Raw genomic sequence first — 50,004 nt, 5'->3', positions numbered from 1 at the left:
TCAGCCCGCCTCCCTGCGCATACCTCATGACTCCGGCATACCGCAACGATCACGAAACGTCAGTTCCTCCCCCGCCACTACGAGTTCAACCTCAGCACTCCGTTGCGGACCAAGAGAAATCACACCGCCACGAGTCGGACCCGATCTCCGCAAAGCTTGATCATGTCGTCGATATCGGAGGTCAACATGACCACCGGGCGGTGCTGCCGAAGCGCGGCCTCGGCAACCGCCGCATCGATCGCGTACTTGTGCCCGTGCAAACCGGCATCCATCAGTAGCTTCGAGGCCGCCCTCGCCTCCTCGTCTCCGACCGGGACCACGCGCAGCCCGGAGAGCACCCAGCTCAAGCGGGACTTGTTCGTACGGGCGTGGACGGCCTCGATGATGGTGAGCGCACTGATCACGACCTCCATGCCGCGCGAGCGCGCCTCGGTGACCAGCGCCACCACCTGCTCGTCGTCGGCAAGCAGCTTCGAGAGCCCCTCACTGTCGAGGACCAACGTCCCTTCGTGACTCAGCTTGCGGCGGGCCACTCCCCCTCCTCGGCGAACACCTCGTCGAAGACCTGCCGTGCCCGCTGACGAGCCTGCTCGGAGACCGGCCCCTTACGGCTCTCGTAGTCCGCCAGATACTCGTCAAGAACCTGGCCGCGCAGCTCACGCTCGACCGCCGCAGCGATGAACGCGGAGAACTCCCGCTTACCCACCCGCGCCCGGATCGCCTCCGCGGTCCCTTCGGGCAACGAGAGGCTCACCCGCGTCGCCGGCCCTTCTCCGATGCTGTACGTCGCCTCAGCCATACCCTCAGTGTGTCAAACGAGTAGGAAAAGCGCCACGGCCCGGATCCCCATGAAACCCCAGAGGCGTGAAGAAGGTGTGCGGATGGCACCTCTCCCGCCCGGCCTCGCATCTGGCGACTCAAGCCCGAAACCCAGCACGGGCGTTCCCATCCCATCCCAGCACCATCCCAGCACGGTACGGATGACCAGGGATGACGACAGGTGACGAGGGGTCAGCTATCCCAGCACCATCCCAGCACGGGAAAAAACCAAGGGCCCGACCCCGAAGAGTCGGACCCTACCTGACCTGCATGTTTGCCAGATCAGCGACGTGGTGATATGTCGGCCGCTACACGTTGAAGCGGAACTCCACCACGTCCCCGTCCTGCATCACGTAGTCCTTGCCCTCCATCCGCGCCTTGCCCTTGGCGCGGGCCTCGGCGACCGAGCCCGTCTCCACCAGGTCCTCGAAGGAGATGACCTCCGCCTTGATGAAGCCCTTCTGGAAGTCGGTGTGGATGACACCGGCGGCCTCGGGGGCGGTGGCGCCCTTCTTGATGGTCCAGGCGCGGGATTCCTTGGGGCCGGCCGTGAGGTAGGTCTGCAGGCCGAGGGTGTTGAAGCCCACGCGGGCGAGGGTGGTGAGGCCCGGCTCCTCGGCGCCGACGGACTCCAGGAGCTCCATGGCGTCCGCCTCGTCGAGCTCGGCGAGGTCCGCTTCGAGCTTGGCGTTCAGGAAGATCGCCTCGGCGGGGGCGACCAGGGCGCGCTGCTCGGCCTTGAAGTCCTCGTCGACCAGCTCGTCCTCGTCGACGTTGAAGACGTAGAGGAAGGGCTTCGTGGTCAGGAGGTGGAGGTCGTGGAGGAGCTCCTCGTTGCCGGAGCCCTGGACGATGCCCGCCGAGAACAGCGTGACGCCCTTGTCCAGGATTTCCTTGGCTTCCTCGACCGCCTTGACCTTGGGCGCGACGTCCTTCTTGATCCGCGACTCCTTCTGGAGCCGGGGCAGGACCTTCTCGATGGTCTGGAGGTCGGCGAGGATCAGCTCGGTGTTGATCGTCTCGATGTCGTCCTTCGGCGAGACCTTGCCGTCGACATGCACGACGTTCTCGTCCTTGAACGCGCGGATGACCTGGCAGATCGCGTCGGACTCGCGGATGTTCGCGAGGAACTTGTTGCCCAGGCCCTCGCCCTCGGACGCGCCCTTCACGATGCCCGCGATGTCCACGAAGTCGACGGTCGCCGGGAGGATGCGCTGCGAAGAAAAGATTTCGGCCAGTTTCGTCAGCCGGGCATCGGGGACGCCGACGACGCCCACGTTGGGCTCGATCGTGGCGAACGGGTAGTTGGCCGCGAGCACGTCGTTCTTGGTCAGGGCGTTGAACAGGGTCGACTTGCCGACATTCGGCAGACCGACGATTCCGATCGTGAGCGACACGTTGCGACTTCCCGTACGTGAGAGACATCAGGGGACTGGGGCGGTGGGCCCGGTCCTTCTTCGGTGCACGGGCGGGCCGATCCACCAGTCTACGGCGTACCGGTCGGCGCCCCGGCGCCCCGTCGAACGCGTGGCCAGGCTCCGCCCCTCGGCGTGTCTGAGGGGCGATTGCACACATAAACCGACCTAAGTTGGTCCGGTGGAGCAACACGGGTCGGGACCACCGCACAACGGAGCACGACGCGGCACGCCCCCGCTGCCCCCGCAGGCGAAGCGCGGCGGAAGCGGTGGGGGTGCGGGCGGTGGTGCGCGATCTGCCGGAAAGCGCCGTCCCGCCCCCCGCCCGGCGGCGCGGCAGCCCGGTCCGCCGCCGGCCGAGGCGGTACGGCGGCTGCCCAACCCGCGGCTGACCGGGCTGGGCAGCGGACTGTTCAGCGGGGCGGTGATGTTCACGCTCGGCTGTCTCGACCAGCTGCTGTTCGGGGCGTCGCTGACCCTGTACGGCGTGCTGTTCCTGCCGGTGTGCCTGCTGACCGCGGTCTGGGTGCGCAAGAGCGACCTGGCGACCGCCCCCGTCGTCGTACCGATCGCCTTCGCGGCGGGCCTGCTCCCGGTGGCCGACAGCAGCGGCGGGCTGCTGGGCCGGCTGATGGGCCTGGTGACCGCACTGGCCACCCAGGCCGGGTGGCTGTACGGGGGAACCCTCGTCGCGGGCCTGATCGTCACCGGGCGGAAGGCCGCGCTGATGCACCACCGGCGCACCGGCGGCCGCCGACCGCCCCGGTACTAGGGCCTGACCGAAGCCCGGCCCCAACTCTCCGCGGCGTGCATCGCCGCGCCGACGATGCCTGCGTTGTTCTGCAGCTGCGCCGGGACGATCTCCGCCTTGATGCCCTCGATGAAGTGCAGGAACTTCTCGGACTTACGGCTGACGCCGCCGCCGATGATGAACAGGTCGGGCGAGAAGAGCATCTCGACATGGGCGAGGTACTTCGTGACACGGTGCGCCCAGTGCTCCCAGGTCAGCTCGCCGTCCTCCTTGGCCTTGCTGGAGGCGCGCTTCTCCGCGTCGTGGCCGTGCAGCTCCAGGTGGCCCAGCTCGGTGTTGGGCACCAGGGTGCCGTCGACGAACAGGGCACTGCCGATGCCGGTGCCGAAGGTCAGCAGGATGACCGTGCCCCGGCGGCCGCGGCCCGCGCCGAAGTGCATCTCGGCGACGCCCGCCGCATCCGCGTCGTTGACCACCGTCACCGGCAGGCCGCCCAGGCGGGAGCCGAACAACGCGCCCGCGTCCGTGTCGATCCAGCTCTTGTCGACGTTGGCCGCCGTACGGATGGTGGATCCGCCGGTGACCACGCCGGGGAAGGTGAGGCCGACCGGGCCGGTCCAGCCGAAGTGGTCGACGACCTGCTTCACGCCGTCCGCCACGCCGTCGGGCGTCGCCGGGTACGGAGTGAGCACCTTGCAGCGCACCTCCGCCAGGTCGCCCTTGTCCAGGTCCACAGGGGCGCCCTTGATCCCGGATCCACCGATGTCCACACCGAAGATCTGCATGGCTCTACGTTACGACGGAGGACTGACAGTCACTCCGGCGAGGTGCCGGTTCGCTCCGCGATCAGCGCCGCCGCCTCCTCGCGCAGGTCGCGGCGGAGCTCCTTGGGCAGCGAGAACGTGATGGACTCCTCGGCCGCCTTGACGATCTCGACGTCCTCGAAGCCGCGCTGCGCGAGCCACTCCAGGACCTGCTCGACCAGGACCTCGGGGACGGAGGCTCCGGAGGTGACGCCGACCGTGGACACGCCCTCCAGCCAGGCCTCGTCGATCTCGTCGGCGAAGTCCACCAGGTAGGCCTCGCGGGAGCCCGCGAGCTTGGCGACCTCGACGAGCCGCTTGGAGTTGGAGGAGTTGCGGGAGCCGACGACGATCACCAGCTCGGCCTCGGCGCCCATCTGCTTCACCGCGAGCTGGCGGTTCTGCGTGGCGTAGCAGATGTCGTCGCTGGGCGGGGAGATCAGCTGCGGGAACTTCTCCTGCAGTGCGTCGACGGTCTCCATGGTCTCGTCGACGGAGAGGGTGGTCTGGGACAGCCAGACGACCTTGGACGGGTCGCGGACCTCGACCTTGGCGACGTCCCCCGGCCCGTCGACGAGCTGGATGTGCTCGGGGGCCTCGCCCGAGGTGCCGATGACCTCCTCGTGGCCCTCGTGCCCGATCAGGAGGATGTCGTAGTCCTCGTTGGCGAAGCGGACGGCTTCCTTGTGGACCTTGGTGACGAGCGGGCAGGTGGCGTCGATGGTGGCGAGCTTGCCGCGCTCGGCCTCTTCGTGGACGACCGGGGCCACGCCGTGTGCGGAGAACATCACGATGTTCCCCTCGGGGACCTCCTCCGTGCGCTCCACGAAGACGGCACCCTTCTTCTCCAGGGTCTGCACGACGTACTTGTTGTGCACGATCTCGTGCCGGACATAGATCGGAGCCCCGTACTGCTCCAGGGCTTTCTCGACGGCGATCACGGCGCGGTCCACACCCGCGCAGTAGCCCCGGGGGGCGGCGAGCAGGACACGGCGGCCAGGCGAAGCAGTCATGCGATCCATCGTAAGGCCGCGTTCGGCGGGCAAAGATCGCGTCGCCGCACCGTCCCTGGGGCCGCCGCCCCCAAACGCCCGCTTTCGGCCTGAACGGCCCCGCCCTCGAACTCCCCCAGAGGGGGTGCCCCGAGACGGGCTGAAAGGCACTGCCCGGCGTTGTCGGTCGTGGCCGTTACGCTCGCCGCATGGCTCTCAACACATCCGCGGAAGCGCCCCTGCCCGTCGGTGAGGTGTCGCGGCTCATCGGTGGGTGGATCGACCGGCTGGGGGCCGTGTGGGTCGAGGGGCAGATCACTCAGCTCTCGCGGCGGCCCGGCGCCGGGGTGGTGTTTCTGACCCTGCGGGATCCGTCGTACGACATCTCGATCAGCGTCACCTGTTACCGGCAGGTCTTCGACGCCGTCGCCGAGGTGGTGAGCGAGGGGGCGCGGGTCGTCGTACTCGCGAAGCCCGAGTGGTATGCGCCGCGGGGGCAGCTGTCCCTTCGGGCCGCCGAGATAAGGCCCGTGGGGGTCGGGGAACTCCTCGCGCGGCTGGAGCAGTTGAAGAAGTCCCTCGCCGCCGAGGGGCTGTTCGCTCCCGAGCGGAAGAAGGCCCTGCCGTTCCTGCCACAGCTCATCGGGCTGGTCTGCGGCCGCGCCTCGGCCGCAGAGCGGGACGTCCTGGAGAACGCCCGGCACCGCTGGCCCGCCGTCCGCTTCGAGGTGCGCAACGTCGCCGTGCAGGGCGTGCACGCCGTCCCGCAGGTCGTGCAGGCCGTCAAGGAGCTCGACGAGGCCGGCGAGGTGGACGTCATCATCGTCGCGCGCGGGGGCGGGAGCGTGGAGGACCTCCTTCCGTTCTCCGACGAGCAGCTCGTGCGCGCCGTCGCCGCGTGCCGTACGCCCGTGGTGTCGGCGATCGGGCACGAGCCCGACACACCACTCCTCGACTACGTCGCCGACCTGCGGGCCTCCACCCCCACCGACGCCGCCAAGAAGGTCGTACCGGATGTCGGAGAGGAGTACGAGCGGGTGCAGCAGCTGCGCAACCGGGCGCGGCGGTGCGTCGAGGCGCTCGTCGAGCGGGAGGAGCGCGGGCTCGCCCAGGCGCTCGCCCGGCCCTCGATACAGGATCCGCACCGGATGGTCGACGAGCGGGCCGATCATGTCGCCTCTCTGGTCGACCGTTCGCGGCGCACCGTCGGGCATCTCCTCGACCGCGCCGCCTCCGAGCTGACGCACACGCACGCGCGCGTGGTGGCCCTCTCCCCCGCCGCCACCCTGAAGCGCGGTTACGCCGTGCTGCAGAAGCCCGACGGGCATGTCGTCCGCGCCCCGGACGAGGTGGGGGCGGACGAGACACTGCGGGCGCGAGTGGCCGAGGGCGAGTTCACGGTGGTCCGGGCCGACCGAGAACGCTGAGACACGGGGAACACGGCACGGTTCGAGTCGATGCATAGGGTGGGCGGATGACCAGCAAGGTGGATGAGGCGCTCGGCTACGAGCAGGCACGGGACGAGCTGATCGAGGTCGTACGACGCCTCGAGGCGGGCGGTACGACGCTGGAGGAGTCCCTGGCGCTCTGGGAGCGGGGCGAGGAGCTGGCCAAGGTGTGCCGACGCTGGCTGGACGGGGCACGCGCCCGGCTGGACGCGGCCCTCGCGGAGGAAGAGGCCGCGGAAGAGGCCGACGGCGAGTAGCGCACGACAAGGGGCGGCGGCGGTCTGCTGTGAAGCGGATCACCACACCCCGATTATTGTTGAACCTTGAACCTTCATTCGCGTACCGTCGGTCTCGTCAGTAGATCCGGACCACGGTCCGGATCGGATCCCGGCGCCACCCCGAGGAAGTGCCCGCATGTCTCTCGTTCTTGACCCCGCCGCCCAGGACCTGCTCTTCCGCGAGGCCCGTACCGCGAACACCTTCACCGACGAGCCGGTGACCGACGAGCAGATCCAGGCGATCTACGACCTGGTCAAGTACGGACCGACCGCCTTCAACCAGTCGCCGCTGCGCGTCACCCTGGTCCGCTCCGCCGAGGCCCGTGAGCGCCTGGTGAAGCACATGGCCGAGGGCAACCAGCCCAAGACGGCCACCGCGCCGCTGGTCGCGATCCTCTCCGCGGACAACGAGTTCCACGAGGAGCTGCCGACCCTCTTCCCGCACTTCCCGGCCGCCAAGGACGTCTTCTTCTCCGAGCGCCCGGCCCGCGAGGGTGCCGCCGGCCTGAACGCCGCGCTGCAGGCCGCGTACTTCATCATCGGCGTCCGCGCCGCCGGTCTCGCCGCCGGCCCGATGACCGGCCTCGACTTCGCGGGCGTCCAGAAGGAGTTCCTGGACGACGACCACACCCCCCTGATGGTCGTCAACATCGGCAAGCCGGGCGAGGACGCCTGGTTCCCGCGCTCCCCGCGCCTCGAGTACGACCAGGTCGTCACGACGGTCTGAGCGGACGACGGTCCGAGCGACCCCGCACGACGAAGAGGCCCCCGGCTACGAAGCCGGGGGCCTGCCCCGTGCGGGTCTCGTGTCTCGTACGGGTCTCGTGCGCGTCTCGTGCGCAGGCGACTACGCGAGTTTCAGCGCCTGCGCCATCTCCGTCAGCTGCTGGAACGAGCCCGTGCCCGCGACCACCGTCGTGGCGCCCTTGCCTGGGAGCACGAGGGCGTCGTAGCGGCCGCCGGTGTAGCGGGTCCAGGTGCGGCCGGCGATCTCCTCGGTGGCCTTCGTCGCGTTCGACCCCTGGGTCGCCTGATCGATGAACGTCGACGGCTTCTGAGTCGACTGCTCGATCTGCACGTACTGGCCGTCGGGCGTGTGGAAGCCCAGGTGCCAGGCGTCGAACTGGTCGCCCTGGAAGCGGACCGAGGTCGCCTTCCAGTCCTTGGACAGGCCCTCGGGTGCGGCCACCGGGTAGGCGGCGGCGCGGCGCGCCGTGAGCAGTTCGACGCGGTAGTCGACCCGCGGGAGTTCCGGAGGCGAGTCGTCGTGCGGGATGAAAACGTAGATGAGTGCCGCCGCGATACCGATGAGGCCCAGGGAGAGAACCATGTCCCGGACCGTCTTCTGCTTGCCGTTCGAACCTGCCACGCCCCCTATCGTCGCAGGTGCCCGGCTCGCTCATCCGTGGGGCCCCCTGCTCATTTTGTCGGACTGAGGATAGAGTCGAGGGTCGAACCCTCATCCGGCCGTCGTCGTATCAGAAAGGTGCGCCTCGATGACCGAGCATCACCACTTGCCGTCCGAGCTCGAAGTCCCCAGCGAAGCCCCCGACCGCAACCTCGCCCTCGAACTCGTCCGGGTGACCGAAGCCGCCGCGATGGCCGCGGGCCGCTGGGTCGGGCGGGGCGACAAGAACGGCGCCGACGGTGCCGCGGTGCGCGCCATGCGGACCCTCGTCTCCACCGTGTCGATGAACGGCGTGGTCGTCATCGGCGAGGGCGAGAAGGACGAGGCCCCGATGCTCTTCAACGGCGAGCACGTCGGTGACGGGACCGGGCCGGAGTGCGACATCGCCGTCGATCCGATCGACGGCACCACCCTGACGGCCAAGGGCATGCCGAACGCGATCGCCGTGCTGGCGGCCGCGGACCGCGGGTCGATGTTCGACCCGTCCGCCGTCTTCTACATGGACAAGCTGGTCACCGGGCCCGAGGCCGCCGACTTCGTCGACATCGACGCGCCGGTGTCCGTGAACATCCGCCGCGTCGCCAAGGCCAAGCGCTCCACGCCCGAGGACGTGACGGTGGTGATCCTCGACCGGCCGCGGCACGACGGGATCATCAAGGAGATCCGGGAGGCCGGTGCGCGCATCAAGCTGATCTCCGACGGTGATGTCGCCGGGTCGATCTACGCGCTGCGCGAGGGCACCGGCGTCGACATGCTGCTCGGGATCGGTGGTACGCCGGAGGGGATCATCTCCGCGTGCGCCGTGAAGTGTCTGGGCGGGACGATCCAGGGCAAGCTGTGGCCCAAGGACGACGAGGAGCGGGCTCGGGCGATCGAGGCCGGGCACGATCTCGATCGGGTGCTCACCACGGACGACCTTGTCGCCGGTGAGAACGTGTTCTTCGTGGCGACCGGGATCACGGACGGGGAGTTGCTGCGAGGGGTTCGGTATCGGTCGGAGACCGCCACCACCGAGTCGATCGTCATGCGGTCGAAGTCGGGGACGGTGCGGCAGATCAACTCCGAGCATCGGCTGAGCAAGTTGCGCGCCTACAGCGCGATTGATTTCGATCGCGCCAAATAGCTCGGGGACCTTGGTGCGTTGGCGGGTGCGGGTCCGTTGTGGCTTGCCGCGCAGTTCCTCGCGCCCCTAGGGAAGTGCAGTACCCGCCCTCCAGCTGTGACAGCGATGGGGCGCCCCCGGTGCGGTGGGGGCGCCCCATCGGTGTGTGTGCGCCGGGCGGTCAGCCCGCTGCCGCTATGCGGCCCTGCGCGCGTGCCGTCTTCTTGAGTTCCATCTCGCGGCGGCGCCTGCGAGCCAGGACCACCCGGCGTTCGGCGGCGGTGAGGCCGCCCCAGACGCCGTAGGGCTCCGGTTGCAGCAGCGCGTGCTCGCGGCACTCGACCATGACGGGACAGCGGGCGCAGACGCGCTTGGCCGCCTCCTCGCGGGAGAGCCGGGCAGCGGTGGGTTCCTTGGAAGGTGCGAAGAACAGGCCGGCCTCATCGCGCCGGCACACCGCCTCGGTGTGCCATGGGGCGTCTTGGTCCCTGTCCCGCACTGGCACCCGCTGGGCCGGAACGGCAGCTACCTGCAGGGACGAATGCGGCGGTTGCAGCACGGTCTACTCCTGACGACGGCTTCGCGAGCGAGCGACGATGCAGCAAGGCCTACCCGCTGTGCGCGAGCCTATGCACTGAGTTCCGAACCGCTGGATTCCGCGTGCTCGCGAGCGCCTCGGGCGCGCGACCGCGGGTGGACCAATACCCCGCCGGCGCGCCCGAATTAACAACCGTCAACGATTCAGGTGTTTGCGCAAACTCTTGTCGACCTTGTGCTGGACGCGGTCGAGGATGTCCGCGACGAGTTTGCCCCGCTTCGGCCGCGCCTCGACGCTGCCCAGCACGGCCCAGCCGTCGACGTAGACCACCGGGGCGTTCGCTTCGGTCGAGTCGAGGTTGTCCACTTCGAAGCTGCCGAGCACTCCGCCGCCGGTGCCGCGCAGTGACACGTTCTCCGGGACGCGGACCTCGACGCTGCCGCAGAACGAGAACGTCCTGATCGCGACCTGCTGGTACTCGAAGAGGGCCTCGCTGAGATCTATCTCCACGCTGCCGAAGATCGCGTACGCATGGATACGGCGCCCCGCGCGCCAGCGGCCCTTGCGGACGGCGCTGCTGAACACCGCCACCACGTTGTCGTCGGGGTCGGCCGGGATCGCGCCCACCGTGGGGCGGTTCGGGGCGGCGGCGAAGGCGGGGGCAGCGCGATGCTGGTGGGCCGCGGGCAGGTCCCGTATGAAGACCTCCAGTTCGCCGACCGTCTTGGCGGCGAGCACGCCCTCGACGCGCTCGGCGTGCTCGTCGGCGGTCAGGCGGCCCTCGGCGAGGGCGTCGCGCAGGAGGTCGGCGATGCGGTCACGGTCGGCGTCCGAGGCGCGCAGTTCGGAAACCCGCGGTGCCGTGTCCTGGTGTCGGTCGCTCTTCTGAAGGTCCACGACAGCAGCGTACCGAAACGCGATAGATCGCGACTACCCCTCAACGGGACCTGTGGAAAACCCATACGGCTCTCGAACTGAGCCTTACCTCACAAGCCCGGTGTCAGCGGCAGGTTCTACGCTGGTGAGCGCCCGCCAACGACGGCGGGCGCCGTCTGCCGAGTGAGGAATGGGCTGAGATGCCTGAGTTCGCGTACACCGATCTGCTCCCCATGGGAGAGGACACCACCCCGTACCGGCTGGTGACCTCCGAAGGTGTGTCCACCTTCGAGGCCGACGGGCGGACGTTCCTCAAGGTGGAGCCGGAGGCGCTGCGCAAGCTCGCCGAGGAGGCCATCCACGACATCCAGCACTACCTGCGGCCCGCGCACCTGGCCCAGCTGCGGCGCATCATCGACGACCCCGAGGCGTCGGGCAACGACAAGTTCGTGGCGCTGGACCTGCTGAAGAACGCCAACATCGCGGCCGCGGGCGTGCTCCCCATGTGCCAGGACACCGGCACGGCGATCGTCATGGGCAAGCGCGGACAGAACGTCCTCACCGAGGGCGGCGACGAGGCGGCGCTGTCGAAGGGCATCTACGACGCGTACCTCAACCTCAACCTGCGGTACTCGCAGATGGCCCCGCTGACCATGTGGGACGAGAAGAACACCGGCTCCAACCTGCCGGCGCAGATCGAGCTGTACGCCACGGACGGGGGCGCGTACAAGTTCCTGTTCATGGCGAAGGGCGGTGGCTCGGCCAACAAGTCGTTCCTGTACCAGGAGACGAAGGCCGTCCTGAACGAGGCCTCCATGATGAAGTTCCTGGAGGAGAAGATCCGTTCGCTGGGTACGGCCGCCTGCCCGCCGTACCACCTGGCGATCGTGGTGGGCGGTACGTCCGCCGAGTACGCGCTGAAGACCGCGAAGTACGCCTCCGCGCACTACCTGGACGAGATCCCGGCGGAGGGCTCGGAGCTCGGGCACGGTTTCCGCGACAAGGACCTGGAGCAGAAGGTCTTCGAGCTGACGCAGAAGATCGGGATCGGTGCGCAGTTCGGCGGCAAGTACTTCTGCCACGACGTGCGTGTGGTGCGGCTGCCGCGGCACGGCGCCTCGTGCCCCGTCGCGATCGCCGTGTCCTGCTCGGCCGACCGCCAGGCGGTCGCGAAGATCACGGCGGAGGGTGTCTTCCTGGAGCAGCTGGAGACGGACCCGGCGCGGTTCCTGCCGGAGACGACGGAGGAGCACCTCGACGAGTCCTCGGACGTCGTCAGGATCGACCTGAACCAGCCGATGGAGTCGATCCTCGCCGAGCTGACGAAGTACCCGGTCAAGACCCGGCTCTCGCTCACCGGTCCGCTGGTCGTGGCCCGCGACATCGCGCACGCCAAGATCAAGGAGCGGCTGGACGCGGGCGAGGAGATGCCGCAGTACCTGAAGGACCACCCGGTGTACTACGCGGGCCCGGCGAAGACCCCGGAGGGCTACGCGTCCGGCTCCTTCGGCCCGACCACGGCCGGCCGCATGGACAGCTACGTCGAGCAGTTCCAGGCGGCGGGCGGCTCCAAGGTGATGCTCGCCAAGGGCAACCGCAGCAAGCAGGTCACCGACGCGTGCGACGCGCACGGAGGCTTCTACCTCGGCTCCATCGGCGGGCCGGCCGCCCGGCTCGCCCAGGACTGCATCAAGAAGGTCGAGGTCGTCGAGTACGAGGAGCTCGGGATGGAGGCGGTCTGGAAGATCGAGGTCGAGGACTTCCCGGCGTTCATCGTGGTGGACGACAAGGGCAACGACTTCTTCCAGGACCCGGCCCCGCAGCCGACGTTCACGTCCATTCCGGTACGGGGTCCCGGCCTGGCCTAGACCCTCGTGGCGCGGCGGGGACCGAGTCTCGCCCCCGCCGCCCCCACCCGTCCCGCAGACCGGTGTGACAGGTGGCGGCGTGGTGTCCCGGGACGGCGGTGGCATGTGCGTAGTGCTTCGCTGAATGGCTGGGGGGCGTCCCAGTTCGTCCCAGGAACGGGTGGGACGGCATCTTTGGGAACTTCGCCGGAAACGCTCCGTGCTGACTGGATCACAGCCCGTGATCCGCAGGTCATCTCGGAGGGACAACCCATGATCCGACGCTCACTGCGCAGCGGCCTTGTGGCCGCGTTCGCGGTCGTCGCCGTCTTCCCGGTGGCGGCCGTCGCCTCCGCCGGGCCGGCCCCGCAGCAGGCCCACGCGCTGAACTCCACTCCCCCACAGATCTCCGTGCCCGCGTGGCAGCCGGCCCCCACGCCGTCCACACTGCCCGCCAAGCCGAAGGCACCCAAGGCGCCGAAGTGCCACCACGGCCGCCACCACGCGAAGGGCCGTGCCGCGCGCCACCACAACCACCACCGCCACATCCACAGCGTCCGGCACATCGTCAGGAACCACACCCGGGGCTACGTCGCCACCCACCGTCTGCCGCTGAACGTCCGCTCCGGGCCGGGCACCGGCTACCGCGTCGTCGGCTCGCGGGCGGTGGGTTCCAGCGTGGCCATCACCTGCAAGGTGCGGGGTTCCGGCGTCCGCGGCAACCACCGCTGGTACCGGCTCGCCCACCACGGGGGCTGGGTCTCCGCCCGCTACGTGCACAACCTCGGCACCGTCCGCTGGTGCTGACGCCCCCTCGACCGCACCGGTCGTGATCCCCGGTACCTCCCGGCGGGCCGCACAAGCCCGCCGGGAGATGCCGTCCGGTAATCCGCCGATCACACCCCCACTCGGCGTAATCGCAGGTCAACTCAGTCAACTCCCCTTCATATTCCGGTGATCGCGGTATGGCCGGGCGCCGCCGCCGGGAACACATCAGGGCGGTCACCCCGGCATGGCGAGGGAGCGAGATGGAGAGCCACGTGACGGTCCAGAGGCAGCCGCTGCCCGACGCGTCGCAGGACGACGGGCGGCTCCTGACGGAGCGGCTGCGTGCCCTCAAGCAGCGGACGGGACTGAGCCTGGCCGCACTGGCCGGCGTCACCCCGTTCAGCAAGTCGACCTGGCACCGCTATCTGAACGGCGATCAGTTCCCGCCCCGGGCCGCCGTCGTGGCGCTCGCGCGGCTCGCCGACACCGACCCCGGCCCCCTCCTCACCCTCTGGGACTCCGCCGCACGGGCGCAGGCCGACGGGGCGACCGTCGCGAAGCGGCAGCCGGACCCGTCCGTGCCGCCCGTCGCCGTACGGCGCCGCCGCATCCCGCGGCCCAGCCGCGCCGTCGTCGCCCTCGCCACCATGGCCGCCACCGTGGCCGTCACCGCGGCCGCCGCGGACGTCCTGGACCCCGGCCACACAGCGGCACCCAGGACGGCCGCCTCCTGCCACGGGAGCGACTGCCAGGGGGAACTACCCACCTCCGAGACCTGTGCCCGGGACGCGCGCACCGAGAGCACGGTCGCCAGGGCCGCCGAGGTGGTGCTGCTGCGGTTCTCGCCGTCCTGCGCCACGGTCTGGTCCGAGCTGCGCACCCGGACCGGCGGCGCGCGGGAGATCTGGATCAGGTCGGACCAGGACGAACTGTCCGCGGAGTACCAGGGCGACAAGTCGGACGGATTCAGCAGCCCGATGCTGGCCGCGCCGGACCCGCGCGGGGCCCAGGCCTGCGCCGAGGTGGCCGAAAAGCCCGTGTGCACCGGCCGGTTCGGCATGCCGGGCCGCTGACGAGGACACCGGCCCGCGGGACAGCACCCGGCCGGCCCGAGGTCGGAACATCCGCGGCTCTCCGATCGCTATACAGGCATGAGCGACGACTACCGCATCGAGCACGACTCCATGGGCGAGGTCCGCGTCCCCGCCGACGCCAAGTGGCGGGCCCAGACACAGCGTGCCGTCGAGAACTTCCCGATCTCCGGCCAGCGCATCGAGCGCGCCCACATCGAGGCCCTGGCCCGGATCAAGGGCGCCGCGGCGAAGGTGAACGCGCGGCTGGGGGTGCTCGACAAGGACATCGCCGAGGCGATCCAGGAAGCAGCCGAGGAGGTGGCCCGGGGCGACTGGGACGAGCACTTCCCGATCGATGTCTTCCAGACCGGTTCCGGCACCTCGTCGAACATGAACACCAACGAGGTCGTCGCCACCCTCGCGACCGAGCGGCTCGGCAGGGACGTACACCCCAACGACCATGTGAACGCCTCCCAGTCGTCCAACGACGTCTTCCCGTCCTCCATCCACATCGCCGCCACCGCCGCCGTCACCCACGACCTGATCCCCGCCCTGGAACACCTCGCCGACGCCCTCACCCGCAAGTCGGAGGAGTTCGCCGACGTCGTGAAGTCCGGGCGGACGCATCTGATGGATGCCACGCCCGTGACCCTGGGACAGGAGTTCGGCGGCTACGCGGCCCAGATCCGTTACGGCGTCGAGCGGCTGCACGCCGCGCTCCCCCGCCTCGCCGAGCTGCCCCTGGGCGGGACGGCGGTCGGCACCGGGATCAACACCCCGCCCGGTTTCTCCGCCGCCGTCATCGAGGAGGTCGCCCGCGTCACGGGGCTCCCGCTCACCGAGGCGCGCAACCACTTCGAGGCGCAGGGAGCACGGGACGGGATCGTCGAGACCAGCGGACAGCTGCGGACGGTCGCCGTCGGGCTGACCAAGATCGCCAACGATCTGCGGTGGATGGCGTCCGGGCCGCGGACCGGCCTCGCCGAGATCACCCTGCCCGACCTCCAGCCCGGCTCGTCGATCATGCCCGGCAAGGTCAACCCGGTCATCCCGGAGGCCGCGCTCATGGTCGCCGCCCAGGTCACCGGCAACGACGCCACCGTCGCCGCCGCCGGAGCCGCCGGCAACTTCGAGCTCAATGTGATGCTGCCGGTCATCGCCAAGAACGTCCTGGAGTCGGTCCGGCTGCTCGCCAACGTCTCCCGGCTGCTCGCCGACCGCACCGTGGACGGGATCACCGCGAACCGGGAACGGGCCCGCGAGTACGCCGAGTCCTCGCCCTCCGTGGTCACTCCGCTCAACAAGTACATCGGCTACGAGGAGGCCTCCAAGGTCGCCAAGAAGGCCCTCGCGGAGCAGAAGACGATCCGCCAAGTCGTCCTGGAGAGCGGGTACGTGGAGCGCGGCGACCTCACGGCGGAGCAGCTCGACGAGGCCCTGGATGTCCTGCGGATGACACATCCGTAACCATTCGTCGCACCGTCGCGAACCGTGACGCGCGCCGCAGCGTCGTATGCCTGGGGCACCTAATATCTGTGCATGGCAGAGGGTGGAGCGATGAGAGTGGAAGCGGACGCGGCTGCGGCGGTGCGGAGGGGGTTCTGGACCCCCGGGACCCAGGTCCTGTGGCGCTACCGGGAGAACGCCGGCGAGCGCTTCCACATCGCACGCCCCGTCACCGTCGTCCGGGACGACGACGAACTGCTCGCCGTCTGGCTGGCACCCGGCACCGAGTGCGTGCGACCCGTCCTCGCCGACGGCACCCCGGTGCACGTCGAACCCCTCCAGTCCCGCTACACCAAGCCCCGTACCGTCCAGCTCGACCACTGGTTCGGCACCGGAGTCCTGAAGCTGGCCCGCCCCGGTGAGCCCTGGTCGGTGTGGCTGTTCTGGGAGCCGGGCTGGCAGTTCAAGAACTGGTACGTGAATCTGGAATCTCCGCTGGTGCGTTGGGACGGCGGGGTCGACTCCGAGGACCACTTCCTGGACATCTCGGTGCACCCGGACCGCAGTTGGCACTGGCGTGACGAGGACGAGTTCGCGCAGGCCCAGCAGGACGGGCTGATGGACGCGTCGGCCGCCGAACAGGTGCGCAGGGCGGGCCGGTCCGCGGTGGAGGTGATCCGCGCCTGGGGCCCGCCGTTCAGCGACGGCTGGCAGCACTGGCGCCCGGACCCGTCCTGGGCTGTACCGTCTTTGCCGGAGGACTGGGACCGTACGCCCGCGCATGCGTCCACGTGAGACTCTTGATGCGCCCCCGGTCCACAACCGTAGGATCGTCCTCCGCAAGGTGCAGTGGCAACTGCCGGAGCATGCGCTGGGCTTGACCGATCGTCACCGAGGGGCGGCAGGACGTGAGCGAGGGGTACGAGGGCAACACCGGAACGGCCGGTGAACGGTTCTCTGGTGGCACGACAACAGCCTCTGACCACGCGGGAATTCCGTTCCGGGGACACGTATTCCGGGTATCGGGATTCCTGCGGGACCAACTGCGCTCGCAATGCGCAGCCCCGGACGGACGGATTCGACACGCGTGACGGAGCACCCCATGTCCTTCGAGCGCCCGCAGCCGGGCGCCGACCCCGCGGACCCCCGCGGGGCGCTCCTGCACACCCAGACGCCCTCCCCCACGGCCGCTTTACCCGCACAGGCGCGCACCGGGGAGACCCCGTCGACGCCGGGTACGGCCACGCCGTGCAGCAAAGGAAGCCAGGGAAAGGACCCGGTCTCGCCCCCCTCCGACACCACCGGCCCCGAGCACTCGCAGCCCGCCGCCGCAGAAGCCGTGGAACCCGGCACGCACCGCCCGCGCCCCGTGCCCGAGACCATCCCGGACCAGCCGGACGGCACGCAGGACCGGCCGCAGGGGGCCGGCGCCCAGGAGCGCCGTACCGGGCAGGGAACGACGACGCCCGGGCAGCCCACGCCGATGCGGCGGGACGGCGACCGGCTGCGGTTCGTCGGCGCCGCGACCCGGCGGATCGCCCGCGGCATCGACCTCGACGAGATCGTCATGGGTCTGTGCCGGGCCACCGTGCCGACCTTCTCCGACGCGATCCTCGTCTATCTGCGCGACCCGCTGCCCGTCGGCGACGAGCGGCCCACCGGCCCGCTCGTGCTGCGTCTGCGGCGCACCGACCGGATCCCCGCCGAGCGGGACACCGAGGGCGGCTTCTCGCCCGCCCTGCAGCCGGAGCCGCCGGAGATGACGGGGCTCGACGCGGTCGGCGCCGAACTGTGCGAGGTACGACCGGGCAGCGCGCTCGCCGAGGTGCTGCGCGGGGTCCGCCCGGTCTTCACGGACGCACCCGCCGCCCGTGCCGCCCTGCCCGAACTCCTGGGCGAGGGAGGGGAGTTCGCCGTGCCCGGCGGACAGCGCGCGATCCTGGCCCCGCTGCGCGGCCGCCGCCGGGTGATCGGCGCCGCGCTCTTCCTGCGCCGCCCGGAGCGCATGGCCTTCGAGGCGGACGACCTCCTGGTCGCCGCCCAGCTCGCCACGCACAGCGCCCTCGGCATCGACAAGGCGGTGCTCTACGGGCGCGAGGCCTACATCGCCGACGAGCTGCAGCGCACCATGCTGCCGGAGACCCTCCCGCGGCCCACCGGCGTACGGCTGGCGTCCCGTTATCTGCCGGCCGCGGAGACGGCGCGCGTCGGCGGCGACTGGTACGACGCCATCCCGCTGCCCGGCAGCCGTGTCGCGCTGGTGGTGGGTGACGTGATGGGTCACTCCATGACGTCCGCGGCCATCATGGGCCAGCTGCGGACCACGGCCCAGACCCTGGCCGGCCTCGACCTGCCTCCGCAGGAGGTCCTGCACCACCTCGACGAACAGGCCCAGCGTCTGGGCACCGACCGCATGGCGACCTGCCTCTACGCCGTCTACGACCCCGTCTCGCACCGCATCACCATCGCCAACGCCGGCCATCCGCCGCCGGTCCTGCTGCACCTGGGCGGCCGCGCCGAGGTGCTGCGGGTGCCGCCGGGTGCGCCGATCGGTGTGGGCGGCGTCGACTTCGAGGCCGTGGAGCTGGACGCACCCGCCGGGGCGACGCTGCTCCTGTACACCGACGGCCTGGTCGAGTCCCGGCTGCGGGACGTGTGGACGGGCATAGAGCAGCTGCGCGAGAAGCTCGCCGCGACCGCACAGCTGACCGGACCCGACCATCCGCCGCCCCTGGAAGCACTCTGCGACGAGGTGCTCGACATGCTCGGCCCGGGCGACCGGGACGACGACATCGCGCTGCTCGCCGCCCGCTTCGACGGGATCGCGCCGAGCGACGTGGCGTACTGGTTCCTGGAGCCGGAGGACGCAGCACCCGGCCGCGCCCGCCGGCTGGCCCGGCGCGCACTGTCCCGCTGGGGCATGGAGGACCTCAGCGACTCCGTGGAACTCCTCGTCAGCGAGGTCGTCACCAACGCCGTGCGGTACGCGTCCAGGCCGATCACGCTGCGACTGCTGCGGACGGATGTGCTGCGCTGCGAGGTCGGCGACGACGTACCTCAGCTGCCGCGGCTGCGGCAGGCACGGGCTACGGACGAGGGCGGTCGCGGGCTGTACCTGGTGAACAGGCTGGCCCGGCGGTGGGGGGCGACGCGGCTGAGCACCGGGAAGGTGGTCTGGTTCGAGCTGAACCAGAACTGAGCAGTGGCACGCGAAGGGCGCCCGGTGACCACCGGGCGCCCTTCGCTTTCGGCCGCTGCTACTGAGTGTTCGGGTTGAGCGGGTCCGTCGGGGCCGTCGGGGTCGTGGTCGGCGTCTGCGTGGGGGTCTGCGTCGGCGTCCCCGTGGGGGTCTGCGTCGGCGTCCGCGTGGGGGTCTGCGTCGGCGTCTGGCTCGGCTTCTTGGTCGTCGGCGACGAGCTGGGCGTCCGGCTGGGCGACAGCGTGGGCGACGGCGTCCAGGACGGCTGGACCGCGGCACCCTGTGTGGTGTTCAGGTCGAACGTGAGGCCCGTGGCGGAGACGCCGAAGGTGTACGCCGCCCAGATCTGCGCCGGGAAGGTGCCACCGTTGACGCGGGGCAGTCCGCCCGCGTGGTACATCGAGACCTGGGCGCCGCTCTTGGACTCGCCGAACAGGCCCACCGAGGTGACCAGGTCGGGCGTGAAGCCGCTGAACCAGGCGGAACGGTTCTCGTCGGACGTACCCGTCTTGCCGGCGACCTTGCGGCCGTCGCGGTTGGCGTTCTGCTGCACCGACGTCTTGGCCGTACCGTCGTCGACCACGCCCGTCAGCACCGAGGTGACCGTGTCGGCGGCCTCGCGACTGATGACCTGGTCGCCGATCGGGCTCGGCAGGGTCACCGAATGCCTGCTGTTCTCCACGGACTTGAGGATGGTCGGGGTGACCTGCTTGCCGTGGTTGTCGAGGGTCGCGTAGACCCCTGCCATCTGCAGCGGGCTCGCGCCCATGGTGCCGAGGGTCTGCGCGGGCACCGGATTGAGGCCGGCCGTGTCCATGCCGAGCTGGCCGGCGACCTTGAGCACCTTGGCCATGCCGACGTCCACGCCCATCTGCGCGAAGACGGAGTTGACGGACTGGTTCATCGCCGTCTGGACGGTGATGGGGCCGTAGCTCTGGTCGTCCTCGTTCGAGGGGGCGAAGCCGACCTTGTTGCCGTTGCTGTCCACGACCGGGCGCTTGTTGGTGCCGTCGTAGATCGTGTTCGCGCCGATGGCCTGGCCCTTCTGCGTCTGGGCGGCCTCGTCCAGGGCGGCGGCGAGGATCACCGGCTTGAACGTCGACGCGGGCTGGTAGTCCGTGCGGGTCGCGTTGTTGCGGTAGTGCTTGTAGTAGTCCTGCCCGCCGTACATCGCCACGACCGCGCCCGTCTTCGGGTCCACGGACGCGGCACCCGCCTGGACCTCACCGTCCACCGAGCGCTTCTTCGGGTCGAGCTTGCTGGTCAGCTGCGACTTGGCGGCCTTCTCCAGCGCCGCCTGCTTCTTCTTGTCGATGTTGAGCGTGATGGTCCAGCCGCCGGCCTTCACCATCGTCATGGCGTCGTTGTAGTTGTCGGCGGTGCCCTGGGTCACCAGCCGCTTGGCCAGCTGGTTGTTGGCCGCGTCCACCAGGTAGCCGGTCTGGCCGCCCATGCCGGGCGCGGCCTTGGGGGCCTTGGGGATCGGGAACTTCATGGCCGCACGCTTGGTCTTGTCCAGCCAGTTCTTCTCGACCATGTTGTCGAGGACGTAGTTCCAGCGGGCCTGCACCAGCTTCTTGCCGGTGTCGGTCGCGATCGCCCAGTCGTACTGGTTGGGCGCCTGGAGGAGGGCGGCGAGGTAGGCGCCCTGCTCGACGGAGAGCTTCTGGGCGTCGACGTGGTAGTAGGCCTGCGCGGCGGCCTGGATGCCGTACGCGCCGCGACCGTAGTAGCTGGTGTTGATGTAGCCGGCGAGGATGAAGTCCTTGGTCTTCGTGCGGTCCAGCTTCAGCGAGATGACCAGTTCCTTCAGCTTGCGCGTGACGGTCTGGTTCTGCGTCAGGTAGTAGTTCTTGACGTACTGCTGGGTGATCGTCGAACCGCCCTGCGCGCCCTTGCCGGAGAGCGTGTTGAGGATGCCTCGGGCGGTGCCCCTGAGGTCGACGCCGTTGTCCTGGTAGAAGGTCTTGTTCTCGGCGGCGACGAAGGTGTGCTGGACGTCCTTGGGCACCTTGGACAGGTCGACGATCTCGCGGTTCTTCTCACCGTCGCGCGTCAGCAGCGAGCCGTCGCTGTACTTGTAGACGTTGCTCTGCAGCGTCGCGTCGGGGTTGCCGCCGTCGGGGACGCTGATCATCATGTACAGCGCGACGAAAGCGCCCATGCCGAGCAGACAGAGCACGAAGAAGGTCCCGACGATCTTCTTCCAGGTGAAGAGCCGGCGTATGAAGCTCTTGCCCTCCTTGCCGTTGCCCTTGCCCGCCTTGCCGCGGCCCGCCTTGCCCTTGGCGGCCCTGCGCGCCGCGGCACGGCCGCCTATGACGGTGGGCTCGGGCCCGGAGAGGTCAGCCGGCCCCGCCGTACCGGACGAGCGCGTCGGGGGCGCCGCGCGGCGGCCACCACGCTGTCGCGCTCGTCTCTCTTCCGCTCGTCCCATGGGTCCGTTCCGCTCCGCTTCGTTCATGTGTGCTCATTTGTCACACAGGTTCGCCCGCACAGGTCAGCTCAGAAAGCTAACAAGGGAGATGTGACAAAGGCCGGTGGATCCGCTCTTTTGCGGACGTGACAATCAGCACCCGCCCCGATGGAACCGACGGCCGAGAGGGGTTCAGGGTTGCCTCTGACGGGTAAAGTGATATCACTTAGCTAGGTGAGTGCTTTCGCCTGAAGGCGCCACAACCGGACCGCACCACGACAACGGGGGACCACCCATGCCCATACACGACAACGCTCCCGAGGCCGACATACCGGAGATGCCCGCGCCCCGCGTCCGCGAGTTCACCGCGCACAGCATCGGTGGCGCGCTCGCGCTGCTGCTCGGGCTGCTCGGACTCCTGGTCGCCGGCGTTCTGTTCGCGGCCGCGCAGGCAAACCCCGCCTTCGCGGCCGGCGGCGCCGTCGTCCTCGTCGCCGCGCTGATCTCGCTGCGCGGCCTCAACACCGTGGCACCGGGCGAGGCGCGGGTCGTCCAGCTCTTCGGGCGCTACCGGGGGACGATCCGGCAGGACGGCCTGCGCTGGGTGAACCCCTTCACCTCGCGCACGAGGATCTCCACGCGGGTGCGCAACCACGAGACCGCCGTCCTCAAGGTCAATGACGCCTACGGCAACCCCATCGAGCTCGCCGCGGTCGTGGTCTGGAAGGTGCGGGACACCGCGCAGGCCACCTTCGAGGTGGACAACTACCTGGAGTTCGTCGCCACGCAGACCGAGGCGGCCGTGCGCCACATCGCCATTGAATACCCCTACGACGCCCATGACGAGGGCGGCCTTTCGCTGCGCGGCAACGCGGAGGAGATCACCGAGAAGCTCGCCGCCGAGCTGCACGCGCGCGTGGAGGCGGCCGGGGTGCAGATCATCGAGTCGCGCTTCACGCATCTCGCGTACGCTCCCGAGATCGCCTCGGCGATGCTGCAGCGGCAGCAGGCCGGGGCGGTCGTCGCGGCCCGGCGGCAGATCGTGGACGGAGCGGTGGGGATGGTCGAGGCCGCGCTCGCCCGGATCGCCGAGCAGGACATCGTGGAACTGGACGAGGAGCGGAAGGCTGCGATGGTGTCCAACCTGATGGTGGTGCTGTGCGGGGACCGCGCCCCGCAGCCCGTGCTCAACACCGGGACCCTCTACCAGTGACGGATCCTTCCGAGGGGGCTTCGCCCCGGCGTCGGCCGCAGCAGCGCAAGCAGGTGCTGTTGCGGCTGGACCCGTCCGTCTACGAGGCCCTCGCCCGGTGGGCCGGCGACGAACTGCGTTCTGCGAACGCCCAGATCGAGTTCTTGTTGCGGCGCGCTCTCGCGGAGGCGGGGAGGCTGCCCGGGGAGGCGGGGCCGATCCCCCGTCGCGGGCGGCCGCCCGGGGACTCCGCTCCCAGACCCCCGTCGGCCTGAACGGCCTCGTCCTCAAACGCCGTACGGGCTTGTTGCACAACCATGACAATGGGCTCCCACCTGCGGAGCTGTGAGTCAGCTGTACACCACGCCATGACCTAAACACTGGGCGTATACACGAGGCGTATACACCACATGTAGAGTCGTGGACATGTCCATCGGTCACACCCTTCTAGGACTCCTGGAGTCCGGGCCCCGCCACGGCTACGACCTGAAGCGGGCCTTCGACGAGAAGTTCGGTCACGACCGGCCGCTGCACTACGGCCAGGTCTACTCGACGATGTCCCGCCTGCTGAAGAACGGGCTCGTCGAGGTCGACGGCATCGAGGCGGGCGGCGGGCCCGAGCGCAAGCGGTACGCGATCACCGACGCCGGGATCACCGACGTGGAGCGGTGGCTCGCGACGCCGGAGGCGCCCGAGCCGTATCTGCAGTCCACGCTGTACACCAAGGTCGTCCTCGCACTGCTCACCCACCGCAACGCGGCCGACATCCTCGACACGCAGCGCTCCGAGCACCTGCGGATGATGCGGATCCTCACCGACCGGAAGCGGAAGGGGGACCTGGCCGACCAGCTCATCTGCGACCACGCCCTGTTCCATCTCGAGGCCGACCTGCGCTGGCTGGAGCTCACCGCCGCGCGCCTCGACAAGCTCGCGGAGGTGGTGGCCAAGTGACTCCCGCAGGTTCTCTGCTCGTCGCCGACGAACTGTGCAAGTCGTACGGGCCGACCACCGCGCTCGACGGCGCCGAGTTCTCCATCCACCCCGGTGAGGTCGTCGCCGTGATGGGCCCCTCCGGGTCCGGCAAGTCGACGCTGCTGCACTGTCTCGCGGGGATCGTGACGCCCGACTCGGGGTCGATCCTGTACGCCGGGCGCGAGATGGCGACCATGAGCGATGCGGAGCGCAGTGCGCTCAGGCGCTCCGAGTTCGGGTTCGTGTTCCAGTTCGGCCAGCTCGTACCTGAGCTGACCTGCGTAGAGAACGTCGCCCTGCCGCTCAGGCTGAACGGCACCTCCCGCAAGGAGGCCGAGCGGACCGCGCTGACGTGGATGGAGCGACTGGAGGTCGACGACCTCGCGAAGAAGCGGCCCGGCGAGGTCTCCGGTGGTCAGGGCCAGCGCGTCGCCGTCGCGCGGGCGCTGGTCACCAGCCCCCGTGTGCTGTTCGCGGACGAGCCCACCGGCGCGCTCGACTCGCTCAACGGCGAGCGCGTGATGGACCTGCTGACGGATGCCGCCCGGTCCACCAACGCTGCCGTCGTCCTCGTCACGCACGAGGCCCGGGTGGCCGCGTACTCGGACCGCGAGATCGTCGTACGCGACGGCAGGTCCCGGGACATGGAGCGCATCGTATGAAGCTGCGGGGGCAGTGGGCCAGGGATCTGGCCATGGGGGTGCGGTTCGCCTTCGCCGGTGGGCGCGAGGGGTGGACCCGGGCCCTGCTGACGGCCGTCGGCGTCGGGCTCGGGGTGGCGTTGCTGCTGCTCACCACGGCGATACCCAGCGCCCTGTCCGCGCGGGACAAGCGCAGCACCGCCCGGGACGACTTCACATACAGCGGGAAGGTGCTGCCGAAGAAGGCCGACACGCTGATCATCGGCAGGGCCGACACGACCTTCCGCAGTACGGACGTGCGGGGTCGGCTGCTGGAGCCCGAGGGCGTGCAGGCGCCGTTGCCGCCGGGCGTCGCGAAGTTCCCCGGCAAGGGCGAGATGGTCGTCTCGCCCGCGCTGCAGGAGCTGCTGAAGTCCGGTTCCGGCAAGCTGCTGCGCGAGCGGCTGCCCTATCGCGTCGTCGGGACGATCGGGCACTCCGGGGTCATCGGGCCCGCCGAACTCGCCTACTACGCGGGGGCGACCGGGCTGGAGCGCCATCTGTCGGGCGGCTCCGTCGAGCGGATCAACTACTTCGGCCCCTCCCCCGGGCACCAGCAGAACGAGCTCGACCCGGTCCTGCTCCTCCTCATCATGATCATCTTCGTGGTGCTGCTGCTGCCCGTCGGCGTGTTCATCGCGGCTGCCGTGCGCTTCGGCGGCGAGCGGCGCGACCGTCGGCTGGCGGCGCTCAGGCTGGTCGGGGCGGACGGCCGGATGGCGCGCCGGGTCGCGGGCGGCGAGGCGCTCGCGGGGGCGCTGCTCGGGCTCGTCCTCGGCACCTTCTTCTTCCTGGCCGGGCGGCAGTCGGCGGGGCTGCTGGTGGTGCGGGACATCAGTGTGTTCCCCAGCGATCTCAACCCCTCGCCCCTCCTCGTCGCGCTCGTCGCCGTCGCCGTGCCGGCCGCCGCCGTTGTGGTCACGCTGTTCGCGCTGCGCGGGGTGGTCATCGAACCGCTCGGCGTGGTCCGTACGGCGAAGCCGCCGCGCCGCCGGCTGTGGTGGCGGCTGCTGCTGCCGCTGGGCGGTCTCGCGCTGCTGTACCCGATGGTCGGGCAGGGCAACAACCACGGGAACTTCAACCAGTGGATGGTGATCAGCGGCACCGTGCTGCTGCTGATCGGTGTCACCGCGCTGCTGCCGTGGATCGTCGAGGCCACGGTGGCCCGGCTGAACTCCGGCTCGGTCTCCTGGCAGCTGGCCGTCCGCAGGCTGCAGTTGAGCAGCGGATCGGCGGCCCGCATGGTCAACGGCATCGCGGTCGCGGTGGCCGGCGCGATCGCGCTGCAGATGCTGTTCTCGGGCGTCCAGCACGACTACGTCAAGGCCACCGACAGCGATCTGCGCCGGGCCCAGCTCCAGGTGCACGTGCAGGGCCGGGTCGCCCCGGACCAGGTCCGCGGGCAGCTCGCGCACACCAAGGGCGTACGCAGTGCGCTGGGCCTGGCCACGGGCTCGGCCGGGGACAAGGCGAAGGACCCGCAGAACTCGACGGAGGTCGCCGTCGGCAGCTGCAGGGAACTGCGCGAGGTGGCGCAGCTGCCGTCCTGCCGGGAAGGCGACGTCTTCCAGATCCTCGGCACCGGGTACGACGGCGACACCAAGAAGCTCGCCAAGCCGGGCACCACCCTCTGGTTCGACGGCGGGACCGAGACCCGCACCGCGGCCTGGAAGGTTCCCGCCGGGATCAAGACGGCCTCCCAGCGCGAGGACCCGACCGGCTACGAGCGCGGCGGCCTGCTGTTCACCTCGGGCGCGCTGCCCGCAGCGACGGTGGCCGGCCTGAACCAGGAGGTGTTCGTCGCGCTGGATCCCTCGGTGCCGGACGTCCGCGAGTACGCGCGCAACACCGCCGCGCGACTGGATCCGCTGGCGGACGTGTACACCCTGACCTCCGGCAATGTGGACCTGCAGTTCCGCGCCATCCGCAACGGCCTGTTCGTCGGCGCGACCTGTGTCCTGCTGCTGATCGGCGCGAGCCTGCTGGTCTCCCAGCTGGAGCAGCTGCGGGAGCGCAAGAAGCTGCTGTCCTCGCTGGTCGCCTTCGGCACCCGGCGCCGCACGCTGAGCCTGTCGGTGCTGTGGCAGACGGCGATCCCGATCGCGCTGGGCCTGCTGCTCGCGTCGGTGGTCGGGCTGACGCTGGGCGCGGTGCTGCTGCGGATGACCGGCGAGACGGTGACCGTGGACTGGGCGAGCGTGCTGTCGATGACGGCCATCGGCGCGGGTGTCGTCCTCGCCGTGACCCTGCTCAGCCTGCCCCCGCTGCTGCGGCTGATGCGCCCGGACGGGCTGCGCACCGAGTAGCCCGGCCCAGGGCCCCCTCCCCGGCACGGGGAGGGGGCCCTGCCCGTTCACAGGCCGTATTCCCGCACCACCCGCCGTACCTGCGCGAACAGCATCCCCACATTGACCGACTTGCGGCAGACCACGACGGCGACGACGTCCTGCTGCTCGTTCATGCGCACGAACAGGTGTGTGAGGTTCTCGCTGTTTACCAGGATCTCCTGGAAGAAGTGGTTGTCGCTCTGGATCCCGCGGCGCTCCTTGAAGACGTCCTCGATCATCACGACCGTACGTCCCTGGAACAGGTCGAGGGTCGCGCCGGCCAGCAGGTCGAGGACCTCCGGCGGGTGGTTGTCGACGGTCTCGTACGACAGCAGCATGCCGGTGGACATGTCGACGACGCCCGAGGCGACACAGTCGGGGGCGTCGGTACGGAGGGACTTGACCAGGCCCATCACCTGGTCGGAGAAACCTGGGGTCATACGCTTCGTCGCCATCCCTTCAGACTCCTTCTGCGGTCTTGTTCTGGTGCATGAGGATCGAGCCGATGCGGTCCAGGGCGGGCTGCGTCACCCGGTGCAGGCGGTCGACGTCCATGCCCTCGTCGCCCAGCACGACCATCAGGGCGGTGTCACCGACGGCGTAGAAGGCGGCACAGCCGTGGCTGCCGTACGTCACGGTCCGGCGCAGCGTGCCGCGGGCGGTCGCCTGGGCGGTGCGGCGGGCGAGGCCGAGGCCGGCCGCGGCGAGGGCGGCGAGGCCTTCCGGGTCGATGGAGTCGGCGGTGTCGGCGGCGATCAGCAGTCCGTCGGCCGCCGCGACCGCGGTGTCGGTGATCCCGGCCATCTGCTCCCGGAGGCCGCGCATTTCGAGCGCCAGAGCTTCGTGATCCATATGCTCAACTCCCCTATTTCTCTTCGTGTTTCTGATGTCTCGCGGCTTCTCGGCTGATTCATTTCGGGGTTCCGTTCCGCAGGCGGAAGAAGCCGCCCGGTCTGCGTCGGGGCAGGTCGACGGGTGTCGGCGGTTGCGGCGGAGGTGGTGCGGGCGGTGGCGGGGTGCGGAGGCGGACGCCCTCGGGGGGTGCACGCACCGGGATGGGCGCGGGCACGGCGGGGCATTCCAGCAGTCCCTCGCCGAGCATCCGCGCGACCTCGACGGTGACGGTGTAGACGCCGCGCCCGGCACGGAAGGCCAGGTCGCGGGCGGTACGGCGGCCGTCGGCGTGGTCGAGGAGTGCGCGTTGCAGCGCAGTGAGCGGGCCGCCGGAGTGCGGGGCGGGGACGGGCCGTTCACGATCGGGGTGGACGGGCCGGGGCAGGGCCGCGAGGGCGGCGAGTTTGCGGGCCGCGTCCTCCAGGAGCCGGGCGGGCGGCTCGCCCACGGCGACCGGGGCGGGCGGTTCGGCGCCGTCCGCGGCGCGCTCGCAGAAGTCGACGCGGCCCGCGAGGATCGCGAACGCCGCGTCCTGCAGCGCCATCACGCACACCACCCTGAGCTGGGCGGCACCGGCGTACCCGTGGGCGATCAGCCCGGCCGCGGGCCAGCGTGCGCCCCCGGCCTCCCGGACCAGCGCGGCCCACTGCTCGCCGTCCACCCGCCCGGACCGCAGCAGCAGCGTCTCGGGGCCCGGCGCCCCGGGCGACTCGGCGGCGACGACGAGCCCGTCCCTGAGGTGCAGGACGCCGCCGGGTGCCCCGGACACGCGCAGGACACCGGTCCACTCATCCCGCCCACAGGCGGCGAGGGTCCGCGCCAGCAGGTCGTAGCCCGACATCACGCGGGAAGGTGTATCAGTCCGAACGCATATTCCGGGTGCAGGTTTCCGAGCTGTCTTCAGGTGACGGAAGTTGAGCCGGGGGCTCGTTCAAATCGCTTTGTTCGGTGCAGATTTGATCGAGCGGTGGATGTCAGGTGCCGGTGTTTTCGGTGACGTCGCCGGGGGCTGTGCCCCCAGACCCCCCTTCGGCCTGAACGGCCTCGTCCTCAAACGCCGGACGGGCTGAAGGCGACTGACCGGCATCGGCCAGTCCCGCGGAGTATGCCCGCAGATACCCCACCGCCGTGTTCGTCACCGCCACCAGCGGTACGGCGACCACCGCGCCGCCGATTCCGGCGACCATGCCGCCCGCCGCGACCGACAGGACCACCGCGAGGGGATGGACGCGTACCGCGCGGCCGAGGATGAAGGGCTGCAGGATGTGGCCCTCGATCTGCTGGACTGCGAGGACCACGAGGAGCGTCATCACCGCCGTGAACACGCCCTGGGTGACCAGTGCGACGACCACCGCCAGCGCGCCGGAGGCCACCGCGCCGACCAGCGGGATGAAGGAGAACAGGAAGATGAACACGGCCAGCGGGACGGCCATGGGGACGTTGAGGAAGTAGATGCCCAGGCCGATGAAGATGGCGTCGATCAGGGCCACCAGCACCGTGCCGCGCACATAGGCGGTCAGCGTGCGCCAGGCCCGCGGGCCCGCGCCCGCGACACCGGGTCGGGCCGCAGCCGGCACCAGCTTCAGCGTCCACTCCCAGATGCGCCGGCCGTCGTAGAGGAGGAAGAGAGTCGAGAAGAAGGTCAGCAGGATGCCGGTGAGTGCCTCGACGACGACCTGGACGCCTTCCAGACCGAAGGACGTGATCTGGTCGGTGTTCGCGCCGACCGCCTCGCGCAGGTTCTTGGCGATCTGGTTGATCTGCTTGTCGGTGACGTGGAAGGGGCTCTTCAACAGCCAGTTGCGCAGGTCGTCGATGCCGTTCTGGATCTGGTTGGAGAGGTTGTCGATGTTCTCCATGATCTGCCAGGTCACGAACCAGCCCAGCAGCCCCATCACGACGAAGCCGAGGATCGCGGTGAGGGCGGTGGCGGGGCCGCGCGGGACGCCGTAACTCTTGAGGCGGGCCACCGTCGGCTGCAGCAGCGCCGTGATGAGCAGGGCGACGACGAAGGCGAAGACGACGAGTTGTACGGCGCTGATGACCCGCATCAGCACCCAGACCGTGCCGGCGAGCACCAGCAGCCGCCAGCCGGCCTCGGCGGCGACGCGCACGCTCCACGGCACGGCCTGCACGGGGTCGGGGCGCACGACGGGCGCGGGCGGCGGCGCCTCGACCGCGTGGTCGGGGGGCGGCGGAGCCTGAGCGGCGGCCTTGCGGGGCGGGCGCGGGACGTCGTCCCCGGCGCTCTCCCGCTCCACCTCGGCGCGGCGCTCGTCCAACCGCTCACTCACCTCGGTCAGACCGGCACCGATACGGCCGAGCCACCCTGGCACTCGCGACATGATCCGTCCTCTTCCCCCGCGTCCCCGGGTGCTCCACACCACTCCCCCCTGGAGTCGTCGCATCGACCGTACAGGGCAACAGCCCCTCCCCCTATGACGGGGAGGGGCTGTGGAAGGTTGAGAGGCGAGACCTTGGGTCTCGGCGGCTCCGCTCCGGGCCTAGTACCAGTGGTTCGCGGCCCAGAAGGACTGCGCCGCGCACGGGCTGCCGTAGCGATCGTTCATGTAGTTCAGGCCCCACTTGATCTGCGTGGCCGGGTTGGTCTGCCAGTCGGAGCCGGCCGAGGAGTACTTCGAGGCGGGCAGCGCCTGGAAGAGGCCGTAGGCGCCTGAGGAGGCGTTGACCGCGCGGTAGTTCCAGCTGGACTCGTGGTCCACTATGTAGCTGAAGCACTGGAACTGGTTGCCGGGCACCATCTGCCGTGCCATCGCCTGGATCTCGGCGACGGAGTACGAGCTCTGGATCGGGAAGTCACCGGCGCTGCTGCGGCTGGCCTTCTCCTGGGTCGCGGCGCGGTCCTTGGCCTCCTTGGCAGCCTTCTCCGCCGCTGCCTTCTTGGCGATGGCGGTGTCGGCGGCAGCCTTGCGGGCGGCCTCCTCGGCGTCCTTCTTGGCGCTCGCGTCGGCCTGGATCGCCTGGGCGTCGGCCTGCTGCGTCAGGGAGGCGGTCTGGACCTGGGCCTGCTGGCCCGCGGGTATGTCCGCCAGGAGCGTCGCGTCGCTTGCCGTCGCCTCGGCGTCGTTGGGCACGGCGGTGCTGCCCGAGGCAACTCCGACAACGCTTCCGACGGCGGTGACCGCGGTGGCCGAGGCCACTGCGAATCCCCGGACCGAAATCCGGCTCACACGGTTTCCTTCCAGCATCGCCCGCTTCGGTGACCCTGGCGGACGCAATCGTGCCCCTGACTCTGGCCTCCCAACTACGGGGTCACGGGAGGCGCGGGCCCGGTGGGCAACTCCCGCGAGGGGAGCGCCGCATGGTGCTCGGGCGGCATACGACGACGCTGTGGAGTTAGCTGTGGTGCTCATGTGGTGCCGTACCGCTGGGGGTACAGATGTGTCGTATGCGGGGCCTGACAGGAGTGAGACTCTGCCGTAACCGGACGCCGGGTGGCAATTCTGAGTTGCGTGTGAAAGCTCACATCCCGTTTGACCCCAGGGATTTTGAGAAACAGCAACACGCGAAGGCGCCGCCCCACTAGGCTCACAGCCTTTGCGGGACGGCGCCAACCGACCTTGAACCACCGCCGACTTGGCGGTCTGTCTCAGATCTGCCCGTCTTCGAGCATTTCGGTCACAAGCGCCGCGATCTGGGACCTCTCGGACCTGGTCAGCGTCACATGCGCGAAGAGCGGATGCCCCTTCAGCTTCTCGACCACGGCGACGACACCGTCGTAGCGACCGACGCGCAGATTGTCCCGCTGTGCCACGTCATGGGTGAGAACCACCCGTGAGTTGGCGCCGATTCGGGACAGAACGGTCAGCAGTACATTCCGTTCCAGTGACTGCGCCTCGTCCACGATCACGAAGGCGTCGTGCAGCGAGCGTCCGCGGATGTGGGTGAGCGGAAGGACCTCCAGCATTCCGCGTGCGGTGACCTCTTCGATGACCTCGCGGCTGGTGACCGCGGACAGCGTGTCGAAGACCGCCTGCGCCCAGGGGCTCATCTTCTCGGCCTCGGAGCCGGGGAGATAGCCGAGTTCCTGCCCGCCGACCGCGTACAGCGGACGGAAGACCATCACCTTCTGGTGCTGGCGCCGCTCCAGCACCGCCTCGAGTCCCGCGCACAGCGCGAGCGCCGACTTGCCGGTGCCGGCCCGGCCGCCCATGGACACGATCCCGACGTCCGGGTCGAGGAGCAGATCGAGCGCGATCCGCTGCTCCGCGCTCCTGCCCTTGATGCCGAAGGCCTCCCGGTCGCCGCGCACCAGGCGGACGTTGCCCTCGGCGGTGACCCGGCCGAGCGCCTTGCCGCGCTCCGACTGGATGGTCAGCCCTGTGTGCACGGGAAGGTCGGACGCTTCGGGCACATACACATGCCCTTCCTCGAAGAGGAGGTCCACCTGCTCGCCGGGCAGGGTCAGTTCGGACATTCCGGTCCAGCCGGAGGAATCCGTGATGGCGAGTTCGGCGCGGTACTCCTCGGCGAGGAGACCGACGGACGAGGCCTTGATCCTGAGCGGCAGGTCCTTCGACACGACGGTGACGTCGAACCCCTCGGCCTGCAGATTGCGGGCGACCGCGAGGATGCGGGAGTCGTTGTCCCCCAGGCGGTAGCCGGTCGGCAGCACGCTGGGGTCCGAGTGATTGAGCTCGACACGTACGGTGCCGCCGAGTTCCCCGATCGGGATGGGGCCATCCAGGCGGCCGTGCCGTACCCGGAACTCGTCGAGCAGCCTGAGGGCCTGCCGGGCGAAGTAGCCGAGCTCGGGATGGTGCCGCTTGGCCTCCAGCTCCGTGACCACGACGATGGGGAGCACTACCTCGTGCTCGTCGAAGCGGCTCAGGGCGTTCGGGTCGGCCAGCAGGACGCTGGTGTCGAGAACATAGGTGCGCCGGTCTGGCTTATGGCGCTTTGTGCTGGTCACCACGGAAGGACGTACCCCCTCGGATGAGGTCGGGGAGCGACGGAGTGGAGCTGGGCCGGTCGACGGCCGCGATGCACGGGCCGAAAACCGGCCCTCCGCCTGTTCTTCCGTGCTGGAACCGCACGGTCGGGCTGGTGCAAAGGGCCTCCCGGGCGGACGGCCCCGTGCCGCCCGCTGAGATCCGACACCCGTGGTTCGGGCATCGACCTGACTGGCTTATGCCCTCGAACATGCGTCACCATGCCGACGCATATGACGGCGCCCTGGTGAACTCCTCGTTACATGTGCCCCAAATCGGGGTACTCGCGCCCTCTTCGGACGTTACGGCGTGTCAGCCGCCGTAACGCCGGTGTCGCGCCGCGTAGTCACGCAGGGCGCGCAGGAAGTCGACCTTGCGGAAGGCCGGCCAGAAGACCTCGCAGAAGTAGTACTCCGAGTGCGCGGTCTGCCAGAGCATGAATCCGGACAACCTCTGCTCACCGCTGGTACGGATCACCAGGTCGGGGTCGGGCTGGGCGCCGGTGTAGAGGTGACGGCCGATCATGTCGACGTCGACGGCCTCGGCGAGGTCCTCCATCGAGGTGCCCTTGTCCTGGGCGTCGAGGAGCATCGAGCGCACCGCGTCGGCGATCTCCTGGCGGCCGCCGTATCCGATGGCGACGTTGACCAGTATCCCGTCGGTGCCGGCGGTGGCCTCCTCGGCCTCCTTCAGGGTGGTCTGCATCTGCGGCGGGAGCAGGTCGGGGGTGCCGACGTGGTGCACCCGCCAGCGGCCGTCGGCGGCGAGGGTCTTCACGACGTCCTCGATGATCCCGAGGAGCGGGCCGAGCTCTTCCTGTGGCCGGTCGAAGTTGTCCGTCGACAGCAGCCAGAGGGTGACGACCTCGACGTCCGTCTCGCTGCACCAGCCGAGGAACTCCTCGATCTTCTCGGCACCGGCCCGGTGGCCGTGCTCGGTGGAGGAGCCGGCGGCCTTCGCCCAGCGTCGGTTGCCGTCCATGATGACGCCGATGTGCTTGGGCACCTGAGCGTGGTCCAGGTGGCCTTCCACCCGGCGTGCGTACAGCCTGACCAGCAGGCCGCGCAGCTTGTCGCGCAGGTTCACGTGATTGTCAGCCCCTCCGTACGGATCGGACAGGCGCGGCCCAGGAGTATGGAGGGCGATCCTGTCCGTATGGCGGTCCCCCGATGGCGAAGCCTACCCCCGGCTCCACCACGGCTCTCCCAAGGGGTGGTGGGGCGCACAGAAAACGGGCCGGTCCGTGGGGGGGAGACGGACCGGCCCGAGGGGGGGTTTCCACCATAACCCTTCGTAAGTGCTGCTGGGTGCATCGGCGTGCCACAACTACTCTCCGAATTCGAACGGCGACGCGCCGATGGCCATGGAGAGGCACTTTCATGGCGGGCTCATGGCCGGATCACAGCGGATTTCCAGGGGAAACGTGCGGAAAGCGGAGTGATCCGGAGGGTTTGCCGCGTCTTGGACCCTGTTCGGCGAGTTTTCCCTCGCTTCCCCCAGCCGGGTGACCCGGCCCGCGAACGCCGATTTGACGTGGATACGGCACCGCGCAGCCCCCTCCACCGCGCGGTGCCGCCGCGCAGCTTTGCTCACGCGAATTACCTTGGTCTGAACTTACGTGACCCATGGGACTGGAACCGACTCGCGGGCATAACGATGTGGAAACCGCCCGCATCCGCACACCGGACGTCGATCCAGGACAGAGACTGACCTCCTTGGGTCCTACGGTCGTCCCATGACCCTGAGGATCAGCTGGAACGAGGCGAGCGCGCGCCGACTGGAACGGCAGTTCCTGGCCAACCCTGCCGAGCCGGGCACGGCGGTCGCCGATGTGGTCGACGCGATGCTCGCCGCGCATGCGCAGGTGCTGTCGGCGGCCGAGGTGTCGGTGGGGGTGCGGACGGCCGGGACGACCCGGGCAGCGGTGCGCGCCGCGCTGTGGGACGAGCGGACGCTGGTGAAGACGCACGGCCCGCGCGGGACCGTACATCTGCTGCCCGCGCGCGAACTGCCCCTGTGGTGCTCGGCCTTGCCCGCCGTACCGTCCACCGCCGGCCCGTTCGCACCGGGTGTACGGGTCACCGAGGAGCAGGCACGGCAGATCGTGGCGGCGATCGCGGACGCCCTGGAAGGCGTGTCCCTGACCATCGACGAGCTGAGCGAGGAGGTCGTCGCCCGTACCGGTTCCTGGGCCGGGGACCGGGTGATGCCCGCGTTCCAGGGCCTGTGGCCGCGCTGGCGGCAGGTGCTGCACCGCGCCGGCCAGTCCGGCGCCCTGTGCTTCGGCCCGAACCGGGGCCGCAAGGTGACGTACACCCGCCCGCCGCACTTCGCTCCACTGCCGCCGGACGAGGCGGTGCGCGAGCTGGTACGCCGTTACCTGCGCGCATACGGCCCGGCGACCCCGCAGAACTTCGCCAAGTGGCTGGCGGCGCCCGGGGGCTGGGCCGCCAAGCTGTTCGGCGCGCTCGCCGGGGCGGGGGAGATCGAGGAGGTCGTCTTCGAGGGGGCGAGGGGGTGCTGGGTCGTGGCGGGCGACACGGAGTTCCCGAAAGGGCGGCTGCCCGGGGTCCGGCTGTTGCCGTACTTCGACGCGTACGGCATCGCCGCGCAGCCCCGGGAGCTGCTGTTCCCGGGGGCCGCGTACGGACGTGCGCTGGCGGGCGGCCAGGCGGGCAACTATCCGGTGCTGCTGGTGGACGGTGTGGTGGCGGGGGTGTGGCACCAGCGGCGCCGAGGACGTCGTACGACCGTCACGGTGGAGTCGCTCGGGCGGCTGACGGCGCGGCAGGAGCGGGAGCTGGGCGAGCAGGTGGAGCGGGTCGGCGAAGTACTGGAGGCGGCGGCGGAGTTGGTGATCGGGGAGGTGGCGGCGGGAGCGCACGCATAGGGTTCACCGGTGGTGCGGCTTGCGGGCCTCGAAGAGGTGGCGGGTGCTGTGCGCGACGAACGGGCCCTCGGCCTCGATCTGCTCGTACAGGGCGCGGAGCCGGCCCTCGTACGCCTCGACCGTGAAGTCCGGGACCATCCAGATCACCTTGCGGAGGAAGTGGACGACGGCTGCGATGTCGTGGAACTCGACGCGGAGCCGTTCGGCGCGCAGGTCGACGACCTCCAGGCCTGCGGCTTCGGCGGCGGCGCGTTCGTGGTCGGGGTGGCGGGTGCTGCGGGACTCCTCTGGCTGGGGGCCGAGGAAGTACTCGACGAGTTCGAAGACGCTCTTCGGGCCGACGTGCTGGGCGAAGTAGGTGCCGCCGGGCTCCAGGACGCGGGCGATCTCCGTCCAGTGCGGGGTCACCGGGTGTCGGCTGCTGATGAGGTCGAAGGCGCCGTCCGCGAAGGGGAGCGGGGCGTCCTCGGGGACGGCGACCACCACGGTGCCGTGGGGGCGGAGCAGGGAGGTGGCCTTGGCGGCGTTCGGCGGCCAGCCCTCGGTCGCGGCGGTGAGCGCCGGGGTCTTCTCGGCCCGGCCGAGGGCGAAGTGCAGGACCTCGCCTCCGCCGGTCTGGATGTCCAGGGCGGCGGTGGCCGCCGCGAGGTGGCCTGCCAGGGAGACGGCGTAGCCCCAGGAGGGCCGCTGCTCCGTGGCGCGGCCCTTGAACCAGGAGAAGTCCCAGCCTTCGGTGGGTACGGCGATGCCTTCGGCGAGGAGGTCCTCGAAGGTGCGGGGTTCTGCGTGGGGCATGAGGGATCTGTCCTGTCAGAGGTGGGGGCGCGGCGGAGCCGCATGCCGGTGCAGCCCGCGCCCCTTCAGAGGGCGCGGCCCGGTCACGGGACCAGCGGCCTGACCTCTTGCGCCGCGAACCGTACGAAGCCCTCGGGGTCTGGCTCGTCGCCCGTCGGCTGCAGGATCACCCTGTCGGCGCCTGCGTCCGCCAGCCGTTGTACGGCCTTGGCCACGGCACCGGCGTCTCCGGCGGCCCCGAGGTCCGTGACCGACTCCAGCCCCTCCTCGGCCAGTTCGGCGCGGAGCCGGGCGGCGGCGTCGGGGCCGGTGGCGGTGAGGAGGTACACGACCACCTCGTGCGGATCGGTCCGGCCGGCGGACTCCCGGCCCTCGTCGATGAGCCGACGGGCCCGCCGTACGCCGTCGGCCGTGGTCGACGCGGTGAGGATGGTGCCGTCAGCCGCCTCCCCCGCCAGTCGCAGCGAACGCGGCCCGGTGGCGCCGGCCAGCACGGGCACGGGCCCGGCGGGCGGCCAGTCGAGCGCGACGTCGTCGAGCCGGACGTAGCGCCCCTCGGTCGTCACCCGTTCACCGCCCAGCAGGGCCCGCAGCGCGACCAGGTGCTCACGGAGCAGCGTGACGGGCGACTCGACCCGCGCCCCGACCTGCCCCATCCAGTCCTGCACCCCGTGCCCGACAGCGACGACCGGGCGCCCCGGGAACATCCGGTGCAGCGCGGCGGTCTCCATGGCGGTGATGGCGACGTTGCGCAGCGGCACGGGCAGCAGCCCGACGCCCACCCGCAGCCGCTCGGTCCAGGCCAGGGCGGCAGCGGCGGTGGAGATCCCGCCCTCCCTGAAGCAGTCCTCCCAGAGCCAGAGCTCCTCCAGGCCGCTCTCGTCCGCGAGGCGGGCGACGTCCCTGAGACGCTCGGGAGGCAGTTGGGGGCGGAACACGGCACCGAGTCCAGTCATGGCTTCTTCCTATCCGGGCGGGGACGAACAGAACAACTCCTTTGTGCACCGCAGCCTTCGGTGTGCGGAGTGCGCGCCGTCAGGCCGCCGCGACGGCGCCCAGCAGCAGCCCCGTGAACGCCCCGCCGATCATGAACGGGCCGAGCGGAATGGCGGACTTGCGGCCCGCGCGGCGTGCGAGAACCATCCCGAAGCCGTACACCGAGCCGTAGAGGAGGCCCGCGAAGGCCCCCGTCAGCAGGATCTGCCAGCCGTACCAGCCGAGGGCCGTGCCGAGGGCGAGGGCGAGTTTCACGTCGCCGAAGCCCATGCCGGACGGGTGGACGAGGAAGAGGACGAGGTAGGCGGAGCCCAGGGCCGGACCACCGAGGAGGGCCGTGGGCCAGGAGCCCGTGGCGGAGGGGAGTGCGGCGGCGATGCCCAGGAGGGCCGCGGTCGTGGCGGCCAGCGGCAGCGTCAGGACGTCGGGCAGGCGGTGGACGCGGTGGTCGACGAGGGTCAGCAGGACCGCGACGGGGGTGAGGAGCACCCAGACCGCCGTCTCGGGGTGGCGCCCGGCCGCGGCGGCAAGGGCCGTACAGGCGAGGGCGGTTGTCGTGGAGACGGCCACCGAGCTTGGGCCGTACGGACCGCACACCCTTGTCCCCTTTGCACTTTCGGTCTGTCGGCAGTCCGCCCTGCCCAGCCAGCCGGAGAAGGCGCCCGTGATCCGGTGGCCTGCGGGGCAGCGGTCGCTCCACGGCTGGTCCGGGTCGACCGAGAAGCGGTGGGCGGCGCGGGGCAGGAGCAGGCCCGCTCCCGCGCCCCACAGGGCCGCCACGAGGGTGAGGAGTGTGCGCACGGCGGGACCCTATGCCCGGCGCGGGCCGCACGGCACGGGTCCCCGGGCCCATGGAGGGCCTACCGCCGTGCCGAGCGGATACCTTCGGTTCCAGGCAGCGGACGGCGGCAGTGGGAGGGGGCCTCGGGATGGGGCGGCAGTGGGCGGACGGGCCAGGGAAGTTGATCGTTCGGACAGGGGGTGGAGGGACGGGCGCCGTCGCCGTTCCGCTGGAGATCGCCACCTCCTACCGCGCCCGTACGAAGGGGTTGTTGGGGCGGGACTCGGTCGACGGGGCGATGCTGCTCTCCCCCGCCAACAGCGTGCACACGTTCCGGATGCGGATGCCCATCGACGTCGCCTACCTCGACCGCGACCTGACCGTCGTCGCCGTGGTCACCATGAAGCCCTGGCGGTTGGGGCTGCCCCGGCCCCGCTCGCGGCATGTGCTGGAGTCGGAGGCCGGGGCGATGGCGGGGTGGGGGGTCAGGGTGGGGGCCCGGGTGGAGGTGGGGGTCGACGGCTGAGAGGGCCTGCGGTCCCCAGGACTCTGCTAGAGCCGGGTGGCGGTCCGGACGAGGCCCGCGACGGCCCGGGAGCGGCTGTGCGGTGGCCAGGCGATGACCGTCGTGACCTTCGGCGCATCCAGAACCGGCACGGCGACGACGTCGTCGCGCAGCTGGGCCCGGCTCGACTCCGGCGCGATCCAGCAGGCGCGGCCGAGCGCGATCAGCTGGTACAACTGGGCATGGTCCCGGGCCTGCGGACCGGGGCCGTCGGGGTACTTGCCGTCCCGGCCGGGCCAGCGCGGCATCGGCAGGTCGGGCAACTCGCGGACGTCGGCCATCTGCACATGGGGCCGGGTGGTGAGGGGATGCCCGGCCGGCAGGATCACGACCTGTCGTTCCGTGCAGAGCTCTTCGGTGTCGAGCCCTGCCGTCGCGTCGAACGGCAGGTGCAGCAGAGCCACGTCGGCCCGGCCGTCGCGCAGCAGTCGTTCCTGCTCGCCGATTCCGCACAGGAGCACCTCGACGGGGGCCGCATCGGGCTCGGCGGCGTATGTGTCGAGCAGTTTCGCCAGCAGTTCGCTGGACGCGCCGGCCTTCGAGGCGAGGACCACGCCGGCCTGGCCGCCCGCGGCGAGGGCGGCACGCCGGGTGCGCCGCTCGGCGGCCTCGACCGCGTCCAGTGCCGCGCGGGCCTCCCGCAGGAGCACCGATCCGGCCTCGGTCAGCGTGACCGTGCGGCTGGTGCGTTCCAGCAAATCCGCCCCGAGGCGCCGTTCGAGTTGGCGGATCGTCCGCGACAGCGGGGGCTGTGCGATCCCGAGCCGCTGTGCGGCCCTCCCGAAGTGCAGTTCCTCGGCGACGGCGACGAAGTACCGCAGCTCACGCGTCTCCACGCCACAAGGGTACCGAGAGGGAACGGGATCGATACCCGTGCGGTATCGCTGCCCACCCGATCGGTGTTGGCCTGCTCCCGCCCTGCCCGGACAGGATTGACCGCATGAGCGAACAGACGATCGCGCTGGTGACCGGCGCGAACAAGGGAATCGGCTACGAGATCGCGGCCGGGCTGGGTGCCCTCGGCTGGAGGGTCGGTGTCGCCGCCCGGAACGAGGAACGGTGCGAGTCCGCCGTGGCGAAGCTGCACGCGGCCGGCGTGGACGCGTTCGGCGTACCGCTCGACGTGACCGACGACGCGAGCGTGGTCGCCGCCGCCGAGCTGCTGGAGGACCGCGCCGGACGCCTGGACGTGCTCGTCAACAACGCCGGGATCACCGGCGGCATGCCGCAGACGCCCACCACGGTCGACCTCGACACGGTGCGGGCGGCCGTGGAGACGAACGTGATCGGCGTCATCCGCGTCACCAACGCGATGCTGCCTTTGCTGCGCCGATCGGTGTCGCCGCGGATCGTGAACATGTCCAGCAGCGTCGGCTCCCTCACCCGGCAGACCACTCCCGGCACCGAGACGGGCCCGATCGCCGTTGCCTACGCGCCCTCGAAGACGTTCCTCAACGCGGTCACCGTCCAGTACGCCAGGGAGCTGCACGACACGAACATCCTGATCAACGCCGCCTGCCCCGGCTACTGCGCCACCGACCTCAACGGCTTCCGCGGCGTCCGCACCCCGGAACAGGGCGCGGCGATCGCCATCCACCTCGCGACGCTGCCGGACGACGGCCCGACGGGCGGGTTCTTCGAGGACGCGGGGGAGGTGCCGTGGTGACGTGACCGGAACGTCCGGCTGAATCGGCTCCGGCGCGCAAGGACGAAGCAGCCCAGCCCGAGCAACGCGGCGCCTGCGGCCAGCCCTGCGGACGCCTGCGACGAGAATCCGGGCCGGGCCCGCACCCCAGCCCGTCCCGGTTCACGCGGTAGGTGCGCAGCCTGATGCGGGAGGCGCCCGGTTCGAGCCGGTTCCGCAGTTCACCGATCGCTCTCCCCGGCCCGGCGATGACAGCCGCAGCCGCACCGGCGCTCCAGCAGCAGTCCCGGGCTGTGCGGCAGCAGTACGTCCCGCAGCCGGCGGCAGGCGCCGCACGCGTCCTCGTACCCGGCCCGTCCTGCCAGGGCGCACTCCACCGACAGCGCGCCCGCGTCCGCCGTGCCGCGCGACGTCACCGTTCGCCCCAGGCGCGGGCGGACGCGTCCGCAGGCGGGAAGTGCGGGGCGCACGCCTGGCAGGCCTCAGCAGGCGGCTACGGGAAACCCGCTGGCCAGGGGGATCTTCCCGTGGCAGTGTCCCGGCCGTGACAGAGATAGACAGCATTGTGATGACCACTCTTGCCGAGCGTCCGTCGTTGCTGTCCCGTATTTACGAGATCGCTGAGACGTGGCCTGCCTTCATACCGCACGATCCGGCAGGGGAAGCCTTGCTGGGCCGGGTGGTGGAGGACTTCCCTCGGTACTGCGTGGTGGCCACGGACGGTGACCGTGTCGTCGCCCGCGGGCTGAGCGTGCCGTTCAACGCAGAGCTTGACGGCCGTGAGGAGATGCCGGACAAGGGCTGGGATCAGGTACTCGTCTGGGCGTTCCGCGACCAGAGCCACGGGAACGCACCGACAACGGTCAGTGCGTTGGAGATCACGGTGGACACCGACTATCTCGGCCGCGGCCTGTCCTACAGGATGCTGGCCGCGCTGCAGGACGCCGCCGGCCGGCAGGGCCACAACGTGCTGTTGGCCCCGGTCCGTCCCACAGCCAAGCACCGCGAACCGCGCGTCACCATGGCCGACTACATCCGACGACAGGGCGCCGACGGATTTCCGACCGACCCCTGGCTCCGAGTACACGTCAAGGCCGGCGGCAGCATCCAGAAGGTCGCCCCGGCATCGATGACGGTCAGCGGCTCACTGTCCCAGTGGCGCCAGTGGACCGGCCTGCCCTTCAACAGCAGCGGTGACATCGACGTACCAGGCGCTCTCGTCCCGGTGCGCTGCGACATCGCACATGACCAAGCCGTCTATGTCGAGCCCAATGTATGGATCCGGCACGACGTGCGGCCGCCCACCACCTGACCACACCGTTCGTCGAGACAGACCACCCGCTCAGCGGTTGACTTCGAGGTTCGTCAGGACGAGCGGAGCGCGCAGGAGCTGAGTGGCGCGGGCGGGATCGGTGCGCAGCCTGGTAAGGGTCCGCCAGTTCTTGAGGTGGGCGAAGCCGTGCTCGGCCCGTGCCCGTCCGACAGCGAGAACCGGTTTGCGATCTTCTCACCGGGGGCGGGCTTGTGACTGCGGCCGGAGTGGAAGCCGGTGACGATCAACGGGGCGAGTACGTCGTTGTCCAGGCCGCGGATATCTGGCACCTGGAAGCTCGACCGGCTGGCCCGCGAACTCGGCGGCCCTTTCACTTCACCTAATCGGGTGAACGCTCTGACCCTACAGATGTCCTTGCGCCTTGCGTCAATTGCCGTTCTCACTGCGCGGGAACGTCACCTCCACCCGTCGGTTCTTCCTGCGGCCCGCCTCCGTCGAGTTGTCCGCGATCGGGTACTGCTCGCCGTAGCCGCGTACCTCGAAGGTGATGTTCGGGTCGTGCAGTTCCTGGTCCAGGACGTCCTGTACGGCGTTGGCGCGTTGCCTGGACAGGATGTCGCCGTGGGCGGAGGAGCCCAGGTTGTCCGTGAAACCGAAGACGCGGACCTTCGTCGCGTTCTGCTTCTTGATCTCGTCGGCGATCGCGGCGATACGGGACTTCGCCTCGTCGCTCAGTTTCGCGCTGTCCTTGCTGAACAGGACCTCGGCCTGGAGGGCGAACGTGACGTCGGAGTTGGTGTCCTCGCGGCGTTCCTCGCCGCCCTGGTCCTCCACGACCGCCTTGATGTCCAGGACTTTGGGCGCTGCGAGCGTGGCACCCTCGGGGAGCTTGAGGCCGGGGGCGTTGGGGTCCACTTTGACCGGGGCCGAGGCCGACGGTTCGGTGCCGGGCGGGACGCTCGGGGTGTCGTCCGCGTGGGCCGTCACGGTGCCGATGAGGTTGGTGACGACCATGAGGGAGGCTGCGGTGAGGGCGAGGGCGAGCCGTGGCGCCCCTGTTCGCGGTGAGGTGTTGGTCATCGTGCGCCTCACCCAGAGATCGAGATCGTGCCGCTGGTGAACGTCGGCAGCTGGAAGGTCACTTCCGAGGTACTCGTCGGCGGGGAGGGGAACTGCATGAACACGGCCAGGCTCTCACCGGCCTTGAGGGTGGAGAAGCCCGTCGTCGTCAGCGGTCGGCCGTCCGTGTCGCGCAGCACGTAGTACCGCTTCTTGCCTTTCGAGTCGACGAGCGTGGCGCCGCCGAGAGACCTGCCGTTCCTGGTGATCTCTGTTTCATTGCCGCTCAACGCAGAAGGAATCACCACGCTCTTTGCACCGTCGTTCTTCAGATTGGCGTTCACGGTGACGAAGCCGCCCGAATCGCGCTGGGCGGAGGTGATCTGCAGAAGCAGCCCGTCTGAACCCTTCAACTCGGCCAAGGGCGCCTCCGATTGCCCCTCCTGAGCATTCGGCTTGGACCCACTGGCCTTGGAGGCGGACGCCGACGTCTCCGGCTTCTTGCCGTCGCCCCCGCTGCCACCGCAGCCGGCCACACCGACGGCCAGACCTGCCGCAACGGTCAACGCGACCATCCCCCTGCGGGCCTTCGTTGTGAACCGAATGCTCATGCCTCTGCTTCCTTCTCCACTTGTCGTTCGCCTAGAGGTCGGCCAGATGGACGTCGAAGAGGTCCTTGGGTTCCGGCAGACCGGTCGGGTCGGCCGGGTCCGGTTCCCAGACCTTGTTGTCCTTGCAGGTGAGCTTCGGCAGGACGGCGTTCCCTGTACCCGCGCCAGGAAGGTCGAACGGACAGAGCGGCTCGATCACGGCTCTGGCGGTCGCCGTGGCGTGCTTGCTCTCCGTACCAGGGACGATCGAGTCTCCGACGGTCTTGTTCGTCTCCACCTTGACCGTGTAACTCAGGTCCCACAGCTGCCCTGCGCATTGGCCGACGTGCGCGTCGTTCTGCGCCGCGAGTTGGTACGCCCGCGGGCAGCCGTTGAGTACCGCTGCGTGGCCGTCGAGGATGTCCTGCCACTTCGTGGGATCGCGCAGGACGTCCTTCCACTGCCCTGCGAGCTTGTCCCGGGTGTCCTGCGCCGCCGCCAGAGCCGCCGCGTCGGCTGCCGTCTGGGCGCTGTTCCGGGTCGCCGCGGCCTGGCCGACCGCAAGGTACGCGAACGCGAGAAAGAGCAGGCCCGCCACCACCGTGATGTAGATGGGGAAGGCCTGCCCTGCGTCGTTGAACCTGCGTGGCTGCATCAACCGCCGGTGACTTGAGCGATCTTGGCCGTGATCGCATCGAAGATCGTCTGGCCGATGCTCGTACCCGTGATGGCCAGTACGATCGCCACGACCACCGCGATGATCCCCAGATACTCCACCGCAGTCTGCCCCTTGTCGTTGCGGGCGGCGCGGGTCTGCAGGTACGCGACAGTGGTGTTGATCCAGTTGCTCATGGTGTTCCCCTCCGGGTCGGATCTCCGTGCCGCTCTCGGCACGAGAACCGTACGGTGCAACACCCCTTCCGCTGAAGGGCCCCAGGGCCCAATCAAGGGCCCAGAGCATGGTCCGGCCGCGACCTCGTGGCTTCCCGCTCCCCCCTGCCGTCACCTCTGGTCACCCCACCCTCGGCCTGGACCGGGCGCTGTGCCGAGCCACTTGGCGGCTGCCTCCGAGCGGCTGGTGCTGTGGAGTTTCGCGAAGATGCGGTTGATGTGGTTCTTGACCGTCTTCTCGCTGATGAAGCAGGTGGCGGCGATCTGCTGGTTGTTCATGCCGGACGCGATGAGGTCCATGATCTCCGCCTCCCTCGCGCTCAGTTGGAACCTCGACCTGTCGGGAGCAGCCACCGGACGGCCACTCGTCCATCCAGACGATGACTGTCCCACATCCGGTTGCACCTGCGAAAGGATTTTTGAAGAAATAGTGGAGGCCTGGACGTGGAGTGCAGCTAAATCTGCTGGTGGAATGGGGTATTGAGCAGATACATGCGAATCCGCCGAGCTCTCATTTTCGTATGCAGTTGCACTACCCAGGCCCTCCGGCAGCGGCAGTCCGTCCCCTTTCACCTGGCGTAGCTGCTCCAGCAGCGCCCCCGCCGCCGTCGGCGTGAAGTGGGCCCTGCCCTCCTTGATGTCCCATACCGCTGTGACCAGTTGGTCCGCGGTGAACTCGCCGTGGACCAGGTAGCCACCGGCGCCCCGGCGCAGGGCCTCCTGGACGATCTCCGACTCCCTGCTGTACGTGAGCATCACGACCGGGGCGATCTGCACCAGGTGCGGCAGCGCCGAGATGCCGTCCACGCCGGGCATGCGGACGTCCAGGAGGATGACGTCGGGGTGGTGTCGGCGGGCCGCTTCGTAGGCCTGGCGGCCGTCTGCCGCTTCCGCCACCACGGTGATGTCGGCGCGGCCGGAGAGGAGCGCCGTGAGACCTGCGCGGACGACCGGGTTGTCGTCCGCCACCACGACCTTGAGCTGCGCGGGCGCCGGGGCTGCTGAGAACGGGCTGTCGGGGAGCTGCGGTTGTGGACCTGAGGGGGGTGTCGTGGGGTCCGGCATCGGGCTGCCTCCTCTCGGGAGGGGGGTGGACGGGAGGGTGGGCGCGATGTCTACGTCGTCACCGCCGCCAGCGGGAGTTCCAGGCAGACCTCCGTGCCCTTGGCGTCGGCGCCGCGGCCGATGCTGATGCGGGCGCCGACCGACGCCGCTCGTTCGACCATGCCGACCAGGCCGAAGTGGCCTGCCCGGCGGAGTTGTTCGAGGGTGGTGCCGGAGGGCAGGCCGCGGCCGTCGTCGTGGACGCTGATGCGGAGGAGGCCGCCGTGGACGCCCGCGTGGACGTCCACCCGGGTCGGCGCCGCGTGGCGATGGGCGTTCTCCATCGCCTCCGAGGCGATGGTGAGGAGTTGCCGGGCTACGGCCGGTGGCATGGGTGGGACGGCCTGGTCGCCGGTGGGGCGGTAGGCGACCGGGAGGCCGGTGCGGGTGGTGAAGTCCCGGATGCGGGCTGCCAGTTCGGCCAGGACGTCGGTCGCGTGGTCCGGGTCGGATTCGCGGCGCAGGTCGGCCAGCAGCTCGCGGGATTCGGCGGCGGCTCGGCGGGCCGAGCGGGCGACCAGTTCGGCCTGTCGTTTGACCAGCTCCGGGTCGAGGCGAGAGCTGCCCGCCGAGCCTGCCAGGCCGTCAGCGGCCAGGGCCACGCCGTGCAGGGTCTTCGCCACCGAGTCGTGCATCTCCCTGGCGAGACGGGCCCGTTCGGCGCTGACTGCCTCCGTCACCGCGAGGCGGGCCTGCATCGTGGTCAGGGCCTGCGTTGCGGCACCGAAGCGGAACATGAGGTTGCGCAGGGCCGAGCCGACCGCGCCCGCGATCACGCACAGGCCGGGCAGGAGCAGGGTTTCCGCGGGCCGGCCGGAGTGCAGGTCCCTCGCCGCCGCGTGCACGAAGAAGAGGATCAGTGACTGGAGCGACGCGAAGACCGCGGCTCCTCGCCAGCCGTAGACGATGCCGGCCAGGAGCGGGGTGCAGACGCTGACGTAGGCGAGAGGGGTGTCCGGGCCCGCGGAGATCAGCAGCAGGGAGCCGAAGGCCATGTCCACGGCGAGGAGCGTGGGGTGCCGCAGGAGCAGGGGGCCGAAGCGCTCCCAGTCCCTGAAGAGGACGTAGGAGCCCATGAAGGTGACCACGACCGCCGCGCCCACGAGGCGGGTGGCCAGGCCCGGCGCCGCGTGCAGGAGGGCGGCGGGGGCGGCCAGCGCGATCATGGCGAGGCGGAAGCCGAAGACCTGGCGGCACATGGCCTGGAGGGCGTTGATCTGGAGGGGGATCGTGGGGGGTGTGCGGCTCTCGTCGTCCGGTGCGGGTGGTCCCGTCGGTGACACCAGCGCTGCCGCCACGGGTGCAGCCGCAGGTGCCGGAGGGGCCGGCGAACAGGCCCGGCCTCGGGGATCCGGCTGCGCAGGCAACGCGGGCCACGGTGCGTCCGCCCGTTCCCACCCCGGCGGAAGCTGCGGTGTCGCCGACGTGACCGGGATGTCGTGGGCGCCCGTGCGGGCGTGGGGCGGCAGGACCGTGCCCGCCGGCGGGGTGGTGATCTCCGGGGCCTTCGGGCGTCGTCGTAGCAGCCGCGTGCGTTCCTCGCGTCCCGCGCGTTCCTCTGTCGTCGCCATCGTCCTCGTCACCCCGTCCCTACTTGCCCGTGAGTGAGCCGAAGTCGGTGCCCGAGCCGAGGATCAGGCCGGCGCCGAGGAGGATCATCGTGGCCGGGACCATGAAGGTGGTGATCATCATGGTGGCCTTGGGGACCGCTCGGGCCGCCTTGCGGCGGGCGTTCTGCGCGTCCGTGCGGCGCATGTCCTTGGCGAGGGCTACGAGGGTGTCGACGATGGGGGCGCCCAGTTCCTCGCCCTGCTGCAGCGCCGTCACGAACATCGCGACCTGTTCGGAGTCGTTGCGGCGGCGCAGCTCCGCGAAGGCCTGGCGGCGGCTCATGCCGAGGTCCATCTGACGGAGGGTGATGCGCAGTTCGTCCGCCCAGGGGCCTTCGTACTTCGATGCCACCCGGTCCAGGGCCTGGCGGAAGCCGAGGCCCGCGCTCACCACGACCGCGAGCACGTCGAGGAAGTCCGGCAGGGTGCGCTCGATGACGTCCTTGCGGATGCGGATCGCCGACCAGATGCCGACCTCCGTCCAGAACGCGCCGAAGGCCAGCAGGATCAGGGCGACGATGAGCTGGCCCCTCAGCAGGAACACCAGGAAGCCCACGCCGCCCAGGAAGCCGTAGACCGCACGGCGGGCCGCATAGCGGTCGATGGTCAGGCCGCCGGGGTTGCCCGCGAGGTCGATCTTGCGGCGGTACCTGGCGACCAGCTTCGGGCCCATCAGGCGCAGGACCGCGGGCGCGTACCGCATGCCGAGGCGGTCGATGAGCGAGTCGACCGCGCCCGTGCGGGTCGAGCCCACCTCCAGGGCGAGCACCAGGTCGCCGGGCAGCTTGGCGTCCGCGCGGTACATGCGGACGCCGGCGAAGATGCCTGCGACGCTGAGGCCCATCAGCAGTGCCAGCAGAAGTCCCAGTCCCATGGTCGTCCTCCCTCCAGAGTTCTCGGAACGCTCGGCGTCTCAGACGTCGATGCGGGACAGGCGGCGGATGAGGATGAAGCCGACCGCGTAGAGCGCGAAGGCGATGATCACCGCGGCCTGGCCGACGGCGGAGCCCGTCATTCGGTCCAGGGCGCCGTGTTTGACGCCGTTCATGAGGAGCAGGGAGCCCACGCCGAGCACGGGGACGGCGTACGAGGTCATGTTGACCTGGGCGAGCTGGGTGCGGACCTCGCGCCGCGTCTCCTTGCGTTCCTCGAGGGTGTCCGTGAGGTTGCGCAGAGCGGTGACCACCTGTCCGCCCGCCCGGTTCGACAGCACCAACGTCGTCACGAGTACGACCAGTTCGCGTGACGGCAGCCGTTCGGCCAGTTCGCCCAGTGCGTCGTCCATGGATGCGCCGAGTGCCAGCTGGTTGGCGACCTTGGCGAGTTCCTCCCCGGCCGGCGCCTCCAGCTCCTCCGCCGCCATGCCGATCGCGGTACGCAGGGCCAGTCCGGCCTGGGTGGCGTTGGCCATGATCCGGGCCAGCTCGGGCAGTTGGTTGATGAACTTCTCGATCCGCTTCTGCCGCTGCCAGTTCAGGAACTGCAGCGCCACCCCGATGCCCAGCAGACCGGCCAGCGGGCCGAAGAAGGGCGCGAGGGACGCCTGGCCGACGAGCCACAGGCCCGCCACCGTCGCCAGCATGTAGACGAAGAACTCGCCCGGAGTGATGTCCAGGCCCGTTGCCGCCAGCCGCAGTTCCAGCTTCTTGCCGAGCTTCGTACGGCGCAGGCGCCGGTCCAGCTTGCGGAAGCGCCGGCGGCGGCCGCCCACCGGTATCTGCCCGGCGGCCGAGAGACGGTCGACGAGTGCCTGGCGCTGCGCCTTGCCCGTGGCGTAGGAGTGCAGGCCGACGACCGCCAGGACGCAGGTCAGCAGGGTGATGCCGGTGGTGAGCAGGACTAGGGTGTGCAGATCCATCGGACGGTTCCTACCTGGCTTCTCGGATGGCGAGCTGTGCTGCGGACTCGGCGACGCCGAACGCCTGAGGGACCGGCTGGCTCGCCATGTAGAGGCGGTCCGCGGTGCGGCGTGGGAGCGGGAAGTACTCGAAGGCGCCGTAGACGCGGCCGTCGGCGGCCATCGGCTGTGCGTTGAAACGGGCCACCGTCGCCAGGCGGTACGGCTCGCTGCCGTGGCTGTCGAGGATCGCGATCTCGGTGATGCGGCGGGCGCCGTCGGCGAAGCGGGTGAGCTGGATGATCACGTCGATGGCGCTGTTGATCTGGTCGTGCAGCGCCTCGAAGGGGACCTCGACCTCGGACATCGATGCCAGGGTCTTCAGTCGCATCAGCGCGTCCTCCGCGCTGTTCGCATGCACCGTGGCCAGCGATCCGTCGTGGCCCGTCGACATCGCCTGGAGCATGTCGAGGGACTCGCCGCCGCGGACCTCACCGACGACGATGCGGTCGGGGCGCATACGGAGGGAGTTGCGCACCAGGTCGCGGATGGTGACCCGGCCCTTGCCCTCGACGTTCGGGGGGCGGGACTCCAGCCGGATCACATGGCTCTGCTGCAGCTGGAGTTCCGCCGAGTCCTCGATGGTGATGATGCGCTCGCGCTCGGGGATCAGGCCCGACAGCGCGTTCAGCAGCGTCGTCTTGCCGGTGCCCGTCGCGCCCGACACGATCACGTTGGACTTCGCCTGCACCAGCCCCGCCAGCAGGTACAGGATGGGCTCGTCCAGCGAGCCGAAGCCGATCATCTCCTGGAGCGTGAAGGAGCGCGGGAAGCGGCGGATGGTGAGGGTGGCGCCCGTGAGGGACAGCGGCGGGATGATCACGTTGACGCGCTCCCCGGACGGGAGGCGGGCGTCGACCATGGGGTTCGATTCGTCCACGCGCCTGTTGACCGTGGAGACGATCCGCTCGATCGTCTGCATCAGCTGGTCGTGGGAGGGGAAGCGGAGGGGCAACTGCTCCACCCGGCCGCCTCGTTCGACGAAGATCGCGTCCGGGCCGTTCACCATGATCTCCGTGATCGACGCGTCTTCGAGCAGCGGCTCCAGGATGCCGAGGCCCAGGGCCTCGTCCACCACCCTGCGGATCAGCTGCGAGCGCTCGACCGTGGACAGCACCGGGCCCTCGCGGCTGATGATGTGCCCGAGCACCCGCTCCAGACGGGCGCGGCGCTCGGCCGCGGCCAGCGCGCTCATCTCCGCGAGGTCGATCTCCTCCAGGAGCTTGGCCCGGTACGAGGCGACCAGGTGACCGTCCTCGCCCCGGTGGCCGTTCTCCTCGGGGGTGTTGATGCGTGCGCGCAGGCTCATCGTCGGTGCTCCTTGTTCCCGCGTCAGCCGGTGGTCGAGTGGGTCGAGTCGAGCGGCATGGTGGCGACCTTCTTGGCGGAGCCGAAGTCCCAGCCGGGGACCATCGACGGGATGTGGACAGTGGCGGTGACGGTGACGGTGTCGGCGTTCGGCGCTTCGTCGCAGGTGACCGACCACCCGTCGCTGATCGCGTTCGTGCAGCCCTGCTGGCCGGTCCCCGGTTTCAGCGAGGCGGCCCGCGCCCCGGCCCGGGCCGCCGTGCCCGCCTGCTGAGCGGCGTATGCGATCAGCCCCAGCTGCACGACCGCCATGCCGACGATGAGCAGGATGGGCAGGAACCCCAGGTACTCGATGGCGACCTGTCCGCGGTCGCGGTCCTTGCGGTCGTACGACATCTCAGTGT

General features: G+C 70.1%; 52 protein-coding genes (1 of these 52 cut by a window edge). 20 read left to right on the top strand and 32 right to left on the bottom strand.

Annotation, left to right across the window (positions count from 1 at the left end):
* Positions 1-119 precede the first annotated feature (119 nt).
* The 3 genes from AB0N07_RS19305 to ychF all read right to left on the bottom strand — a co-directional run bounded on the left by AB0N07_RS19305 (position 120) and on the right by ychF (position 2,216).
* Positions 120-533 (bottom strand): DNA-binding protein, encoded by a 414-nt coding sequence (locus AB0N07_RS19305; protein ID WP_365836471.1) that lies wholly within the window; start codon positions 531-533, stop codon positions 120-122.
* Entirely contained in the window at positions 515-799 is a 285-nt protein-coding gene (locus AB0N07_RS19300) for a hypothetical protein (protein ID WP_365836469.1), read from the bottom strand. Before AB0N07_RS19300 ends, AB0N07_RS19305 begins: the two co-directional genes overlap by 19 nt.
* 328 nt (positions 800-1,127) lie before the next feature.
* A complete protein-coding gene (gene ychF, locus AB0N07_RS19295) occupies positions 1,128-2,216 on the bottom strand; it encodes a redox-regulated ATPase YchF (RefSeq protein WP_365836467.1) in 1,089 nt (362 codons plus the stop codon).
* Positions 2,217-2,415: 199 nt separating this feature from the next.
* Between ychF and AB0N07_RS19290 the strand changes: the two genes are divergently transcribed.
* On the top strand, positions 2,416-3,006 hold the full coding sequence (locus tag AB0N07_RS19290; protein WP_365836465.1) for a DUF6542 domain-containing protein: 591 nt from the start codon (positions 2,416-2,418) through the stop codon (positions 3,004-3,006).
* Here the strand turns inward: AB0N07_RS19290 and ppgK are convergent.
* Both ppgK and AB0N07_RS19280 read right to left on the bottom strand, forming a co-directional pair.
* Positions 3,003-3,770, bottom strand: coding sequence for a polyphosphate--glucose phosphotransferase (gene ppgK, locus AB0N07_RS19285; protein ID WP_365836463.1), 768 nt, complete (start codon positions 3,768-3,770; stop codon positions 3,003-3,005). The genes AB0N07_RS19290 and ppgK overlap by 4 nt on opposite strands.
* A 29-nt stretch (positions 3,771-3,799) precedes the next feature.
* Positions 3,800-4,810 (bottom strand): 4-hydroxy-3-methylbut-2-enyl diphosphate reductase, encoded by a 1,011-nt coding sequence (locus AB0N07_RS19280; protein ID WP_030929504.1) that lies wholly within the window; start codon positions 4,808-4,810, stop codon positions 3,800-3,802.
* A gap of 179 nt (positions 4,811-4,989) precedes the next feature.
* Here AB0N07_RS19280 and xseA point away from each other — a divergent pair, with 179 nt between their 5' ends.
* From xseA to AB0N07_RS19265, 3 genes are all read left to right on the top strand, one after another.
* Entirely contained in the window at positions 4,990-6,207 is a 1,218-nt protein-coding gene (gene xseA, locus AB0N07_RS19275) for an exodeoxyribonuclease VII large subunit (RefSeq protein ID WP_365836461.1), read from the top strand.
* A gap of 47 nt (positions 6,208-6,254) precedes the next feature.
* On the top strand, positions 6,255-6,485 hold the full coding sequence (locus AB0N07_RS19270) for an exodeoxyribonuclease VII small subunit (RefSeq protein WP_266959600.1): 231 nt from the start codon (positions 6,255-6,257) through the stop codon (positions 6,483-6,485).
* Between the two features lie 157 nt (positions 6,486-6,642).
* Positions 6,643-7,233, top strand: a complete 591-nt coding sequence (locus AB0N07_RS19265) for a malonic semialdehyde reductase (protein ID WP_365836459.1) — start codon at positions 6,643-6,645, stop codon at positions 7,231-7,233.
* A 120-nt stretch (positions 7,234-7,353) separates the two neighbouring features.
* Here AB0N07_RS19265 and AB0N07_RS19260 read toward each other — a convergent pair whose 3' ends face one another.
* Positions 7,354-7,875 carry a DUF4245 domain-containing protein gene (locus AB0N07_RS19260; protein WP_365836457.1) on the bottom strand — a complete coding sequence of 174 codons (522 nt, stop codon included), beginning with the start codon at positions 7,873-7,875 and terminating at the stop codon, positions 7,354-7,356.
* 127 nt (positions 7,876-8,002) lie between these two features.
* Between AB0N07_RS19260 and glpX the strand changes: the two genes are divergently transcribed.
* Positions 8,003-9,037: a class II fructose-bisphosphatase gene (glpX, locus tag AB0N07_RS19255; protein ID WP_365836455.1), complete on the top strand. Its 1,035-nt coding sequence runs from the start codon at positions 8,003-8,005 to the stop codon at positions 9,035-9,037.
* 160 nt (positions 9,038-9,197) lie between these two features.
* Here the strand turns inward: glpX and AB0N07_RS19250 are convergent, their stop codons facing one another.
* The gene (locus AB0N07_RS19250) at positions 9,198-9,575 is read right to left on the bottom strand and encodes a WhiB family transcriptional regulator (RefSeq protein ID WP_115906155.1); all 378 of its coding nucleotides are present in this window, start codon (positions 9,573-9,575) and stop codon (positions 9,198-9,200) included.
* Between the two features lie 174 nt (positions 9,576-9,749).
* Entirely contained in the window at positions 9,750-10,451 is a 702-nt protein-coding gene (locus AB0N07_RS19245; protein ID WP_365836452.1) for a DUF1707 domain-containing protein, read from the bottom strand.
* A 179-nt stretch (positions 10,452-10,630) separates the two neighbouring features.
* Here AB0N07_RS19245 and AB0N07_RS19240 point away from each other — a divergent pair, with 179 nt between their 5' ends.
* The 6 genes from AB0N07_RS19240 to AB0N07_RS19215 all read left to right on the top strand — a co-directional run bounded on the left by AB0N07_RS19240 (position 10,631) and on the right by AB0N07_RS19215 (position 18,763).
* Positions 10,631-12,298, top strand: a complete 1,668-nt coding sequence (locus AB0N07_RS19240; protein WP_365836450.1) for a fumarate hydratase — start codon at positions 10,631-10,633, stop codon at positions 12,296-12,298.
* Positions 12,299-12,550: 252 nt separating this feature from the next.
* A complete protein-coding gene (locus AB0N07_RS19235) occupies positions 12,551-13,084 on the top strand; it encodes an SH3 domain-containing protein (protein ID WP_365836448.1) in 534 nt (177 codons plus the stop codon).
* Between the two features lie 233 nt (positions 13,085-13,317).
* Complete coding sequence (locus AB0N07_RS19230; RefSeq protein ID WP_365836446.1) at positions 13,318-14,118, top strand: DUF2690 domain-containing protein; 801 nt, start codon at positions 13,318-13,320, stop codon at positions 14,116-14,118.
* 78 nt (positions 14,119-14,196) lie between these two features.
* Entirely contained in the window at positions 14,197-15,585 is a 1,389-nt protein-coding gene (locus tag AB0N07_RS19225; RefSeq protein WP_365836444.1) for a class II fumarate hydratase, read from the top strand.
* A gap of 90 nt (positions 15,586-15,675) precedes the next feature.
* Positions 15,676-16,359, top strand: a complete 684-nt coding sequence (locus tag AB0N07_RS19220; protein WP_365836442.1) for a DUF402 domain-containing protein — start codon at positions 15,676-15,678, stop codon at positions 16,357-16,359.
* A gap of 307 nt (positions 16,360-16,666) precedes the next feature.
* On the top strand, positions 16,667-18,763 hold the full coding sequence (locus AB0N07_RS19215; RefSeq protein ID WP_365836440.1) for a SpoIIE family protein phosphatase: 2,097 nt from the start codon (positions 16,667-16,669) through the stop codon (positions 18,761-18,763).
* A 58-nt stretch (positions 18,764-18,821) separates the two neighbouring features.
* Here AB0N07_RS19215 and AB0N07_RS19210 read toward each other — a convergent pair whose 3' ends face one another.
* On the bottom strand, positions 18,822-21,200 hold the full coding sequence (locus AB0N07_RS19210) for a transglycosylase domain-containing protein (protein ID WP_365836438.1): 2,379 nt from the start codon (positions 21,198-21,200) through the stop codon (positions 18,822-18,824).
* 274 nt (positions 21,201-21,474) lie between these two features.
* Between AB0N07_RS19210 and AB0N07_RS19205 the strand changes: the two genes are divergently transcribed.
* From AB0N07_RS19205 to AB0N07_RS19185, 5 genes are all read left to right on the top strand, one after another.
* A complete protein-coding gene (locus AB0N07_RS19205) occupies positions 21,475-22,392 on the top strand; it encodes an SPFH domain-containing protein (RefSeq protein WP_365836436.1) in 918 nt (305 codons plus the stop codon).
* On the top strand, positions 22,389-22,646 hold the full coding sequence (locus AB0N07_RS19200; RefSeq protein WP_365836434.1) for a hypothetical protein: 258 nt from the start codon (positions 22,389-22,391) through the stop codon (positions 22,644-22,646). Before AB0N07_RS19205 ends, AB0N07_RS19200 begins: the two co-directional genes overlap by 4 nt.
* Before the next feature lie 151 nt (positions 22,647-22,797).
* The gene (locus AB0N07_RS19195; protein WP_365836432.1) at positions 22,798-23,322 is read left to right on the top strand and encodes a PadR family transcriptional regulator; all 525 of its coding nucleotides are present in this window, start codon (positions 22,798-22,800) and stop codon (positions 23,320-23,322) included.
* Positions 23,319-24,005 (top strand): ABC transporter ATP-binding protein, encoded by a 687-nt coding sequence (locus AB0N07_RS19190; protein ID WP_365836430.1) that lies wholly within the window; start codon positions 23,319-23,321, stop codon positions 24,003-24,005. Before AB0N07_RS19195 ends, AB0N07_RS19190 begins: the two co-directional genes overlap by 4 nt.
* Positions 24,002-26,329 (top strand): FtsX-like permease family protein, encoded by a 2,328-nt coding sequence (locus AB0N07_RS19185; RefSeq protein ID WP_365836428.1) that lies wholly within the window; start codon positions 24,002-24,004, stop codon positions 26,327-26,329. The genes AB0N07_RS19190 and AB0N07_RS19185 overlap by 4 nt, the downstream gene beginning before the upstream one ends.
* Before the next feature lie 47 nt (positions 26,330-26,376).
* On the opposite strand, the gene AB0N07_RS19180 is transcribed toward AB0N07_RS19185, so the two are convergent.
* The 7 genes from AB0N07_RS19180 to AB0N07_RS19150 all read right to left on the bottom strand — a co-directional run bounded on the left by AB0N07_RS19180 (position 26,377) and on the right by AB0N07_RS19150 (position 33,282).
* A complete protein-coding gene (locus AB0N07_RS19180; RefSeq protein ID WP_351462188.1) occupies positions 26,377-26,805 on the bottom strand; it encodes a hypothetical protein in 429 nt (142 codons plus the stop codon).
* 4 nt (positions 26,806-26,809) lie between these two features.
* Entirely contained in the window at positions 26,810-27,202 is a 393-nt protein-coding gene (locus AB0N07_RS19175) for a roadblock/LC7 domain-containing protein (RefSeq protein WP_365836426.1), read from the bottom strand.
* Positions 27,203-27,260: 58 nt separating this feature from the next.
* A complete protein-coding gene (locus AB0N07_RS19170) occupies positions 27,261-28,085 on the bottom strand; it encodes a MarR family transcriptional regulator (RefSeq protein ID WP_365836424.1) in 825 nt (274 codons plus the stop codon).
* Between the two features lie 133 nt (positions 28,086-28,218).
* The gene (locus AB0N07_RS19165; RefSeq protein ID WP_365836422.1) at positions 28,219-29,589 is read right to left on the bottom strand and encodes an AI-2E family transporter; all 1,371 of its coding nucleotides are present in this window, start codon (positions 29,587-29,589) and stop codon (positions 28,219-28,221) included.
* A 159-nt stretch (positions 29,590-29,748) separates the two neighbouring features.
* Positions 29,749-30,435 (bottom strand): transglycosylase SLT domain-containing protein, encoded by a 687-nt coding sequence (locus tag AB0N07_RS19160; protein ID WP_365836420.1) that lies wholly within the window; start codon positions 30,433-30,435, stop codon positions 29,749-29,751.
* 419 nt (positions 30,436-30,854) lie between these two features.
* Positions 30,855-32,180: a PhoH family protein gene (locus AB0N07_RS19155; protein ID WP_365836418.1), complete on the bottom strand. Its 1,326-nt coding sequence runs from the start codon at positions 32,178-32,180 to the stop codon at positions 30,855-30,857.
* 328 nt (positions 32,181-32,508) lie between these two features.
* On the bottom strand, positions 32,509-33,282 hold the full coding sequence (locus AB0N07_RS19150; protein ID WP_365836416.1) for an isoprenyl transferase: 774 nt from the start codon (positions 33,280-33,282) through the stop codon (positions 32,509-32,511).
* Positions 33,283-33,931: 649 nt separating this feature from the next.
* On the opposite strand from AB0N07_RS19150, the gene AB0N07_RS19145 reads away from it, so the two are divergent.
* The gene (locus AB0N07_RS19145; RefSeq protein WP_365836414.1) at positions 33,932-35,086 is read left to right on the top strand and encodes a winged helix DNA-binding domain-containing protein; all 1,155 of its coding nucleotides are present in this window, start codon (positions 33,932-33,934) and stop codon (positions 35,084-35,086) included.
* A 3-nt stretch (positions 35,087-35,089) separates the two neighbouring features.
* Here the strand turns inward: AB0N07_RS19145 and AB0N07_RS19140 are convergent, their stop codons facing one another.
* From AB0N07_RS19140 to AB0N07_RS19130, 3 genes are all read right to left on the bottom strand, one after another.
* Positions 35,090-35,881, bottom strand: a complete 792-nt coding sequence (locus AB0N07_RS19140; RefSeq protein ID WP_365836412.1) for a methyltransferase domain-containing protein — start codon at positions 35,879-35,881, stop codon at positions 35,090-35,092.
* An 83-nt stretch (positions 35,882-35,964) separates the two neighbouring features.
* Positions 35,965-36,837, bottom strand: a complete 873-nt coding sequence (locus AB0N07_RS19135) for an LLM class flavin-dependent oxidoreductase (protein WP_365836410.1) — start codon at positions 36,835-36,837, stop codon at positions 35,965-35,967.
* Positions 36,838-36,916: 79 nt separating this feature from the next.
* Complete coding sequence (locus AB0N07_RS19130) at positions 36,917-37,678, bottom strand: A24 family peptidase (protein ID WP_365836408.1); 762 nt, start codon at positions 37,676-37,678, stop codon at positions 36,917-36,919.
* A gap of 128 nt (positions 37,679-37,806) precedes the next feature.
* On the opposite strand from AB0N07_RS19130, the gene AB0N07_RS19125 reads away from it, so the two are divergent.
* On the top strand, positions 37,807-38,184 hold the full coding sequence (locus AB0N07_RS19125; protein WP_365836406.1) for a DUF192 domain-containing protein: 378 nt from the start codon (positions 37,807-37,809) through the stop codon (positions 38,182-38,184).
* A 26-nt stretch (positions 38,185-38,210) separates the two neighbouring features.
* Here the strand turns inward: AB0N07_RS19125 and AB0N07_RS19120 are convergent, their stop codons facing one another.
* Complete coding sequence (locus tag AB0N07_RS19120) at positions 38,211-39,059, bottom strand: LysR family transcriptional regulator (RefSeq protein WP_365836404.1); 849 nt, start codon at positions 39,057-39,059, stop codon at positions 38,211-38,213.
* Positions 39,060-39,163: 104 nt separating this feature from the next.
* Here AB0N07_RS19120 and AB0N07_RS19115 point away from each other — a divergent pair, with 104 nt between their 5' ends.
* Positions 39,164-39,889 carry an SDR family oxidoreductase gene (locus AB0N07_RS19115; RefSeq protein WP_365836402.1) on the top strand — a complete coding sequence of 242 codons (726 nt, stop codon included), beginning with the start codon at positions 39,164-39,166 and terminating at the stop codon, positions 39,887-39,889.
* Positions 39,890-40,089: 200 nt separating this feature from the next.
* Here the strand turns inward: AB0N07_RS19115 and AB0N07_RS19110 are convergent, their stop codons facing one another.
* On the bottom strand, positions 40,090-40,284 hold the full coding sequence (locus tag AB0N07_RS19110) for a hypothetical protein (RefSeq protein WP_365836400.1): 195 nt from the start codon (positions 40,282-40,284) through the stop codon (positions 40,090-40,092).
* 128 nt (positions 40,285-40,412) lie between these two features.
* On the opposite strand from AB0N07_RS19110, the gene AB0N07_RS19105 reads away from it, so the two are divergent.
* Positions 40,413-41,180: an N-acetyltransferase gene (locus tag AB0N07_RS19105; protein ID WP_365836398.1), complete on the top strand. Its 768-nt coding sequence runs from the start codon at positions 40,413-40,415 to the stop codon at positions 41,178-41,180.
* Positions 41,181-41,567: 387 nt separating this feature from the next.
* On the opposite strand, the gene AB0N07_RS19100 is transcribed toward AB0N07_RS19105, so the two are convergent.
* The 11 genes from AB0N07_RS19100 to AB0N07_RS19050 all read right to left on the bottom strand — a co-directional run.
* Complete coding sequence (locus tag AB0N07_RS19100) at positions 41,568-42,221, bottom strand: OmpA family protein (protein ID WP_365836396.1); 654 nt, start codon at positions 42,219-42,221, stop codon at positions 41,568-41,570.
* An 8-nt stretch (positions 42,222-42,229) separates the two neighbouring features.
* Positions 42,230-42,811, bottom strand: a complete 582-nt coding sequence (locus AB0N07_RS19095; protein WP_365836394.1) for a hypothetical protein — start codon at positions 42,809-42,811, stop codon at positions 42,230-42,232.
* 31 nt (positions 42,812-42,842) lie between these two features.
* Positions 42,843-43,445 carry a pilus assembly protein TadG-related protein gene (locus AB0N07_RS19090; RefSeq protein ID WP_365836392.1) on the bottom strand — a complete coding sequence of 201 codons (603 nt, stop codon included), beginning with the start codon at positions 43,443-43,445 and terminating at the stop codon, positions 42,843-42,845.
* Positions 43,445-43,642 (bottom strand): hypothetical protein, encoded by a 198-nt coding sequence (locus AB0N07_RS19085; RefSeq protein WP_365836391.1) that lies wholly within the window; start codon positions 43,640-43,642, stop codon positions 43,445-43,447. Before AB0N07_RS19085 ends, AB0N07_RS19090 begins: the two co-directional genes overlap by 1 nt.
* 150 nt (positions 43,643-43,792) lie before the next feature.
* The gene (locus AB0N07_RS19080; RefSeq protein ID WP_365836390.1) at positions 43,793-44,746 is read right to left on the bottom strand and encodes a response regulator transcription factor; all 954 of its coding nucleotides are present in this window, start codon (positions 44,744-44,746) and stop codon (positions 43,793-43,795) included.
* 50 nt (positions 44,747-44,796) lie between these two features.
* A complete protein-coding gene (locus tag AB0N07_RS19075; RefSeq protein ID WP_365836389.1) occupies positions 44,797-46,356 on the bottom strand; it encodes a histidine kinase in 1,560 nt (519 codons plus the stop codon).
* A gap of 19 nt (positions 46,357-46,375) precedes the next feature.
* Positions 46,376-47,263: a DUF5936 domain-containing protein gene (locus tag AB0N07_RS19070; RefSeq protein WP_365836479.1), complete on the bottom strand. Its 888-nt coding sequence runs from the start codon at positions 47,261-47,263 to the stop codon at positions 46,376-46,378.
* A 45-nt stretch (positions 47,264-47,308) separates the two neighbouring features.
* Positions 47,309-48,253 (bottom strand): type II secretion system F family protein, encoded by a 945-nt coding sequence (locus AB0N07_RS19065; protein ID WP_365836388.1) that lies wholly within the window; start codon positions 48,251-48,253, stop codon positions 47,309-47,311.
* A 10-nt stretch (positions 48,254-48,263) separates the two neighbouring features.
* Complete coding sequence (locus AB0N07_RS19060; RefSeq protein ID WP_365836386.1) at positions 48,264-49,601, bottom strand: CpaF family protein; 1,338 nt, start codon at positions 49,599-49,601, stop codon at positions 48,264-48,266.
* Positions 49,602-49,624: 23 nt separating this feature from the next.
* A complete protein-coding gene (locus tag AB0N07_RS19055; protein ID WP_365836384.1) occupies positions 49,625-49,996 on the bottom strand; it encodes a TadE/TadG family type IV pilus assembly protein in 372 nt (123 codons plus the stop codon).
* A 1-nt stretch (position 49,997) separates the two neighbouring features.
* A protein-coding gene (locus AB0N07_RS19050) for a TadE/TadG family type IV pilus assembly protein (protein ID WP_365836382.1) crosses the window boundary here: on the bottom strand, positions 49,998-50,004 show its 3' portion. Its footprint extends 383 nt past the window's final position; only the last 7 of its 390 coding nucleotides appear in the window; its start codon lies beyond the right edge, outside the window; it ends in the stop codon at positions 49,998-50,000.

This window comes from Streptomyces sp. NPDC051172, assembly GCF_040682555.1.
Classification (GTDB): Bacteria; Actinomycetota; Actinomycetes; order Streptomycetales; family Streptomycetaceae; genus Streptomyces.
The sequence above is the reverse complement of the archived record's forward strand: the minus strand, read 5'-3'. Positions and strand labels throughout refer to the sequence as shown.

Excerpts from the sequence above, each read along its gene's own strand:
- AB0N07_RS19215 (WP_365836440.1), top strand. The coding sequence starts at position 16,667 with ATGTCCTTCGAGCGCCCGCAGCCGGGCGCCGACCCCGCGGACCCCCGC.
- xseA (WP_365836461.1), top strand. The coding sequence starts at position 4,990 with ATGGCTCTCAACACATCCGCGGAAGCGCCCCTGCCCGTCGGTGAGGTG.
- AB0N07_RS19115 (WP_365836402.1), top strand. The coding sequence starts at position 39,164 with ATGAGCGAACAGACGATCGCGCTGGTGACCGGCGCGAACAAGGGAATC.
- AB0N07_RS19060 (WP_365836386.1), bottom strand. The coding sequence starts at position 49,601 with ATGAGCCTGCGCGCACGCATCAACACCCCCGAGGAGAACGGCCACCGG.
- AB0N07_RS19270 (WP_266959600.1), top strand. The coding sequence starts at position 6,255 with ATGACCAGCAAGGTGGATGAGGCGCTCGGCTACGAGCAGGCACGGGAC.
- AB0N07_RS19145 (WP_365836414.1), top strand. The coding sequence starts at position 33,932 with ATGACCCTGAGGATCAGCTGGAACGAGGCGAGCGCGCGCCGACTGGAA.
- AB0N07_RS19205 (WP_365836436.1), top strand. The coding sequence starts at position 21,475 with ATGCCCATACACGACAACGCTCCCGAGGCCGACATACCGGAGATGCCC.
- AB0N07_RS19170 (WP_365836424.1), bottom strand. The coding sequence starts at position 28,085 with ATGTCGGGCTACGACCTGCTGGCGCGGACCCTCGCCGCCTGTGGGCGG.
- AB0N07_RS19225 (WP_365836444.1), top strand. The coding sequence starts at position 14,197 with ATGAGCGACGACTACCGCATCGAGCACGACTCCATGGGCGAGGTCCGC.
- ppgK (WP_365836463.1), bottom strand. The coding sequence starts at position 3,770 with ATGCAGATCTTCGGTGTGGACATCGGTGGATCCGGGATCAAGGGCGCC.
- AB0N07_RS19165 (WP_365836422.1), bottom strand. The coding sequence starts at position 29,589 with ATGTCGCGAGTGCCAGGGTGGCTCGGCCGTATCGGTGCCGGTCTGACC.
- AB0N07_RS19220 (WP_365836442.1), top strand. The coding sequence starts at position 15,676 with ATGAGAGTGGAAGCGGACGCGGCTGCGGCGGTGCGGAGGGGGTTCTGG.
- AB0N07_RS19210 (WP_365836438.1), bottom strand. The coding sequence starts at position 21,200 with ATGGGACGAGCGGAAGAGAGACGAGCGCGACAGCGTGGTGGCCGCCGC.
- AB0N07_RS19300 (WP_365836469.1), bottom strand. The coding sequence starts at position 799 with ATGGCTGAGGCGACGTACAGCATCGGAGAAGGGCCGGCGACGCGGGTG.
- AB0N07_RS19095 (WP_365836394.1), bottom strand. The coding sequence starts at position 42,811 with ATGAGCATTCGGTTCACAACGAAGGCCCGCAGGGGGATGGTCGCGTTG.
- AB0N07_RS19180 (WP_351462188.1), bottom strand. The coding sequence starts at position 26,805 with ATGGCGACGAAGCGTATGACCCCAGGTTTCTCCGACCAGGTGATGGGC.
- AB0N07_RS19235 (WP_365836448.1), top strand. The coding sequence starts at position 12,551 with ATGATCCGACGCTCACTGCGCAGCGGCCTTGTGGCCGCGTTCGCGGTC.
- AB0N07_RS19080 (WP_365836390.1), bottom strand. The coding sequence starts at position 44,746 with ATGCCGGACCCCACGACACCCCCCTCAGGTCCACAACCGCAGCTCCCC.
- AB0N07_RS19185 (WP_365836428.1), top strand. The coding sequence starts at position 24,002 with ATGAAGCTGCGGGGGCAGTGGGCCAGGGATCTGGCCATGGGGGTGCGG.
- AB0N07_RS19065 (WP_365836388.1), bottom strand. The coding sequence starts at position 48,253 with ATGGATCTGCACACCCTAGTCCTGCTCACCACCGGCATCACCCTGCTG.
- glpX (WP_365836455.1), top strand. The coding sequence starts at position 8,003 with ATGACCGAGCATCACCACTTGCCGTCCGAGCTCGAAGTCCCCAGCGAA.
- AB0N07_RS19195 (WP_365836432.1), top strand. The coding sequence starts at position 22,798 with ATGTCCATCGGTCACACCCTTCTAGGACTCCTGGAGTCCGGGCCCCGC.
- AB0N07_RS19240 (WP_365836450.1), top strand. The coding sequence starts at position 10,631 with ATGCCTGAGTTCGCGTACACCGATCTGCTCCCCATGGGAGAGGACACC.
- AB0N07_RS19085 (WP_365836391.1), bottom strand. The coding sequence starts at position 43,642 with ATGAGCAACTGGATCAACACCACTGTCGCGTACCTGCAGACCCGCGCC.
- AB0N07_RS19175 (WP_365836426.1), bottom strand. The coding sequence starts at position 27,202 with ATGGATCACGAAGCTCTGGCGCTCGAAATGCGCGGCCTCCGGGAGCAG.
- AB0N07_RS19055 (WP_365836384.1), bottom strand. The coding sequence starts at position 49,996 with ATGTCGTACGACCGCAAGGACCGCGACCGCGGACAGGTCGCCATCGAG.
- AB0N07_RS19135 (WP_365836410.1), bottom strand. The coding sequence starts at position 36,837 with ATGACTGGACTCGGTGCCGTGTTCCGCCCCCAACTGCCTCCCGAGCGT.
- AB0N07_RS19125 (WP_365836406.1), top strand. The coding sequence starts at position 37,807 with ATGGGGCGGCAGTGGGCGGACGGGCCAGGGAAGTTGATCGTTCGGACA.
- AB0N07_RS19280 (WP_030929504.1), bottom strand. The coding sequence starts at position 4,810 with ATGGATCGCATGACTGCTTCGCCTGGCCGCCGTGTCCTGCTCGCCGCC.
- AB0N07_RS19075 (WP_365836389.1), bottom strand. The coding sequence starts at position 46,356 with ATGGCGACGACAGAGGAACGCGCGGGACGCGAGGAACGCACGCGGCTG.
- AB0N07_RS19090 (WP_365836392.1), bottom strand. The coding sequence starts at position 43,445 with ATGCAGCCACGCAGGTTCAACGACGCAGGGCAGGCCTTCCCCATCTAC.
- AB0N07_RS19140 (WP_365836412.1), bottom strand. The coding sequence starts at position 35,881 with ATGCCCCACGCAGAACCCCGCACCTTCGAGGACCTCCTCGCCGAAGGC.
- AB0N07_RS19100 (WP_365836396.1), bottom strand. The coding sequence starts at position 42,221 with ATGACCAACACCTCACCGCGAACAGGGGCGCCACGGCTCGCCCTCGCC.
- AB0N07_RS19265 (WP_365836459.1), top strand. The coding sequence starts at position 6,643 with ATGTCTCTCGTTCTTGACCCCGCCGCCCAGGACCTGCTCTTCCGCGAG.